This window comes from Tenuifilum sp. (assembly GCF_037481895.1).
Classification (GTDB): Bacteria; Bacteroidota; Bacteroidia; order Bacteroidales; family Tenuifilaceae; genus Tenuifilum; species Tenuifilum osseticum.
This window is the reverse complement of the sequence record NZ_JBBFKU010000026.1, coordinates 1-50,016: the sequence shown is the minus strand read 5'-3', so window position 1 is coordinate 50,016 and position 50,016 is coordinate 1. Positions and strand designations below refer to the sequence as shown.

At 40.9% G+C, this 50,016-nt stretch carries 45 protein-coding genes and 1 other RNA gene; 9 read left to right on the top strand and 37 right to left on the bottom strand.

The window, feature by feature from the left end:
* Nucleotides 1-176 precede the first annotated feature (176 nt).
* Entirely contained in the window at nt 177-2,675 is a 2,499-nt protein-coding gene (gene gyrA / locus WHS63_RS09060) for a DNA gyrase subunit A (RefSeq protein WP_445204828.1), read from the top strand.
* Between the two features lie 20 nt (nt 2,676-2,695).
* Nucleotides 2,696-4,003 (top strand): tetratricopeptide repeat protein, encoded by a 1,308-nt coding sequence (locus tag WHS63_RS09055; RefSeq protein WP_445204827.1) that lies wholly within the window; start codon nt 2,696-2,698, stop codon nt 4,001-4,003.
* An 80-nt stretch (nt 4,004-4,083) separates the two neighbouring features.
* Here the strand turns inward: WHS63_RS09055 and WHS63_RS09050 are convergent, their stop codons facing one another.
* Entirely contained in the window at nt 4,084-4,548 is a 465-nt protein-coding gene (locus tag WHS63_RS09050) for a thioredoxin family protein (protein WP_445204826.1), read from the bottom strand.
* Between the two features lie 178 nt (nt 4,549-4,726).
* Here WHS63_RS09050 and WHS63_RS09045 point away from each other — a divergent pair, with 178 nt between their 5' ends.
* Nucleotides 4,727-5,056 (top strand): hypothetical protein, encoded by a 330-nt coding sequence (locus tag WHS63_RS09045; RefSeq protein ID WP_445204825.1) that lies wholly within the window; start codon nt 4,727-4,729, stop codon nt 5,054-5,056.
* Between the two features lie 14 nt (nt 5,057-5,070).
* On the opposite strand, the gene WHS63_RS09040 is transcribed toward WHS63_RS09045, so the two are convergent.
* The 9 genes from WHS63_RS09040 to WHS63_RS09000 all read right to left on the bottom strand — a co-directional run bounded on the left by WHS63_RS09040 (nt 5,071) and on the right by WHS63_RS09000 (nt 13,231).
* A complete protein-coding gene (locus WHS63_RS09040; protein WP_445204824.1) occupies nt 5,071-5,964 on the bottom strand; it encodes a hypothetical protein in 894 nt (297 codons plus the stop codon).
* Nucleotides 5,965-6,075: 111 nt separating this feature from the next.
* Nucleotides 6,076-7,116 (bottom strand): selenide, water dikinase SelD, encoded by a 1,041-nt coding sequence (gene selD, locus WHS63_RS09035; RefSeq protein WP_445204823.1) that lies wholly within the window; start codon nt 7,114-7,116, stop codon nt 6,076-6,078.
* Complete coding sequence (locus WHS63_RS09030; protein ID WP_445204822.1) at nt 7,113-7,349, bottom strand: DUF3343 domain-containing protein; 237 nt, start codon at nt 7,347-7,349, stop codon at nt 7,113-7,115. The genes selD and WHS63_RS09030 overlap by 4 nt, the downstream gene beginning before the upstream one ends.
* The gene (locus WHS63_RS09025) at nt 7,342-8,463 is read right to left on the bottom strand and encodes an aminotransferase class V-fold PLP-dependent enzyme (protein ID WP_445204821.1); all 1,122 of its coding nucleotides are present in this window, start codon (nt 8,461-8,463) and stop codon (nt 7,342-7,344) included. The genes WHS63_RS09030 and WHS63_RS09025 overlap by 8 nt, the downstream gene beginning before the upstream one ends.
* Nucleotides 8,464-8,465: 2 nt before the next feature.
* A complete protein-coding gene (yedF, locus tag WHS63_RS09020) occupies nt 8,466-9,083 on the bottom strand; it encodes a sulfurtransferase-like selenium metabolism protein YedF (RefSeq protein WP_445204820.1) in 618 nt (205 codons plus the stop codon).
* A 15-nt stretch (nt 9,084-9,098) separates the two neighbouring features.
* Nucleotides 9,099-10,148: a quinone-dependent dihydroorotate dehydrogenase gene (locus tag WHS63_RS09015; RefSeq protein ID WP_445204819.1), complete on the bottom strand. Its 1,050-nt coding sequence runs from the start codon at nt 10,146-10,148 to the stop codon at nt 9,099-9,101.
* Nucleotides 10,149-10,174: 26 nt separating this feature from the next.
* Entirely contained in the window at nt 10,175-10,600 is a 426-nt protein-coding gene (locus WHS63_RS09010) for a helix-turn-helix domain-containing protein (RefSeq protein WP_445204818.1), read from the bottom strand.
* A 1,148-nt stretch (nt 10,601-11,748) separates the two neighbouring features.
* Nucleotides 11,749-12,128, bottom strand: an RNA gene (gene rnpB / locus WHS63_RS09005) — RNase P RNA component class A.
* Nucleotides 12,129-12,169: 41 nt separating this feature from the next.
* Nucleotides 12,170-13,231 carry a DUF2027 domain-containing protein gene (locus WHS63_RS09000; protein ID WP_445204817.1) on the bottom strand — a complete coding sequence of 354 codons (1,062 nt, stop codon included), beginning with the start codon at nt 13,229-13,231 and terminating at the stop codon, nt 12,170-12,172.
* 82 nt (nt 13,232-13,313) lie between these two features.
* Between WHS63_RS09000 and WHS63_RS08995 the strand changes: the two genes are divergently transcribed.
* Nucleotides 13,314-14,528: an S-adenosylmethionine:tRNA ribosyltransferase-isomerase gene (locus WHS63_RS08995; protein ID WP_445204816.1), complete on the top strand. Its 1,215-nt coding sequence runs from the start codon at nt 13,314-13,316 to the stop codon at nt 14,526-14,528.
* Between the two features lies 1 nt (nt 14,529).
* The gene (locus tag WHS63_RS08990) at nt 14,530-16,311 is read left to right on the top strand and encodes a YgiQ family radical SAM protein (protein WP_445204815.1); all 1,782 of its coding nucleotides are present in this window, start codon (nt 14,530-14,532) and stop codon (nt 16,309-16,311) included.
* A gap of 14 nt (nt 16,312-16,325) precedes the next feature.
* Here WHS63_RS08990 and WHS63_RS08985 read toward each other — a convergent pair whose 3' ends face one another.
* The 8 genes from WHS63_RS08985 to WHS63_RS08950 all read right to left on the bottom strand — a co-directional run bounded on the left by WHS63_RS08985 (nt 16,326) and on the right by WHS63_RS08950 (nt 25,264).
* Nucleotides 16,326-16,772, bottom strand: a complete 447-nt coding sequence (locus WHS63_RS08985; RefSeq protein WP_445204814.1) for a V-type ATP synthase subunit K — start codon at nt 16,770-16,772, stop codon at nt 16,326-16,328.
* Nucleotides 16,773-16,818: 46 nt separating this feature from the next.
* A complete protein-coding gene (locus WHS63_RS08980; protein WP_445204813.1) occupies nt 16,819-18,630 on the bottom strand; it encodes a V-type ATP synthase subunit I in 1,812 nt (603 codons plus the stop codon).
* The gene (locus WHS63_RS08975) at nt 18,627-19,229 is read right to left on the bottom strand and encodes a V-type ATP synthase subunit D (RefSeq protein ID WP_445199038.1); all 603 of its coding nucleotides are present in this window, start codon (nt 19,227-19,229) and stop codon (nt 18,627-18,629) included. The genes WHS63_RS08980 and WHS63_RS08975 overlap by 4 nt, the downstream gene beginning before the upstream one ends.
* A gap of 15 nt (nt 19,230-19,244) precedes the next feature.
* Nucleotides 19,245-20,567: a V-type ATP synthase subunit B gene (locus WHS63_RS08970; RefSeq protein ID WP_369488495.1), complete on the bottom strand. Its 1,323-nt coding sequence runs from the start codon at nt 20,565-20,567 to the stop codon at nt 19,245-19,247.
* On the bottom strand, nt 20,567-22,324 hold the full coding sequence (locus tag WHS63_RS08965) for a V-type ATP synthase subunit A (RefSeq protein WP_445204812.1): 1,758 nt from the start codon (nt 22,322-22,324) through the stop codon (nt 20,567-20,569). Before WHS63_RS08965 ends, WHS63_RS08970 begins: the two co-directional genes overlap by 1 nt.
* A 27-nt stretch (nt 22,325-22,351) precedes the next feature.
* Nucleotides 22,352-23,230: a DUF2764 family protein gene (locus WHS63_RS08960; protein WP_445204811.1), complete on the bottom strand. Its 879-nt coding sequence runs from the start codon at nt 23,228-23,230 to the stop codon at nt 22,352-22,354.
* Nucleotides 23,217-23,834, bottom strand: a complete 618-nt coding sequence (locus tag WHS63_RS08955) for a hypothetical protein (RefSeq protein ID WP_369488492.1) — start codon at nt 23,832-23,834, stop codon at nt 23,217-23,219. The genes WHS63_RS08960 and WHS63_RS08955 overlap by 14 nt, the downstream gene beginning before the upstream one ends.
* A 260-nt stretch (nt 23,835-24,094) precedes the next feature.
* Nucleotides 24,095-25,264, bottom strand: a complete 1,170-nt coding sequence (locus WHS63_RS08950) for a trans-sulfuration enzyme family protein (RefSeq protein ID WP_445204810.1) — start codon at nt 25,262-25,264, stop codon at nt 24,095-24,097.
* Nucleotides 25,265-25,859: 595 nt separating this feature from the next.
* Here WHS63_RS08950 and WHS63_RS08945 point away from each other — a divergent pair.
* A complete protein-coding gene (locus WHS63_RS08945) occupies nt 25,860-26,204 on the top strand; it encodes a PAS domain-containing protein (RefSeq protein ID WP_445204809.1) in 345 nt (114 codons plus the stop codon).
* Nucleotide 26,205: 1 nt separating this feature from the next.
* On the opposite strand, the gene WHS63_RS08940 is transcribed toward WHS63_RS08945, so the two are convergent.
* The gene (locus tag WHS63_RS08940; RefSeq protein ID WP_445204808.1) at nt 26,206-26,793 is read right to left on the bottom strand and encodes a DUF2179 domain-containing protein; all 588 of its coding nucleotides are present in this window, start codon (nt 26,791-26,793) and stop codon (nt 26,206-26,208) included.
* 88 nt (nt 26,794-26,881) lie between these two features.
* Between WHS63_RS08940 and WHS63_RS08935 the strand changes: the two genes are divergently transcribed.
* On the top strand, nt 26,882-28,369 hold the full coding sequence (locus WHS63_RS08935) for a M20/M25/M40 family metallo-hydrolase (protein ID WP_445204807.1): 1,488 nt from the start codon (nt 26,882-26,884) through the stop codon (nt 28,367-28,369).
* Nucleotides 28,370-28,385: 16 nt separating this feature from the next.
* Here WHS63_RS08935 and WHS63_RS08930 read toward each other — a convergent pair whose 3' ends face one another.
* The 10 genes from WHS63_RS08930 to WHS63_RS08885 all read right to left on the bottom strand — a co-directional run bounded on the left by WHS63_RS08930 (nt 28,386) and on the right by WHS63_RS08885 (nt 37,877).
* A complete protein-coding gene (locus WHS63_RS08930) occupies nt 28,386-28,928 on the bottom strand; it encodes a glutathione peroxidase (RefSeq protein ID WP_445204806.1) in 543 nt (180 codons plus the stop codon).
* Nucleotides 28,929-29,160: 232 nt separating this feature from the next.
* Entirely contained in the window at nt 29,161-29,925 is a 765-nt protein-coding gene (locus tag WHS63_RS08925; protein ID WP_445204805.1) for a tetratricopeptide repeat protein, read from the bottom strand.
* 24 nt (nt 29,926-29,949) lie between these two features.
* The gene (locus WHS63_RS08920; protein WP_445204804.1) at nt 29,950-31,776 is read right to left on the bottom strand and encodes a BatD family protein; all 1,827 of its coding nucleotides are present in this window, start codon (nt 31,774-31,776) and stop codon (nt 29,950-29,952) included.
* A gap of 5 nt (nt 31,777-31,781) precedes the next feature.
* On the bottom strand, nt 31,782-32,501 hold the full coding sequence (locus WHS63_RS08915; RefSeq protein WP_445204803.1) for a tetratricopeptide repeat protein: 720 nt from the start codon (nt 32,499-32,501) through the stop codon (nt 31,782-31,784).
* Nucleotides 32,498-33,541, bottom strand: a complete 1,044-nt coding sequence (locus tag WHS63_RS08910; RefSeq protein ID WP_445204802.1) for a vWA domain-containing protein — start codon at nt 33,539-33,541, stop codon at nt 32,498-32,500. Before WHS63_RS08910 ends, WHS63_RS08915 begins: the two co-directional genes overlap by 4 nt.
* A 13-nt stretch (nt 33,542-33,554) precedes the next feature.
* Nucleotides 33,555-34,544: a vWA domain-containing protein gene (locus WHS63_RS08905; protein WP_445204801.1), complete on the bottom strand. Its 990-nt coding sequence runs from the start codon at nt 34,542-34,544 to the stop codon at nt 33,555-33,557.
* A 6-nt stretch (nt 34,545-34,550) separates the two neighbouring features.
* Nucleotides 34,551-35,555: a hypothetical protein gene (locus WHS63_RS08900; RefSeq protein ID WP_445204800.1), complete on the bottom strand. Its 1,005-nt coding sequence runs from the start codon at nt 35,553-35,555 to the stop codon at nt 34,551-34,553.
* Nucleotides 35,552-36,442 carry a DUF58 domain-containing protein gene (locus tag WHS63_RS08895; RefSeq protein ID WP_445200381.1) on the bottom strand — a complete coding sequence of 297 codons (891 nt, stop codon included), beginning with the start codon at nt 36,440-36,442 and terminating at the stop codon, nt 35,552-35,554. Before WHS63_RS08895 ends, WHS63_RS08900 begins: the two co-directional genes overlap by 4 nt.
* 8 nt (nt 36,443-36,450) lie before the next feature.
* Complete coding sequence (locus tag WHS63_RS08890; protein ID WP_445203200.1) at nt 36,451-36,870, bottom strand: hypothetical protein; 420 nt, start codon at nt 36,868-36,870, stop codon at nt 36,451-36,453.
* 5 nt (nt 36,871-36,875) lie between these two features.
* Complete coding sequence (locus tag WHS63_RS08885; RefSeq protein WP_445204799.1) at nt 36,876-37,877, bottom strand: AAA family ATPase; 1,002 nt, start codon at nt 37,875-37,877, stop codon at nt 36,876-36,878.
* A gap of 885 nt (nt 37,878-38,762) precedes the next feature.
* Here WHS63_RS08885 and truA point away from each other — a divergent pair.
* Nucleotides 38,763-39,530: a tRNA pseudouridine(38-40) synthase TruA gene (truA, locus tag WHS63_RS08880; protein WP_445203323.1), complete on the top strand. Its 768-nt coding sequence runs from the start codon at nt 38,763-38,765 to the stop codon at nt 39,528-39,530.
* 20 nt (nt 39,531-39,550) lie between these two features.
* Here truA and WHS63_RS08875 read toward each other — a convergent pair whose 3' ends face one another.
* The 6 genes from WHS63_RS08875 to WHS63_RS08850 form a co-directional block, all read right to left on the bottom strand.
* Nucleotides 39,551-42,208, bottom strand: coding sequence for a hypothetical protein (locus WHS63_RS08875; protein WP_445203322.1), 2,658 nt, complete (start codon nt 42,206-42,208; stop codon nt 39,551-39,553).
* Between the two features lie 3 nt (nt 42,209-42,211).
* Nucleotides 42,212-43,051 (bottom strand): GLPGLI family protein, encoded by an 840-nt coding sequence (locus WHS63_RS08870; RefSeq protein ID WP_445203321.1) that lies wholly within the window; start codon nt 43,049-43,051, stop codon nt 42,212-42,214.
* Nucleotides 43,052-43,122: 71 nt separating this feature from the next.
* On the bottom strand, nt 43,123-43,335 hold the full coding sequence (locus WHS63_RS08865) for a hypothetical protein (protein ID WP_445203320.1): 213 nt from the start codon (nt 43,333-43,335) through the stop codon (nt 43,123-43,125).
* Between the two features lie 338 nt (nt 43,336-43,673).
* Complete coding sequence (locus WHS63_RS08860; RefSeq protein WP_445204798.1) at nt 43,674-45,215, bottom strand: DUF4301 family protein; 1,542 nt, start codon at nt 45,213-45,215, stop codon at nt 43,674-43,676.
* A gap of 72 nt (nt 45,216-45,287) precedes the next feature.
* Nucleotides 45,288-46,046 (bottom strand): acyl-[acyl-carrier-protein] thioesterase, encoded by a 759-nt coding sequence (locus tag WHS63_RS08855; protein WP_445204797.1) that lies wholly within the window; start codon nt 46,044-46,046, stop codon nt 45,288-45,290.
* 9 nt (nt 46,047-46,055) lie between these two features.
* On the bottom strand, nt 46,056-46,445 hold the full coding sequence (locus WHS63_RS08850) for a thioesterase family protein (protein ID WP_369488470.1): 390 nt from the start codon (nt 46,443-46,445) through the stop codon (nt 46,056-46,058).
* 95 nt (nt 46,446-46,540) lie between these two features.
* Between WHS63_RS08850 and WHS63_RS08845 the strand changes: the two genes are divergently transcribed.
* On the top strand, nt 46,541-46,810 hold the full coding sequence (locus WHS63_RS08845; protein WP_445204796.1) for a cupin domain-containing protein: 270 nt from the start codon (nt 46,541-46,543) through the stop codon (nt 46,808-46,810).
* A 98-nt stretch (nt 46,811-46,908) separates the two neighbouring features.
* On the opposite strand, the gene WHS63_RS08840 is transcribed toward WHS63_RS08845, so the two are convergent.
* Both WHS63_RS08840 and WHS63_RS08835 read right to left on the bottom strand, forming a co-directional pair.
* Nucleotides 46,909-48,096: an FprA family A-type flavoprotein gene (locus WHS63_RS08840; protein WP_445204795.1), complete on the bottom strand. Its 1,188-nt coding sequence runs from the start codon at nt 48,094-48,096 to the stop codon at nt 46,909-46,911.
* A gap of 214 nt (nt 48,097-48,310) precedes the next feature.
* Nucleotides 48,311-49,702 (bottom strand): alpha-amylase family glycosyl hydrolase, encoded by a 1,392-nt coding sequence (locus WHS63_RS08835; protein ID WP_445204794.1) that lies wholly within the window; start codon nt 49,700-49,702, stop codon nt 48,311-48,313.
* Nucleotides 49,703-50,016: the final 314 nt, after the last annotated feature.

The window sequence follows — 50,016 nt, the reverse complement described above, 5'->3', positions numbered from 1 at the left end:
AAAAATATCAACTGATTATCAGGCAGTATGGTGAACAAACAGGTGAAATTACGTTTTAGTCGGACAATAGTGATAAATAATGAACAACATCATTAACCATTCTTTTTTTTACGCTTAAATAGCTATCTTAGCACGTTATTTCTGAAGTAAAAAATGACTTTTTAAGCTTTTATTATATGTCTGAGGGTGAAAGGATTATACAGATCAACATTGAGGAGGAAATGAAATCATCGTACATTGACTATTCAATGTCGGTGATAGTATCAAGAGCATTACCCGATGTGCGTGACGGTTTAAAACCCGTTCACAGGAGGGTTCTTTTCGGAATGGCCGATCTGGGGCTCAATGCAGGTAAACCATTCAAGAAATCGGCACGTATCGTGGGTGAGGTCCTAGGTAAGTACCACCCTCATGGCGACTCTTCGGTTTATGAGGCAATGGTTCGCATGGCTCAGGATTGGGCAATGCGCTACCCGCTGGTTGATGGACAGGGTAATTTTGGATCAGTTGACGGCGATAGTCCCGCAGCCATGCGTTACACGGAGGCTAGGCTTACCAGAATTGCAGAGGAGACACTTGCTGATATCGACAAGAATACCGTTGACTTTAAGCTAAACTTCGACGATACCCTGGAAGAACCCACGGTGCTTCCTACCAAAATACCCCTTCTACTGGTTAACGGCACATCAGGTATCGCCGTAGGGATGGCTACCAACATGCCTCCCCACAACCTCTGCGAGATTGTTGACGCCATATGTGCCACTGTGGATAACCCCGAGATCACCATAGATGAGCTGCTTAAATATGTTAAAGGACCCGATTTCCCAACAGGTGGTATAATATATGGTTATCAGGGAGTTAAGGATGCATACCTTTCCGGAAAGGGTAGGGTGGTGATCCGCTCCAGAACGGAAATTGAACAAACCGAATCCGGGCGCTCCAAGATTATTGTTACGGAAATACCCTATATGGTGAATAAGGCCGAAATGATTAAAAAGATTGCCGACCTTATTAACGATAAGAAAATTGAGGGTATCAGCTATATTAATGATGAATCCGATAGGCAAGGAACTCGAGTTGTAATAATCCTTAAAAAAGAGGCTGTTGCCAATGTTGTGTTAAACAATTTATTTAAGCACACACAGCTGCAATCCTCTTTTGCTATCAACAATATAGCTTTGGTGGATGGACGCCCCAAGCAGCTTAACCTGAAGGATTTAATAGTACAGTTCATTAAGCACAGGCATAGTATTATCCTGCGTCGTACACAATATGAGCTAGATGAAGCTCAAAAACGGGCCCATATCCTGGAAGGATTACTAATAGCCATTGACCATATCGATGAGGTGATTAACCTTATACGTGCTGCTTCTTCGCCTAACGAGGCCAAGGAAAAGCTTATGGAAAGGTTTGGTCTTAGCGAAGTTCAAGCCCAAGCCATCATCGATATGCGCTTAAGGAGCCTTACCGGGCTTGAGCGTGAAAAGGTTAAGCAGGAATATGAGGAACTTCTAAAGCAAATTGCTTACCTCAAACAGGTTCTAGAGGATGAAACCCTTCAGAAAAAGATCATCAAGGATGAGATGATCGAGATGAAGGAAAAGTATGGCGATAATCGTAAAACTGAGATTGTGCCTGATGCTGAGGAGTTTAACCCCGAAGATTTTTATGCCGACGAGGAAGTGGTTATCACCATTTCCCACATGGGTTATATCAAGCGTACTCCACTGTATGAGTACAAGCTTCAATCCAGGGGAGGAGTAGGCTCAAAAGGTAGCACAACCCGCGATGAGGATTTCATTGAGCATATCTATGTAGCATCCATGCATAACACCATGCTTTTCTTCACTGAAAAAGGCAAGTGTTACTGGTTAAAAGTGTACGAAATACCTGAAGGTAACAAGGCTTCAAAGGGCAGGGCTATCCAGAACCTTATTAACATTGAGAACGACGACACAATACGTGCATACATTAATGTTAAAACATTAACCGACCCTGAGTACCTGAATAATAACTATATTGTTCTTTGCACAAGGAATGGTATAATTAAAAAGACATCGCTAGAGGCGTATAGCCGCCCACGACAGAGTGGTGTAATGGCAATTACTATCAAAGAGGGCGATCAGCTCATAGAGGCATGCCTAACCAATGGTAACAAGCAAATCATCCTGGCTGCTCGCGAAGGAAAAGCCATTCGTTTCCACGAAAAACTTGTACGTCCAATAGGTAGAACCGGAAGTGGCGTTAGGGGAATGAACCTAGCACAAGGCGATTCCATTATTGGCATGATTTGTGTTGAAGAAAATGAAAACAAGGATATACTGGTTGTAGCAGAAAACGGTTATGGTAAACGTTCTAAACTTGACGATTACCGAGTTACCGGTAGAGGTGGAAAAGGTGTTAAAACAATAACTATTACACCGAAAACAGGTAAACTTATAAGCATTAAAGCCGTTGACGACAATAACGACATAATGATTATAAACAAGAGCGGTTTAACCATCCGATTGAGTGTAAAAGAACTTCGAGTTATTGGCAGAACAGCACAGGGTGTTAAACTAATTAACCTCCGGAAAAACGATTCCATTGCGGCTATAGCCAATGTGGAGGCAAGCGATGAAGAAAATATTGATCAACAAGAAACCATTGATAACGACGAAACAGTAAACGAGTAACTTAATTTAACAATTATCTTATGAAACGACTAACAATTTTAATTTCAATGCTTTTTGTTGCTGTAATGGTAACAGCACAAACCAGCAAGGAAATCAATTTCGATCAGTATGCCAAAAAGGTTGAAAAAAGCAACGCCGAAATCCAGGATCCCAAAAAGAATACCAAGGATGCCACATGGATTAAAAGGGGTGAGCTTATGATAGACCTTTTTGATGCTCAAATCCTTAGGGCATACGTTGGAATGGATCCAAATACATTCATGCTTGTTGTTGGAAAACCCATACAGCAGGAAAAAGTAGAAGTTGATGGGGTTCAGCTCGATAAGTATGTTATGGAAAGGGTTAACTTCTACTTTAACAACGGTCAACTTGAACGCTGGGAGGTTACAAAGCCCGTTATCGAAAAACCTCTGGATTTGGCCCTTGAAAGTTTCCTGAAAGCAATTGAGATCGACACCAAGGGTAAGAACTCCAAGAAATTGCAAGAGAACCTTGTAAAACTAAAAGGTCTATACGTTAACGAAGGCTCAAACCAGTATACTCTAAAAGATTATAAGGGTGCCTTTGAATCCTTCAAAAAGGTTATTGAGATTGGTAAACTTCCAATTCTCAACCAGAAAGACACTGCAATTTATTACTATGCAGGTTTATCGGCTCAACTTGCCGGATTACTTGAGGAATCAATTCCATACTACCAGAAATCCATTGAACTTGGTTTTGCCAACGATGGTGCTGTTTACTTTAATATATTTGATGCCTACAAGAACCTGAATAAAGGCGATGAAGGTCTAAAATACCTAGAGGAAGGTTTCATAAAGTATCCCAAAAACACAAACGTATTATTCTCTCTAATTTCCTACTATATCGATAAACAGGAAGATCCTACTAAGATTCTTGTATACATTGATAAGGCAATTGAAACCGAGCCAAACAACTCATCGCTTTACTTTGCAAAGGGTACATTGTACGATAGACTAGGAGATGGCGAAAATGCCCTAGAAGCCTACAAAAAAGCTATTGAGATTGATCCTAATTTCTTTGATGCTTACTACAATATTGGTGCGCTTTACTTCAATAAAGGTGTAAAGTACATTGAGGAAGCCAATAAGGTTCCTGCTCGTGAACTTGATAAATACGATGCCCTTATGGAAAAGGCTAATGCAGAATTTAAGAACTCAATGCCTTACATGGAGCAAGCATATAAAGTAAATCCCAATAGCAAGGAAGCTGTTGAAGCTTTGAAAAATATCTATTTCCGCTTCCGTAACGAGAGCCAGGAAATGTTGGATAAGTACAATGAATTCAACGAAAAGGCAAAACAGATGTAATTCCGATAAAATAATAAAAGCCCCGAAGTGGGGCTTTTATTTAAAGTATATTACTTAACATAATATTAATTATATGACTTTTATTTAAGTGCTTCTGGTGTCCAGTTCTTTAGAAAATTTAAAACCTTCTTTCGGTCGTAACCATCGCCAGACTCAAGCAAACCTGAATCTTGAGTGTGGATCCTATTTCCATTGGAATTTAAAATCACAAGAACAGGAAAACCAAAACGCTGTGGCTTTTCAAGTTTTTTCAGAACATCTAAATTTTTATTTTCCTTGCTGTAGTTAACCTTAACCACAACGTAGTTTTTGGTAAGGATTTCGGATATGGTTGAATCTGCGTTCATAAAATTATGGAGTTTAACGCACCATGGGCACCAATTGCCACCAATTTGAATAAAAACATGCTTATTTTCCTGCTTTGCTTTGTTTATTGCGGCTGCAATTTCAGCCTTAGCGTCGGCATTGGGATTATATATGTTTACCTGGGCATAAGCCATCAATCCCAATAAAATTAGTAGATTTAGTAGCAACAATCGTTTCATAGTATTTAATTTAGAGCACTCAAAGATATTAATATATTGGAATCGGATATTCAAAAGCAAAAAATCCTATTTTAACACTCTGGTATTGTGTTATATAATATTTTTTGAAAAAAATATTCATAACTCCCCTTGCAATTTCTTTTTTTGCACTATAATTGCGGAAAATTTTAAGCGATTTATGAGTAAGAAAAGAGCAGCAGTAAGTCTTAGCAATTTGTCTCCTGAGCTTTTAAAAATATTCAAGGAAAGGTTCCCCCATGGGTATCAGGATTTTGTTTTCAAGGTTGAGAAGCCAAATGGCGATTTTTTCCATGCCGTTACCCTTGAAACCGAGGATGCTATTTACCTGGTAAAGGTTCCAGTTAAAATTGACACAAAGATAAAGGATGAGGATGAGGAGAAGGAATTTTTCGGCAGCTTGACCGATGATACCATTGGAACCGAGGGCGATGAATTCCCTGATGATATTAGCGATGAGGAGCCTGCTGAGGAGATGGCCGACGAGTAATTTTCTTAATTTAGCTACATGCGGACGATTTCGAGTAGAGGTCGTCCTTTTTTGTACCCTAAAACTTTGCAGCTAACGCTCTTTCCTACACTGTACGATGAGGCATTCTCAATTTGTACACCACACTTCATGCCAAATTTATCATACACTACCGCAACCCTACTACTTCCGAGTTCATTACTATAATCCTCTTCAATTGCTGCAATCTCAAATTGATATACCCCACCCATCTTATAGTATGGATGTGCTGGGTCAACCATCAAAAATCCTCTGTCATCAGTACCTCTATAACTGGCAACAATAGGAATCCCTTCCTTGAAACCATAGTGTTTATAGTGCTTTACCTTTAGCAAGGTTATACAATTCGATTTTGATTTTAGCAGGTAATACTCCTCGTTCTGAATAACTACTACCTTACTTAGAAAAAGCAATATCTCCTGTCCATTACTCAAGGTATCGGGGCAAATGTCCCATTTAGCGCTTGCAGAAAGGATAGGAACACCCTTTTTAACACTAAGCACTTTAAACTTTACCTCCTCTTGTCCATAATCAATGGTTCCTTTAGGAGTTAAAACTTCAATTTCATTACCAAAAATATCGCATACAATTATACTCTGTACCTCTTCAATTGCAGTATCGCCAATATGCTTAATGTTAAAAGTATATGTACCCCCGGTTTTGTAAACCGGATGCGCTGGCTCAATAAAAATTTGACCCGTGCAGTTTATCTTATCTATCCTGCATTGAATGGTAGAGTTTACTGCTATATTGTACTTATCATAATATTGAGCCGGCAAAAGCAATTTTTTGCCCGATTCATGGGAAAGAACGAATTGCTTGCCGCTTCCAGGCACATCAATTACTTTAGTAACCTTAAAATTATACCACTCCCCTTCCCTAAAAATCATAAAAAACAATATATTGTTTTACAATGAATTAACGTAAAATGATTGATAAATATGATAAAAATAAAGTTTGATTCAAAAATATTAACATATCAATTCCAGAAACAACAATATCTAACTAGTAATCAAAATATTATCGCCTTCAAAAACCTCTCCTACTACTGCCGAATAGGTTAAACCAGCCTCTTTTAAAAGACTTAGGGCCTCATTAACCCTTTCAGGCTTAACACCCATTAGTATTCCTCCCGACGTTTGAGCATCGCACATCAGCATTTTAATATTGTAGTCAACATTTGGGTCACCATTCAAATGGCTGCCTACAAACTCGAGATTACGGAAAGCAGCACCGGGAATGCAGCCCTCATCCACAAGCTGATATACCTCAGGAAGCAGGGGTATTTTGCTTGTGTAAAGCTTAACACCAACGCGGCTTGCCTTAGCCATTTTGTATACATGGCCAATAAGCCCAAATCCGGTAATATCGGTAGCTCCTTTAACACCAACGGTTTGCATAACCTGTGCGGCAGTGTTGTTAAGCTGTTTCATCCAGAAAAGGGTCTCGCTGTAAGCTGCTTCGGATACAATACCTAAGCGCTTAGCGGCTACCACTACACCAGTGCCCAAAGGTTTGGTCAAGATCAAAACATCGCCAGGTTGTAAGCCGGCATTGGTAGTCACCTTATCAGGATGAACTTTACCCACCACGGCTAAACCATACTTTGGGGGATAGTCGTCGATGGTGTGACCACCAATAATAATTGTATTTGCCTTTTGGGCTACACTTGCCCCACCCTCAAGGATTTGCCTGTAGGCATCTAAAGGAACTTTAGTAGAAGGGAACATGGCTATGTTTAGCGCAAGGAAAGGTTCGCCTCCCATGGCGTAAACATCACTCAATGAATTGGTTGCGGCTATTTGTCCAAACTCATACGGATCGCTACATACAGGTGGGAAAAAATCGGTGGTGAAAATTAGGGCTAAATCCTCATTTATCTTGAAAACCCCAGCATCGTCGTGGGTATCAATATCTACCAATACATTGGGATCGGTCACCTTGGGCAGGTTAAGCAGAATGGACTCGAGCACCGAAGCCGAAATCTTAGCCGAACACCCACCGTACTCCACAGTGGTTAACAAGTCGAAATTGGTACTCATGAATCTACTTTTATAACTATGTTAAACGATAACTTATTTAGTTGTAATTCAGTTAAAAGATTATTACTATTAGAACAATCAATTTCAATACACATACCACATTCAGAGCTGTACTCCTTGGGTACTGGAATTATTTGATACTGCAAGCCTAAACCTGCAATAATATGCTCAGCTTGCATTACCTTATGAATACTCTGAAAAAGGAGTAAACATTTACCTTTCCGTTCATCCATGATCGAGCTCTTTCAGGGCAGAGTAAAGGTAATTCAAATCAGTTGAATTATGGTATTTGGAAAGCGAAAACCTGACAGTACCCATAGGGAACGTCCTTAGGGTTTGGTGCGCAAGCGGTGCGCAGTGAAGACCACTTCGGGTTTCAATGGAGTAGCGCTTGAAAAGCTGATCCGACAGTTCTGAAGGGCTGTATTTATTGGAAGTTATTGAGAATAACGATGCCTGATGGTTAACATCAAGGGATCGGAACACTTTAAATGATCTTAAACGCTCAACCCTTTCGAGTAGGTCCATAAAATGTTCGTGCTCGTAGCTATTGGTTACATTTGCCAATATGGCTCCATATAAACCGAAAATACCCAAAACATTTGGAGTTCCGGCCTCAAATCTATCGGGTAAAAAGTCGGGCATCAGAAAGCTATCGGAACGGGAACCGGTACCCCCATGTATTAATGGGTTGATTATTTCGGGGGTGCGAACAAACAGGCAACCTGTTCCGGTTGGTCCCATCAACCCTTTATGCCCAGTTAATGCCAGCATATCGATGTTCCAGGTATCCACCTCAATGGGAATATGCCCTGCCGACTGACTTGCATCGACAAGCAATGGAATATCACCCAGCAGAGCTTTTAGCTCAGCAATAGGCTGTACAACCCCATTCAAATTACTAACATGGTTTACAATACACAGATCGTATGATTTTAGATCCAATTGTCTGAGGCCTTCAAGATTTATTGAACCATCGGGGTTGTAAGGCATGATATCGAACTCAAGTCCAATAGTATTCTGCAGGTGCAACACAGGGCGTGTTACCGCATTATGCTCCAAGGGGGAAATAAGTACTCGTTTTTTCCGGTATGAAAAACCCTTTATGGCAACGTTGAGTGCATGGGTTGCGTTGTAAGTAAACACAATATTTTCGGCAAGGCTTGTGCCTAATAGCCTGGCGAGTAAGATTCGGGTATGCTCAACTATCCTAGAAACATTAATGACCCTATCGTATGCACTACGTCCATAGGTGCCACCAAGCTTCAGGTACTCATTAATGTATTGGGCGACTTCAGGTGGCTTAGGGTGACTGGTAGCCGAATTATCGAAGTAATAGTTCGCCATTACTACGGTTTAACAGTATGGATTCCTGAGCTAAGCCTTTCAGCAATATAGAGCATATTTGAGATTGTTCCCACCTCAATTTTATCCTTTATACTAAAGAAATCGACACATGTTCCGCAAAGTGTGATTTTAACACCCATTTCCATTAGTTTTACTAGGCTCTGAGCAGTATCGCTACCCTTTACAGCAAGTGTAACTGCGCTATTGTAACAGATGATCTCCTCCGGAAGCCCTTCGAGACTGGGTAGAGTGTTTAAAAAACCTTTCATGAGAATTTTTCCCAAATCATTGTCACCATTCCCCATTAAATGGCTGGTAAGAACAACAATGTATTTTTTGCCTCTGGGTGGAAAACTGACCTCGCAGTATTCCTCTGCCTCTTTCTTGGGATTAAATTCCGAACCAGTTGGATTGATTATTAGGGTAAAAAGTCCATTCTGTTCATCAACGGTAAACGGGATTGCGTTATCGGCTAAAAAACGGGAAACATTCTGGCACGATGTTGCGTTGTCTATTAAAACCTGAATCGTTTCATCCTTAACCGATTCTTTCAGAGCCTTTTTAGTATTGATAAGTGGCTGAGGGCATAGCTGTCCACGACAATCAATAATTTTTGTCATATTGGTTTCTTTAGTTTAAACTATATCGCTATTTATCAATGCTTTATTAATGCGCTTAACAATAGCCGGTCCCTCATAGATGAACCCTGTGTAAACCTGAATGAGTGTAGCACCAGCTTTCAGTTTCTCTATTGCATCGTCAGGAGAATGAATGCCACCAACCCCAATAATAGGTTTTGCCCCCTGGGTAAGGGTGTGAATAAGCTTAATTACTTCTGTAGAACGTTTAGCCAATGGCTTACCGCTTAAACCTCCATTCCCAATGGTTTTAACTTTTGCTTCAGGGGTTTGAAGGTTATCGCGTGATGTTGTAGTATTGGTTGCAATATACCCATCAATTCCTTCTTCTTCAGCAATTTTAATTGTGGCTGTCAGATGTTCATTGGTGAGATCCGGTGAAACCTTAAGAAGTATTGGTTTATAGAAATCGTAGTTCTTTCGTTCGGCAGTAATTGCCTTAAGTAAGCTTTTCAGACTATCATCGTCCTGCAAATCGCGCAGATTTGCTACGTTGGGACAACTAACATTTACCACAATGTAGTCCACATGGGGGTATAAACCATGGAAAACAGTAAGATAGTCATCGATTGCATTTTGGTTTGGCGTTAACGTATTCTTTCCAATGTTTCCACCAATTATTAAATTCTTCGGACGACGCTTTCTTGACAGGTTCAACTTAACATAATCAACACCTTTATTATTAAATCCCATTCGATTTACCAAAGCATTGTCGGGAATTAAACGGAATAAACGTGGTTTGGGATTTCCGGGTTGAGGTTTTGGTGTAACAGTTCCAACCTCGATAAAAGAAAAGCCAAAACAGGCTAACTCGGGAAAGTAATCAGCATTCTTATCGAATCCAGCGGCAAGACCAACGGGGTTGGAAAAATGATAGCCAAAGACCTCGCGCTGAAGCGAAGGGTGAGATACCGTGAACATTTTTAAGCAAAGAAAACGCACCCCGGGAATGGTAAAGGCAACTTTAAGCGTTGCGACCACTAATTTATGAGCAAATTCTGGATTTAAAAGGAAAAATATTGGTCTGATTAACTTCTTGTACAGCATTTTTTTTGCAAAACTAACAAAAATAGTTAATCGGACTTTGAGGGGAAATATATTTCAAAAGTATTATCTGAATAAATAAAAACAATTTGCTTTACAGCTTTTGGTGAAACCGAAATGTTTACATTTGTAAATTTTGACGATTTATGCAAATCTTCAATTTTATCGTTGGTTTTTAAACTGGGATTATCGGTTTTGGGGATTAATGCTGTTGGTGGATCGAAAAGCGACTGTTGAACTGCAACCTTGTACATATTACCCTTGCCGGTTATAAGCCAATCTATATTCAACCTTGGGAAATTTGTGGCTAGCTTTTGGATAAAGTCAAAACTTGGCTTATTTCGCCCTGAAAGTATATGGGAAATAGCGCTGGGTTGAACCTCTAATATATCGGCCAGCTTCGCAGCAGTTATCTTTTCCTGCTCCATCAGCTTAAGCAATCTCTCGTTAACCATAATTGTAATGTTTTTGATTGCATCACTTACCATTATTCACAAATGTAATTATTTGCAAAATACTAACAAAATACATATGTAAACATTGCAAGAATAATTATATTTACACATGTAACATCAAGTTGCTTGGCTTTGTGTATTTGCTTTTTGGAAAAGCAAACCGATTGCTAACCAAGTAAATTTTAAAAGGAGGTGAATGAATGTTGTCAACCTCTAAACGTGGCTATATTTTCAATAAAGTAATCCCCTTAGAGGAGTTTCATCAATAGGTTAAGTATATCTTTAAATTAAACGCCAAATTTAAGTCATCAACAAGGAAACGATTTAGCATTAAACGACATACAGGACATACCATTAGGCATTGATGTCTAATAAGTTGAAACAAGATTGATCCTGTGATCTAAAATCTTGCTGTCAACCGGATAATTAATCAACCAATTTAACCGAGCGATATGTAATTATAGGGAATTCATTTAGATCTTATAGCACAAGACTCTACATAATTTACTATCGCCGAAATTGGCAAATTCAAAGCAATATCCTTACAATCTTATACGTAATTAAGTAACCATCAAAAGTAAAAGTCAGAAATACTACCCTACTGTGGTTTAATGATTCGGCTTGTTTTGTGTAGTAATAGTTGATTTTACAGGTATTGCTGATTACGGAATAGGTAAACACTCCTCTTGCTACTATATTTATGAAAAATTACCGGTAATAAACCAACTAACATTATGATTCAAAACATCTACTTGAATAAAATACTGTATATAATTGATATTGAACAGTATATTTCAATATTTTAACAAATATTTATTCCAATATTTGTATGTAAACCAATATATTTTAAATTATTAAATAATATAAATCATATATAATATTGATATACAGTTATATAATAAATACGTTAATAGATATTTGATGTATCAATCATATATCTGGGTTAACGTTTTAAGGTATTGTTTTCTTTAAACATATATATTTACATATGTAAACTTGGTGTTTTGTCGTTAATTTTTTGTATTAATTTTTGTTTAGGAATTCCAGGATGATATAAAAGTATCTATTTGATATTCCCTTATTCAATTTCCTTATTTGAAAAGGATGGGAAAACTTAACATAATTAATAGCATATTAAAATAATAAAGGCAAGCAGATAACCTGTAAGCCGGGTTCTGTGCGTTAAAAACGCTCCTATCATTTATCTGGGATTGTAGTCACCCACAACCTCAAGCGACCTACCCCCTCCGACACCCGACAAGCGGGAACAGAACGGGCAGCCCTGTTTCGTAAGAAATCGGAGTATACATGGTCTTGCAGCCCATAAGGTGCACGGCATTCCATATCACTATGGAACCCGGTGAGCTCTTACCTCACCTTTTCACCCTTACCATGCCAAAGGCATGGCGGTTATTTTCTGTTGCACTGCTATGCCCTCGCGGACATCTTCCGGTTAGGAAGTATGGTGCCCTGCGCTGCCCGGACTTTCCTCACCGGTTTTGCACGGCGCGATAGGACGGCTATCTGCTTGCCTATTTTATTGTTTCAAAAAACTCTTTTCCCTTTATACTACTTAAGGAATACCATGGTTGCACCAAAGCCGTATTCTTTAAACGAAGCATCCTGATACCTTAGCTTTGGGTATTTGCTGCTTAACAGCTTGGTTATTTCGTACTTTAACTTCCCATTGCCTACTCCGTGAATAAAAACCATACGTTTTGTAGTTGTGCTTTTAATGCCTCCCTCAAGAGCCGTTTCGAAACGAGCAAGCTGAATTTTCAAGATTTCACCTGGTGTTAAATCCTTCCAATTGTCTATTAGCTCATGAATGTGAAGATCAACCTCTTCAGTTTCAATATTAGGTTTCTTAACCTCTTTTACTTGAACTGGTTTTTCCTTTTGCTTTATTGCCTCTACTATTGCCTTATCGGTTAAGTGACGAATAAAAGCCTCGCGCTTAGTGCTTGCAATAGAAATTATGTATGCGTCGATATCAAAAAAATCATTGCGTTTAAAATTGCCCCTTTTATATAGTTTTATAGGGTCAAGTTCAATATCGTAGAATTCTGGCTGAAATGGCTTATAAGGGATGTTCTTATGGTATATTGCTTGAAGATTCATTAAAATCAATTTACTTACATCTTCGGGAGTTAGCCTTTTAACCAATACCTTTGTATCGGGCTGAAGTATGCCTGAGCTAACTGGAGTATGATTATCGTCAATCACATTTGAAAGTACAAAGAATACCCTATAGGAACTATCGTTAACCAAATACAAATCGAAAGTGGATTGCTGTAGGTTGGATATATTAGTAGGAACAAAAACTATATCCAACGAGATCTCATCACCTGAACTATCAGCAACCTCTGGTGTGTCATTGGTTAGATTGATATCCTCAGTCTTTGGCTTTTTCTTGCGATTTGCTAAAGCCGTTTCCTTTTCCTGAACTGTTTTTATCTGCAGGAGTTCATCGGCAGCCGGTTCAACCACAACCAGCTCAGATAAAAGAGCTGGCATTTCAAAACCATCGAAAGTTTTGACCAAGGCCGTTCGCTTATCGATGATTCGAATAACCTCGCCCCCTCCAACATCGTTTAAAAAACGAACCTTACATCCTACAGCTACATTCATAATAAAACTCCTCAGAATTACTCACAAATCTTTTAACCCACAAAAATAACTAATTTTGTGGCCTTAGAGTCAAAAAAGGGATATGAAAGTTAAGAAAATTAGTATTACTGACTATGATTATGAGTTGCCCGATTCAAGGATAGCCAAACATCCTCTAGCTGAGAGGGACTGCTCTAAACTTCTTATTTACCAGAACGGTGAAATAACAAATGATACCTTCCGAAATATTGACCAATATATTACCCCTAAAAGTTTACTTATACTGAACAACACTAAGGTGGTTAGAGCAAGGTTAAGGTTTAAAAAGGAAAGTGGGGCAACTATTGAAGTATTTCTAATTGAACCCATTGACCCAAGCGACTATGCTCTCTCGTTCTCAAGCAAGAAAAAGGTGGTATGGAAATGCATTGTGGGTAACCTTAAGCGGTGGAAGCAAGGCGAACTTCAAATGGGTATAGAAGGCACTGGAGGAAGGCTTGTGGCAAAACAGCTAAAAAGACTTAGCGAAGGCGTAGAAGTTGAGTTCTCGTGGAACAATAGTTCTATGTCATTTGCCGATATTGTGGAAAAATGTGGCACTATGCCCATTCCCCCATACCTAAACCGTGAAAGCGAGGATATTGACGGCTATCGTTACCAGACCATATATGCAGAGCCCGAAGGATCGGTAGCAGCGCCAACAGCCGGTCTTCATTTTACACCAAAGGTTTTTGAAAGTTTAAGTAATATTCATGTTAAACCCCACTACATAACCCTACACGTAGGTGCAGGCACTTTTAAACCTGTAACATCCGATACCATTGAGGATCACGAGATGCATACCGAACACTTTTTTGTTAGTCTAGAACTAGTAAGAAGACTATATCAAAATAGCGAACCTGTTGTGTGTGTAGGAACAACTACCATAAGAACCCTGGAATCGTTGTATTGGCTTGGGGTTAAATTAAAACTTGGCAAGGTAAATGGGAACTTTAACATTTCGCAATGGGAACCATATGAGCTTGACTTTCAAATAGACGTTGGAGAAGCCTACAAGGCTCTTTACGAACACATGAAAAACAATGGCATTGAGACTTTATCGGCTTCAACACAAATTATTATTGCTCCCGGTTATGAAATAAAAACCTGCGATGCCCTAATAACCAATTTTCACCAACCACGCTCTACCCTTCTTTTACTTGTTGCTGCTGCAGTTGGCAACGATTGGAAAAAAATATACCAATTTGCTTTAGACAACAATTTTAGGTTCTTAAGCTATGGCGATAGCAGTATACTTCATATAAACAAATCAACATAAAATGGGATTTTTGCCCACATCGGTAAAAGAAATAAAAGCATTGGGCTGGGAACAGCCCGATATCATTATTTTTACAGGAGATGCCTATGTTGATCATCCGGCATTTGGCGCTGCTGTTATTGGGCGAGTACTGGAAAGCGAGGGGTTTAAGGTTGCTATTGTACCCCAACCCAACTGGCGTGACGACCTGCGGGACTTTAAAAAACTTGGAGAGCCAAGGCTTTTCTTTGCCGTTACTGCCGGTAATATGGACTCAATGGTAAACCACTATACTGCCGCTAAAAGATTAAGGAGCGATGATGCCTATACCCCTGAAGGTAAAGCAGGTTTTAGACCCGATTATGCCACAGTTGTATACTCCCGAATAATCAAAAAACTATATGCGAGCACCCCTTTGATTATTGGTGGCGTAGAGGCTTCGCTACGTAGATTAACTCATTATGACTACTGGTCGGATACCCTCAAACCAAGTATTTTAGTTGATAGCCAAGCCGATATACTGGTTTATGGAATGGGTGAAAATGCCATTATTGAGATTGCTAAAAAGCTGGACCAGGGTATAGCAATTGAATCGCTACGCGGGATACCCCAAATTGCTTACATTGACCACAATATTGATAAGTATAAACGTAGCGAGGATATTATAATGCTAAGTTCATACGAGGAGTGTTTAACCGACAAACTCAAATTTGCCAATAACTTTAAGATAATTGAGCAGGAATCGAACAGGATAAACAGTAAAATTCTTATAGAACCCATAGAGGATAAGTGTGTAGTAGTAAATCCGCCCTTTAATCCTGCCACAACCCATGAAATTGATAGATGGTATGATTTACCTTATACTCGATTACCACATCCGCGATACAAAGGGAAAACCATTCCTGCGTGGGAGATGATTAAATTCTCAGTAAACATACATCGGGGGTGTTTTGGAGGGTGTAGTTTCTGCACAATATCGGCCCATCAGGGACGTTTTATTTCATCGCGTTCAGAACAATCAATTCTGAAAGAGGTTGAAGAAATAAAAAAAATCCCAGGTTTTTCAGGCTACCTCAGTGACCTGGGTGGGCCATCGGCTAATATGTATGGGATGGTTCCAAAGGATTTAAGCATTTGTGCCAAATGCAAACGGCCCTCGTGCATCTACCCGAATATCTGCAAAAATCTAAATTCGAGCCATGAGCCTATTAACAACCTATACAATAAAGTGCGTAAGGTAGAAGGAATAAAAAAGGCGTTTGTGGGCAGCGGGGTACGCTACGATTTATTTATAACCCGGAAGGATAGTAAAGCCGAGCGGGAATATTTTGAAAACCTATTTCTACATCATGTATCGGGGAGGTTAAAGGTGGCACCCGAACATACATCGGAAAAAGTACTAAAAATAATGCGAAAACCATCGTTTGAACTGTTTAAACAGTTTAAGCAGTGGTTTGATGCTTTGAACGAAAAATTTGGCCAAAAACAGCAATTAATTCCATACTTTATATCGAGCCATCCAGGGTCAACAGAACAAGACATGAAGCAGTTAGCCGAAGAAACCCGTAAGCTAAACTTCAAGCTTGAACAAGTTCAGGACTTCACGCCCACTCCAATGACCCTAGCATCAACAATTTACTACACAGGCATTAATCCCTATACTGGCGAAAAGGTTTACGTAGCCCGAAGCGTTGAAGAAAAACGCAAACAGCAAAGCTATTTCTTTTGGTATAAAGACGAAAGTAAATCCCTTTTTACCCAAAGTAAAAAGCGGCCACCCAAAAGGAAGCCGCCTATTAGATAAGTGAGAAGTTTCAACTACAATGAGGTGCTGATTAGGAACACAGCAGCCAAAGAGATAATTGCATAAAGTTCAGGGAATACAGCAAGGATAAGGGTATTTACAAACACCTTGTGCCCATTACCGATGGCGGTAATACCGTTAGCACAAACCTGTCCCTGGCGAATTGCTGAGAAAAGCCCCACAAATCCCATGGCCAGACCTGCACCAAAAATTGCAGCAGCTTGAGCCCAAGTAATTTCAGGAACAAGGAAATTTTTAAGCATAAAGTAACCGGTAAAACCGTAAAGTCCTTGGGTACCAGCAAGTGCACTAAGAACAAGGAAGTTACCAAATGCACCGGGTTCCTTTTTCAAAGCTCCAACCGATGCGTTACCAGCAATGGTAACACCATAAGCACTTCCAACACCGGAAAGGATAATCATTATCCCAATTCCTAAGTAAGCAAAAATGATTGGTTCCATAGTTTAAAATTTATTAGGTTATTTAAATTATAAATCGATTTCAAACTTATTGGGCTTCAGCCGTATTCTTTCGGAAAGGATTGTACCCTCTACCTCCGCCTGTAAAGCCAGCATTTTTGTAAAACTCAACAAATGTCAAACGCATAGGATGTACAAGAGAACCTAACGCAGACATGAAAATATTAATGGAATGGCCAATAAGCAATATCAGAATAATAACAATATGCTTAAGCACCGGAGTATCGGGGGCCATACCAAAGGCAAGGCTATTAAACACACTTCCTAGGATACCACTACTCAGACCAAGGGCAAAGAGACGAATGTATGACAAGGTATCGCCTAAAAGACCAGTAGCCATGTTGTAAGTATCCCAAAGGCCTAATCCAAAGTTGAATAGTGGGTTTTTGCCAGGTGAGTTAAAAAACATTATTCCAACGCCCGCAACACCAACAATAACCATATGGATTGGGCTGAAAAGCTTCAATGAACTTTCGGGGTTTTGTCCTAAAAGGTAAAAAATAGCCATGCTGAGGATTAATACAACCCAACTAATAGTAGAAATGGCATGCTTCCATGAAAACTGTACCCAAAGGTTAGCGGCTTTAACGCACATGCCAAAAACAATCTGCACAAGCCCAAGTATAAGGGATAACTTAAACATCTTATCCTGGTCAAAGAAGTAGGATTTAAAGCTCTCCAAAGCAGGAATATCCAGCTCAACCAAACTAGCGCCAAACACAGTACCGGTTAGTGCTCCAAACAACACAGTAGATATTCCAAGAATCTGAATTAAAGAAAGTAAAGGTTTAAGTTCTGGTTTTGCCTTAAACTTATAGATTGTGGCACCTAAGACAAAAATTAAACCGTAACCCGCATCGCCAAAGCAGAACCCAAAGAAGAGCATGAAGAATGGTGCAAAGAATGGGGTTAAGTCCAATTCTGCATAGGTTGGGAAGGCAAAAAGTTTACTAATGGGCTCAAACAGCTTTGCGAATTTACTGTTTCGAAGTAGAATAGGCGCGTTATCGTTCTTATCGGCCTTAGACGAAATATAGATAATACTTTCGGCATCAAGAACCTCTTTTACCTTTTCATTCAAATCCTCTGGCACCCATCCCTCAAGTACCATTATGGTATTTCCGGCTTCGGCCGTTGCGCTTGACTTAACCATCTTAAAATCGAGATGATTGGTAAGTTCAATCTGCTCTTTTTTAAGTAAATCGATGTAAAGAGCTAGAAAATCTAGTTCAGTATTAATTTCATCGATACGTTTATGGTAGCGATGGATTTCTTCATCTTTTTGTTTAACTGAGAACTGCGGTGTTCGAACCTCCTGAACATCGGGCGAAATAGCCTCGCCTGTGTAATTAACCATTACAAAGTAGTATAGTCCATTGGTGTGGTTAACTATTTCAATAGGATACTCATTTACCCAGTCCTCATTAAAAACTTTCTCGGGTGCAATGAAAAATCGAATTGAAATACCTTTTTCGGCAAGGCTGTTAAGCAATTTCAAGTCAAAATTACCCCACGGTTCAACCTCTGCCAATTCCTTTTGGGCTTTTTTAATAGCATTTTCAAATTGCTCCCGTTCACGTTGAAGCAACTCAACACGCGAAACAATTTCATCGGCTGAAAGGCTGAGTGTGATTTTTTCGTCAGGGGCTTTACGGCCTTCAAGGAACTTTATAGCAGTAGCTATCCTATTGATTCGGGCCAGAATCTCCTTTTCATCCTCGTCAACGTTTCGGTTTTCCATGGAAATATCAACCACGCCCAAATCCTGAAGTTTAAGCAGGAAATCGTCGAAATCGCGGTGATAAACCAGGAAGTTGTACTTATACATTGGTGTTATCATGACTCAACCTCCACGTTTTCGTATCGTTTCTTCACTATCTTCATAGCCGACTTCGAAAGGTTTTCCTCATCCTCGAGGAATCGCTTAATCTTCCGAATGGCGTTCTCATAGCCGGGAATTTGAACCTTTTCGTAAAGGTTTACCTTTTGTGTAGTTTTCTTACGCGCATGGTCAAGGAGCCGCATTTTTTCGTGGTAGAAATCACGTTCAATACCAATTTCGGCTAACTCCTTTAGAATTTTTACTCCATCGGTGTACCAGTAAGGGCGCGCAAAAACGCTATACTCTTTAACACTAAAAATTACCTCTTGTAGAACAGGTATTTTTACCCCGGCAATTTTGATAGTTCCAAGCCTAACATCGTCAATCTGAATCAGGTTACGCTCAAACTCTCCCCAAAGGCTAACCATATACTCATAATCCTTGATACGTTTAGCCAGATGTTCCTCGAGTTCCTGCATCCTATTCTTAGCGCGCTTAACCTCCATACGCAAAGCCGACTCCTTGTTTTTCAGGGTAGGCAAAGCTCTTTGGCGGATTTTAAGCTGCTTATTGAGCTCGTTAAGCGATGTTTTATTGAACTGAAACTTAATTGCCATGTTTTTAGCACATTATTAGTTTGCAGGCCAGTATTTCTCAACCAGCTCGTTCTTAATTGCCACTTCGGTTTTAGAGAAATACTTGGCAAAGAGCTGCCATGCAGTATTGAGCATGGTATCTACCTCTACATTAACATCAATTGCCAGCAACTTTTCGGAATAGTCGTGGGCAAACTTAAGGGCACGCTCATCGTATTCAGTAAGGTCGAAGCCGTTTTCCAGCTTGGTTTTTGCATTTGCAGCATCGGCATACAGACGAACTGCAGCGTTCATAACCTGAGGATGATCCTCGCGGGTTTTCTTACCAATTACAAGCTGTTTCAAACGCGAGAGGCTTCGGAACGGGTCAACGATAACCTTACCGGTATCGCTATCGGTACGGAGGAAGAGCTGTCCCTCGGTGATGTAACCAGTGTTATCGGGGATAGCATGTGTAATATCGCCACCCGATAGTGTGGTTACTGCAATAATGGTGATTGAACCACCATCGGGGAACTGAACGGCTTTCTCGTATATCTTTGCTAGGTCGGAATAAAGCGATCCTGGCATGGAGTCCTTTGAAGGGATTTGATCCATACGGTTCGATACAATACTCAACGCATCGGCGTAGAGGGTCATATCGGTTAGAAGAACAAGCACCTTTTCTTTTTTCTCAACCGCAAAGTACTCGGCTGCGGTTAATGCCATGTCGGGTACAAGCAAGCGTTCAACAGGGGGCTGCTCAGTAGTATTAACAAAGCTAATGATACGGTCGAGAGCACCAGCATTTTCGAAAACATTCTTGAAGAAAAGGAAGTCGTCGTTTGAGAGTCCCATGCCACCAAGAATGATTTTATCGGCCTGAGCCCGGAGTGCTACCATAGCCATAACCTGGTTAAAAGGCTGGTCGGGGTCAGCAAAGAAAGGTATCTTTTGACCGGTAACAAGGGTATTGTTTAGGTCGATACCTGCAATACCAGTAGCAATGAGCTCCGAGGGTTGTTTACGGCGAAGCGGGTTAACCGAAGGGCCACCAATCTCACGAGGTTCACCCTCGATCTCCGAATCGCCAAACATGGGACGGCCATAGGCGTCAAAAAAGCGCCCTGCCAAATCGTCGCCTACTTTAAGTTTTGGAGGTTCGCCAAAGAAAACAACCTCGGCATTGGTAGGTATACCCTCAGTGCCGCTAAATACCTGTAGGGTAACCATATCACCCATAATCTTTACAACCTGGGCTAACCGACCATGAACCATAGCTAATTCCTCGTTAGCTACACCTTGGGCCCGAAGCGATACGGTTGCCTTTGTGATACCCGTTAGCTGGGTGTATATTCTCTGAAAAGCTTTAGTTTCCATTACTGTACCCTTCTTTCGTTAAGAATTGTTTCAAGTTCCTTCTCGTAGTTATAGAACTCTTCGGACTGGAACTCAGAGTAGTTCATTTGCTTAAGCGCGTTGATAATGCGTTTGTAATACGATGAGCATTGCTCAAAACCATCGAAATGGAAGTTAGTATCACAAATCTGCATAACCTTTTCAAGCATATAACGCTGACGCTTCAAAGGCGTATTACAGTCAATTTTATCGAAAGCATCCTGTTGCAATACAACAAAGTCAATGATCTCGGCCTTCCAATAACGATCGTGATAGTCGAGAGGAACACCATCGTCGCCAAGGATGTTGATTTGTTCAAAGGCTTCCCTACCTCGCTGTATGATATTCTTTGCCTTCATTACCATATCAACCCAGGTTTCGTTGACATTCTTATTCAGGAATTCCTGGATTTCAGGGTATTCAAGATACTTAGAGTAACTATCCATTGGGTCAATGGCTGGATAACGTTTACTATCGGCGCGTTGCTGCGAGAGTGCATAGAAACAGCGGGCAGCCTTTTTGGTTGATTCGGTAACAGGCTCCTTAAGGTTACCCCCAGCGGGCGAAACGGTACCGATGAAAGTAACTGAACCAGTGCTGCCATTATTGAGGTAAACGAAACCAGCACGGGCGTAAAAGTTGGCAATAACAGCCGGAAGGTCCATTGGGAAAGCATCGGGGCCAGGAAGTTCCTCAAGACGGTTACTCATTTCACGCAGAGCCTGAGCCCAACGTGAAGTAGAGTCGGCCAAAAGCAGAACCTTTAGGCCCATGGAGCGGTAGTACTCAGCAATAGTCATTGCGGTGTAAACCGATGCCTCACGGGCTGCTACCGGCATGTTAGATGTATTACAAATTATGGTAGTACGTTCCATTAGCTTACGGCCTGTACGTGGGTCATCGAGGTGAGGAAACTCAGTAAAAATCTCAACCACCTCATTGGCACGCTCACCGCAGGCTGCCATAATAATCATATCGGCATTGGCCTGTTTAGCCAAGGCGTGCTGTAGCACAGTTTTTCCGCAACCAAATGGCCCCGGAATAAATCCAGTACCACCCTCGGCAATGGGGTTAAGGGTATCAATAACCCTAACTCCCGTTTCAAGGATTTTGAATGGACGGGGTTTTTCCTTGTAGGCCGTGATAGCCTTTTTTACGGGCCACTTTTGGTACATGGTCACCTTATGCTCTTCACCCTTTGAATCAACCAGAACTGCAATGGTATCGGATACTTTATACTTACCAGCAGGAACAATTGATTTTAGGGTGTATTTGTCAGTAAAGGTGAAAGGCACCATGATTTTGTGCTTAACCCAGTTTTCGGGAACCTCGCCAAGCCAGTCGGCGGCGCTTACCTGAGCACCGGGCTCAACAAGGGGAGTAAAATCCCATTCCGAGTCAAAATCGAGGGCGTCAGTATAGTCGCCTCGCTGAAGGAAAATGCCCTTCATTTTATCTAAGTCGTGCTGAAGCCCATCGTAGTTTTTGGAGAGGAGGCCAGGTCCAAGAGTAACTTCGAGCATGTGCCCCTGGAACTCAACAGGAGTTCCTACTCTAAGGCCGCGAGTGCTCTCGAACACCTGCACGTAAGCCAGTTTCCCAATAACCTTGATAACCTCGGCCATAAGCTTTGTGCCAGCGAGATTGATATAGCAAATCTCGTTCTGGGCAACCGGGCCATCGACTTCAACAACCACAAGGTTCGAAATTATTCCGGTTACTTTTCCTTGAGTTTTCATTATGTTAATTGTTAATTAATAATCGCTTTAAAATTTCTCGGAGAGGTTGTAGGATGACTTGAGATCATCGAAAAGCTTCTTGAATAGTTCCTCACCGGTCTTGGCATCGAGCTTTAGCCAACGATGGACAATACCGGCACGAACAAAGAAACCAAGTATAAAGTTGATATTAAAGTAGTCCCAGGTAGTAAACTCAACTGACATGTCCCACTTAATAAGGTCAAGCTTACGCTCACGCTCCAAAACATCAGTGATATCGGTAGCCTGGATCAGCCTATCGATATAGTCGACTTCGCGCTTTAGGCCAAAATCAGCGGCCTGGCTTTTAACCAGAACCTCAGTAAGCCAGTTATTACCAACCAGTTGGGTGGCAGGATCGACCCCAAGCCTGCGACAGTTAAGCGCGGTAAGCACATTGTTAAAATCGCGATTGAAGCTGAACCAGTACCTTATAAAATCGTTGTTTTGGCTAAGGGCAAGGTTGTAAAAAGATTCGAGGAACCTAATCTCAGGAAGTTTTTCAACCTCAAAAATATCCCTTGGCTGCTCATCCTGGTCAACCGCATCATCGGCAGAGCGCTGTTTGCCTGTAAAGCGGTAGTAAAAATCCTGCATGTATTGTGGGAGCTGATGAATATTCTCATCGAGCTCATCAAAAACAAATTTCTCGTAAGAGCCCAAGTCGTTGAACTCAAGTCCACGGTTGAGCAGCTTATTGAGAAAGTTGTCGTTATCGTAGGGCAAGTGCAGGAACTCTACCAGGCGGTAATCGGAAGAGGAAATCTGTTCCTTAACTTCCTGTTTCAAAGCGTTTACGCTGAAGTCCTTTCGGTCCTGATCTATAATCAGTTCCGGAAGGCCAGCCACCAGGTAGTAGTAGTTTCGCATCATTCTACTTACCTCCAAAAAGCATTGCAACTATTTTTGGACGCATGAAGTCCTTAAAGAGGTTCTCAAAATCCGTTTCGGTAAAGCTAACCACGTAGCTACCATCCTTTGGACCGATGCGGAAACCATACTTTATAGCCCTATCAACCTGAATTTCGACCTCCTTGTTGAGCAATGCATGGGTTTTGGTGGTGAAATGGTCGGTAATAGTTTTAGCCATTTCTTCGGGAACAAGTACACGCAGGCTAACGCTCTCAGCTGAGTTAGGTTCCCAACGGTTAATAGCAGTTTCAATTACCTTTTTCACAAAATCGGCATCCTTTAGGGCGTCAACCAATGGGGCTTCGTAAAGTTTGGTTTCAATTAAGGAAACTATTTGCTGTTTGACCCCACTGATAACCTGCTTGGCGGAAAGAGCAACCTCTGTATCGATATTTTTGCGGTAATCGTCGGCCTCCTTGCGGGCAGCGGCTATAATTCTTTCGGCCTCAGCTTTCGCATCGGCCACTATACGTGCTGCCTCATCCTTAGCCTTGGTCACAAGCTGATTAGCTTCAGCCTGTCCCTTTTCCAGACCTTCGCGATATATCTTCTCGGTTAACTCTTGAAGCTTATTCTGCATAGCTTATTCCTCCTGTATTATCTGTTTTTTAGGGTTTTCGGTGATTATGTTGGTTCAAATTACTGCAACCTGTTACGGCAAAAATAATGTTTAGGTTATAGGCAAAAATATGACAATTGTTATGATTTTACCTAAAAATTAGCAATCAATTCAATGTTTTTATAGCGCATTAACCTAATAATCAATAAAATAATCATAAGCGAAATAAATGTTATTAATATAACATTAAAATATTTTAACTTTTTGCAATCGTTAGCATGTTAACAACTTATTTTATCCAGCGCATTTTTTAACACATTGATTAAGCTCTCAGGGGGTTCAATGCCAATTGACAACCTAACCATTCCAGGGAAAGGATACCTGTCGCCCCACACAGGTTCCACGGGCATCAGTATCGTGTCAGCATCTCCAAGGGTTGGAATGAGATGAATATTGTGCGAAACCAACTGGATAAAAGTGTTGCAATTCTCTTGTTTATTGGTAAAGGAATTGCCTTTAATGTCAAAGGTCACAATTCCACCATACCCTTTGCTAAATATTTTGCTTGCAATGTTGTTTGTTGGATGATAGGCCATTGAGGGGTAGAGAACTTTTTCCACCGCAGGGTGCTTTGAAAGAAACTCTGCGATACGCTGTGCATTCGAAAAATGCTGTGAAATACGTAAGTGAAACGATTTCAGGTAATCGCTAAGCCGATAGGCATCGTCAGGGGAAATCATATGGCCAACCAGCTTGCGGTACTCAATTGCTTGTTTAAGCAAATCGATATCGTTACCACAAACCACACCCGCTGAGAGGTTGCCGTGCCCTGCCAGGTATTTGGTTGCACTATGGATAATCAAATCGGCACCAAAATCTAATGGTTTTAGGATGTATGGTGTTGCAAATGTGTTATCGACAATAACTTTTGCCCCAAATCGCTTTGAAATCTTAACTATTTCAGGCACATCGGCAACAATGAGCATGGGGTTTGAAATAGCTTCAAGAAACACTATATCAGGCTTTTGCTCTTCCATCAACCTTTCAAACTGGCTGAGCGAGTATGAATCGTTGGTTGGTGTAAACCTAACAATATTGAATCCGCGACGCGCAACTAAAACCTTATCGATAAAGGTATTAGTACCCCCGTAAATTTCAGAGAAGAACAGCCACTTCACCGGTTGAGCATTTACCTGAAAAATGGAAAGGGCAATATCAATTGCCGCTAATCCTGATTGAGCCAGGAGAGCCCAAGCAGAACCCTCGATTTTGGCAAGTTCCTGTTCAGCTTGAACAACGGTGGGATTACGGTAGCGGGAGTAGATATATAGGTCTGGGTCAGCAGGGTGGTTTACCTCATCGGCAAAAGCCTTTTTCATGGTTGGGATGTCCTTAAGCCAGAATCCTGAATCCCTGTAAATGGGTGTACGTAAAGAATTTACCTTTTTCACCTATCATTTTTTTATTACCATGCAAGATAGTAAAAAATTTGAGCCGCTCGTTTGTTTCTATCATTAAACTCAATCTCCATTAGAATTTAACCCAAGTGCCATGAATTAACAAATTTAACCGGGCTAATTTTAGGGGAATGAATCGGAATGAATCGGAATGAATCGGAATGAATCGGAATGAATCGGAATGAATCGGAATGAGTCGGAATGAGTCGGAATAGACAGAATATGATGGAGTTAGAGGAAGTTAGAGGAAGTTAGAGGAAGTTAGAGGAATAGTAAAAAGCGAAATGTGAAAAATGAATAGTGAGAAGAGAACAGCAAAACCTAAGTACCATGAATTAAAAAAGATTAAAATGGATTGAAAAAAATGGGGATACGTAAACATTTTTAGAGAATATTCACAATTTAATTTTTCTATCGAGGAATCTACTAACAAAATCTAGTCATTCCGATATCTCGGAATGAAAGGTTTTGATAAGTCGGGATTACCCCTATAAGTAAAGCAGAAACAAGATGTTTAAATGTTTTATTGTGTTTCTATTGACTAATCTCGGCTTAAGATTACCTTTGCCTTGTAAAAAAAATCACTTCAATGAATACCGATTTATTAGGCTGGCCAAATGGTGTAGACTTTGCCATAACAATTTGCGATACAGAAGGGACTATTCTTTACATGAACGAAAAATCGCAAAAGGTTTTTGAACGCTGGGGTGGAAATGAACTTATTGGAAAAAATCTTTTTGACTGCCATTCCGACAATTCAGTAAGAATAATCAAAGAGCTTATGGCCACAGGAAAATCAAACACATATACGATTGAAAAGAATGGAGTTAAAAAATTAATACACCAAACTCCCTGGTACAGCAACGGTAGAGTGGCAGGAATGGTAGAAATTTCAATTGAAACACCGGAAGGAATGCCTCATAGGGTAAGGTAATCTACTTCCCCTTACGCCAACGCTCAAAAATGGATATTTTTGGCTGAGCTGTTGCCTGAAAAATTCCCTTATTTACCTTTCTTATATCCTCTACCACATAGAAAAGGTTTGGGTTAAAGTTTAAAAGAAGATTCTGAACCTCAGGGAGATTCTTCCGGTTAATTACGGAGTAAATAATACTTACCTCACCCTGTGCGCCCTGAGCCTGAAAGGATGTTGCACCAAATCCGCTGGCATTGAGGATCTGAACAAGATCGGCTCCATTATCGGTTGAAAACACCCTGACCAATACCTTTCCAAAAGCCAATCGCTCCTCCACCAGCATGCCAATATAGTTGCCCGTAGCAAAACCAGCGGCATAACCAAAGTAACAGGCAAAATTGTTGAGGTTCTTCATGATTTGGCTTATGGCGACAATCCAGATAAACACCTCAAAAAAACCTAAAATGGGAGCAATGCGGCGTTGACCCTTTGAAACGTAAATAATACGCAATGTCCCTATGGTTACATCGCATATTCGAGCAAAAAAGATGAGCAATGGCAAAACACCATACAGATATAAATCGGATTGAAGAAAGTCGGGAGCCATTTGAAAATATTACTATTGCACTGCAAATTTACGCAAATAAAATATTACCATAAAATTTCTAAATTTAGGCTCTAAAACCATGAATGCGATGTGGAAATATCTTGTTTTTCTGGCAGGAATACTAGTAACCCATGATTTGGCTATAAGCCAAACAAAAATTCGGCAAAGTCCTATCGACAGCAAGGATTTGATGAACACCGTTAAATTCCTATCGTCAGAGCGATTTAAAGGGCGGCTGCCTGGTTCGGTAGAATACGAGCAGGCCTCACGTTACGTTGCTACAAGGTTTAAAAATGCCGGTTTAAATCCATTGTTGGGGAACACCATGCTACAGGAGTTTGATGAAGAAGTTAACTACATACTGGATGCAAGGGTATTTCTATTAGATCAGAACAATCGCCCTACACAGCCCATGTATTTAGGAGAGGATTTTGTATGTAGAGGATTTACCGGTTCAGGGGAAGTACGAGGTGAAACTGTTTTTGCCGGATTTGGTATAAAAACTGATGAATACAACGATTACCGGAGTATTGATGTCCGCAATAAAATTGTTATAGTATTCAAATCGACCCCACCCTGGCAAGCCAGTTCCGGTAGTTGGGGCGATGTATCGCCACGGGGAAAGGCTAGAATAGCAAAAGAATTAGGTGCTAAAGCCATAATCTTTATCGGTGAACCCCACATGACACCAAATACCATGGTATATGGGAGCATAGCCTGTGGCCCTAAGCCACATCTAACTGATTTCCCAATGATACATGCCGGCAGTAGGTTTACCGATAGCCTTTTTAGCAAGTTACCCTACAAACCCGCCGATTACTATGAAATGATAAAACGCGACAAAGCCCCCCACTCCGTTGAAACCGATAAATCAATCTACATCAACGTACGTGCCGTTTACCAGGAAGCAAAAAAGACTTTTAATGTTGTGGGTTATATTGAAGGTTCTGACCCTAAGCTTAAGCATGAATATATTATCCTGGGAGCGCACCTTGACCATGTTGGCTACCAGGGCGATAAGCTTTACTTTCCTGGGGCAAATGATAATGCATCGGGCGTTGCCGGGCTGATTGCAATTGCCGAAGCAATAAACAAATCAACTACGAAGCCCCTCCGTTCAGTTGTTTTTTTGGCCTTTTCGTCAGAAGAATCCGGCTTAAAAGGATCGAAATATTTTGTTGCAAATATGCCCTTTAATGCCGGTAAGGTGGTAGCCATGCTAAACTTTGACTGTATTGGGCAAGGCGATAGCATTGCCATTGGTGGCAGGTTGAGCTATCCGAAGCTTTGGAAAAAAGCCAAAAAGATAGATAAAAGAAACACCAAACTACTAAGCCCCAAAACATTTGGTGGCGGTGGTGCCGATGCCCAACCTTTTTACGAAGCAGGTATTCCTACGCTTTACTTCAACACCAGTGGTGGATATAAGTATCTGCATCAAGCTACTGATAAGCCAGAAACCCTTAACCCTGAAGTTTTTGAAAAGGTTGTGGATTTAGGGTACCTAACCACTATGGAGCTTGCCAATAAAAATTATAAACGAGAGAAGGACAGACAAAAGAAAAAGGCCTCGTAAGTGAGGCCTTTTTTACTTAATTCCCTTCAATCCATTTAATTACCTTTTCGCTGTTTGGTTTTTCCTTTGGTGGTATCACATCGACAAGTTTGCCATTTTCGTCTATCAGGTATTTCTGGAAATTCCATTTAACCTCGCTATCCATTACACCATTCATACTTTTTTGGGTAAGCCACTGGTACAGTGGATGGATGTCGTTCCCCTTAACCGATATTTTTGCCATCATAGGGAAGGATACACTAAAACGAGTAGTGCAAAACTCCTTAATTTCCTGATTGGTTCCAGGTTCCTGCCCCATAAAATTATTGGCCGGAAATCCAATAATTACAAAGTTTTTATCCTTGTATTTATCATAAAGCGCTTGTAAATCCTCGTACTGTGGTGTAAACCCACATTTTGATGCAGTATTAACAACCATTACCTTTTTTCCCTTCAGCTTTGAGAGAGGAAACTCGTTGCCATCGATATCGGTTACCACAAAACTATGGAAACTTACATTTTGTGCATTTGTGGTGCTAAGTGTTGTAGCTAACAGAATTATCATACCTAAAATTTTCATAACGTTTACTTTTTAGTTGTAAAAGGTAAACACTAAATGGAACGAAATGTTTTAATGAAAACCGAAAAAGGAAAAGAAATGTAAAATTCCAAGCGATTTTAGTAACCATCAACCCTGATAGAATAAGGTTGATAATAAGTTCTAAGGTTTTGCAAAACTTTTTTCAGAGCACCCCAAAGAGCGCGCTAATAATTAAAACAGACAACTACCTTTTCCTTACCCATTGACAGAATTATATTCTTTCAAATGCTGATTTGGGTAACCATCCCTTGTTGCCGTCGGCAATTCGAATCTCGCACCACTCGCCAACACTGCGTAAGGTCTCGACCTTTGTTCCTGCGTGGAGTATGAAAAGGTCATTTGAACTCTCCGAAGGAGAACTTTTTACCGAAACGGCGGAGGAAGTTACAATAGCGTGGTTGGAATTTACAATTCTATTTTTTTGCGAAACACTAAAAGCAAGTGACACAATGAAAATAAAAGCAGAAAACCATGAAATGATAAAAGCGTATTTCTTTATTAAATATTTACCAGAGAACTGAAAAATCATAAATAAAATCAGTGCAATTATAAATGATGAAATAGCAAGAAAAGCCCAAGTGTTAGAGCTAAATAGGTTGGAAATGGACTTTACCCACTTAACCACGAAAAAATCAGGGATAGCCTCAATCTTGTCAGTAGTGTAGGCACGGGCTAGTTCGAGGTTAAAAGCGATATCGTCATCGCCAGGGTTTAGCAGATAAGCCCTCTCGAAATTGAGAATGGCGTGTGCTATATCGTTTTGCTTGAAATAGGCATTCCCAAGGTTGAAGTAAAGTTCAGCACTTACCTTTCCGTTTGCTACAATAGCCTCATAATGGGTAACAGCTTCGGAATATTTCCCCTCAGTATAGTATTTATTAGCCAGTGCGAAAAGTGAATCGGGATTTTGCATGGTTACCTTCCCAAACAGGCTAACAGGAACTATCACTAATGATATGTATAGAATGCGTTTCATTTCCTGAAAGTTTTAATATCAAATTTACTTACGTTTTAGAGTATCTTCCAGATCCTCAATTAGCGAAAATGTTTTCTCGTAAATATCAGTCATTTGCGAATGCTCTGCCATTGGGGCAAAACGTGCATATTCGCAAGTCTCAACTATGTAACGGAAAGTAGAAATTCTGTCGGCATCAACACCCTGTTGGGTTAGCTTCTCCGATGTATTATCGAGGCTTAGCGATGCCAAAGGAATATTGAGCTTATCGGACACATACCCCCAAATAGCTTTATGGATCTCCTCAAAGAACTGGGCATTATTGTTCTGCTCAAGTAGTTGCGACGCCATTTTGAGTCGCTTCTGGGCTACCTTGCTTGCCCTCCGGGTTCTAACAAAGGCTACATCTTGCATTCGCTGACGGTAGCGACGGAATAGATACGAAAATGTGATGAATAATGCAATTAATAATATGTATAGAAGTTGATAGTAACCCGACGTAACCCAAAAGGCAGCTTTTGATTTGAAAGCAGAGCTTGATGTTTTAATAAAGCGAATATCTTTCCCGATAAACTTGATATCTTCCTTGCCAAAACTTGCAACCATAACATTGCCAGTGCTTGACGAATCGGCACTTACGGCAACAGAAATAGTTGATGTTTTAAGGGTTATATAAGATTCCTTATCTGGATCAAAATATGAAAACACAACTGGTTCTATGCTGAAATTACCGCCAGCTCTTGGTATGCAAACATACTCGTATGTTTTGCTACCCATTGTATTACCCTCATCAACCGAAATGTTCTCGGAAATTTTCGGGTCAAAAACTTCAAATGTTGAGGGGAAAGTAAGTTTTGGGTTCCCAATTAGCTTAAGGTTTCCTTTCCCTGATATTTTAAGCCTGTAGGTGAAAGCATCGTTAGCTTTAAGGCTATTTTTATCAACCGATGCATCAATTTTGAAGTTACCAACAGCTCCAGTGAAACCTTGTGGCTCAGGCAATGGTAGTTTTTTGATATTTATACTTACCGGTTTACTAACAAGGCGTTTACGGTATGTTTCGAACCCTCCGCCAAAAAACTCGTCGAAAATGGATCGTGGGCCAGATCTAGGCCCCTGGTAAACCACTAGTAACTCAAAGGGATCAATTTCAATTTTATCAGCTTTTTGAGGGAAAAGGAGGTAACGGCGAATTACGCCCGCATTATAAATTTTGCCATTCACATTGGCACGCTCAAAGTTGACATTTGGAGAGCTTTTAATCTCCTGGCTCCAAAAACCATCGAATGCAGGAAATTTTGCATCTTCAAAAGCCAAAATGCTTACCCGGGTATAAATCTTTATTACTGCCTCAATGGGTTCGCCCACGTAGGCTGATTTCCTGGAAAGTTCAATGGTAACAAACAGCTCATCGCCCGGTAGATCATCGGCTTGAGTTTCCCTAACGCTTCGCGATGCTGGCTGGCTGGCTCTGCTTGCTGCACTCCCCGATGATGTTTTTACCACCTCTATTGTAATGGGATTTGAGCGAATACGCTCCTTAACCACAACAGCCTCAGCAGGCTCAATGGTAAATTTCCCCTCCTTGTTTGCAACAAGTATGTATGTGTAGGTATAGGATTGACTCTGGGTAACTTTACCGTTAATCACCTCAATACTAGTGCTACTGGATGTACTAGGACCAGCCAATATATCAAAATCAACAATTGAGGGAGCCTTAAACTCTGATGGTTTAGCATTTAAAGTAAACGATAAGCTGAACTGCTCACCCACTTCAACCAGATTTGGTGCATATGCCTGTAAGGTTACTTCCTGGGACTGTAAGTAACCACTGATGAAAAGCAATAGTATTCCACTTAGGTATCGTTTCATAGGGTTTACCAGTTTTTGATTGAAGCCCCCGAAACCGGCTTGGCTTGTTTTTTATTTAGTTTATCCTGAATGTCCTTTTCGCGTTGCTGTAATGCCTGTAGCATTCGCTCTGCATCCTCTTTAGAAATCTTTGGTTGTTGTTGCTGTTGGTTATTTTTATTCTGGTTATTCTGTTGATTGTCCTGTTTATTGTTGTTATTATCCTTTTTGTCTTGCTTTTGATCGTCTTTCTGATCCTTGTTATCCTTACTATCGTTGCTATTGTTTTGCTGCTGATTGTTGTTCTGGTTCTGCTGGTTCTGCATCATTCTAAGTGCCTCGGAAAGGTTATACTTAGCGTCAATATCGTTAGGATTATACTTGAGGGCCATTTTATAGGCATCGGCGCTTTCCTTAAACTTATTTTGCTTGAAAAGAGAATTCCCTTTATTGTAATAAATCATCGACTTATCAGCATCGGAAAGAGCAGATGTGTTTATACCATTAAAGATTGAATCGGAATCAGAGAATTTGTTTTGCTTGTAGAGGGCATCGCCAAGGTTGAAGTTTGCCTTGAAGGAGTGCTTATTCCTCTCAAGTGCTTCACGGTATTGCACTTCGGACTCCAAATAATCGTTTTTACTATATGCCCTATTACCACGTCGTATTAGCTTATGCTCACTTTGAGCAAAAGTGCTAACCGTGAACCCAGCTAAAAGAATGATAAGTACAATATCTTTCCTCATAGTTCCTCCCTTGTTTTATCGGCACCAAAAAGGTTTACCTTTGATAAAAGCGAAGTTTTACGGTCAAGGATAATTAATTCAGCAAATAAAAGCGCAATGGCAATAGCCAATATATACTGATACTGCTCATTGTACTCGGAGTAAACCTTATCCTTAATTGCTTTACGATCAACCCTTTTAAGTGACTCATATACAGGCAGTAAACCAAACTGTGTATTTGAAGCCCTAACATACTTCCCGCTAGCGGTAACAGCAATTTTTGTTAGGGTTTCCTCATCCAATCGGGTAATAACAACCTTTCCATCGGCATCTTTAAGGAAATCCTGATTATTTCCTAGGGGAATAGGTGCCCCTTCAGGAGAACCAATGCCAATGGTGTAGATAGAAATGCCGTTTTCGGCAGCCATTGCTGCAGCTTCAATAGGATCGTCGATATGGTTTTCGCCATCGGAAATTAAAACTATCACCTTCCCGGTATTTGCATTGGGCGAAAAGGAATTTACCGCCAGCTCGATAGCCCTGCCCATTGCAGTTCCCTGCTTTGGAACCATTCCTGGATTTATTGATGACAAAAAGAGTTTAGCCGATGCATAGTCGTTAGTAACGGGGAGCTGAATGTAGGCATCGCCAGCAAAAACAATCAATCCAATACGGTCATTGCTAAACTTATCGATAAGCTGTGAAATGGCTTGCTTGGCGCGCTCAATGCGATTTGGTTTGATATCCTGTGCTAGCATGCTGTTGGAAACATCAAGGGCAATAATCATCTCCATACCCTTGCGTTTTACCTCAGTAAGTTTTGCACCTACCTGTGGGCCAGCAAGTGCAATAATGATAAAAATGTATGCAGCAGTGGCAATGATAAACTTAATCCAGTAGCGCTTGAACGAATGTCCTGGCATTAATTTTAGGATGGTTTTGTATACGCCAAAACTATTAATCCACTGCTTTTGCTTACGTACGGAATACCAGAATAATCCAATAATTACTGGTATAAGCAGTAAGAGGTAAAGATATTCAGGGTTAGAAAAACGAAACATGGCAATCCTAAAATTAAATTCCTAATAAATAGGTTCTACTTAGAACAAATTCCAGTAAAAGCAAAATAAAAGCTGCCATTAACCAGCCACGATACTTTTCTTCACGCTTAGCATACTCATTGACCTCTATTTTTGATTTTTCCAGCTGGTCAATCTTTTGGTAAACCTGTTCAAGTGCCTTATTGTTTGTTGCTCTGAAGTATTCGCCGCCAGTCATCTGGGCAATACCTTTCAGCAAATCTTCATCAATTTCAACCTGCACGTCCTGGTATCGGGTTCCAAAGGGGGTTTGAACGGGATAAGGAGCCGTTCCATATGTCCCTACCCCAATGGTGTAAACCCTAATACCAAAGGTTTTTGCCATTTCGGCTGCCGTCATTGGCGCTATCTCACCACGGTTATTAACCCCATCGGTGAGGAGGATTATCACCTTACTTTTAGCATCGCTATCCTTTAAGCGGGAAATAGCTGTGGCTAATCCGGAGCCTATAGCTGTGCCATCCTCAAGCACACCAATATCTACAGCTTTAAACTGATTAATCAGAGTTGCTCTGTCAGTAGTTAATGGGCAAAGGGTAAAACTTTCACCTGCAAAAATTACGAGTCCAATGCGGTCGTTAGCTCGGCCACTTATAAAATTAATACCCAAACTCTTTGCTGCCTCAAGCCTATCGGGCTTAAAATCACGGGCGAGCATACTACCCGATACATCGAGCGATAACACAATATCAATACCTTCGGTGGTAACATTCCGTTGGATATTAGTTGATTGTGGCCTGGCCAATGCAATAATTGCCAATGCCAATGCTAACATTCTTAATGCAAATGGAAAATGCCGCAAATATACCTTTACTGACTTGCCAGTATTATCTAGGTGTTTTGCTGTTGAAATTATAAGCGCAGCCCTCGATTTATGTAACCTGTAAATATACCACCCCACTAAAGCTGGAATTAGCAGTAACAGGTATAAAAGCTTTGGGTTTGCATAAACTACTAAAAGCATAACCGGTTAGTTTGAATCACTGGTTAATAAATCGGTATTATCGGCACTCTCAGTCTCATCAGTTGGGTTTTCACCATCATTTGAACTTTCAATAGGTTTAGTGCTGTGTACAAAATTGATTGCAAAGCTCAAAAAGCGACGATTTTCATCGATGGTAGTTACATGCTTAGCAAATTTTACCAGGTCGGAAGTAAAGAGCAACTCGCGAAGGGTTTCAATGTAGGGAGAAAAGTCGAAGTCAAGTCTAGCTATTTCAGAAAGAATCTCGCTTGTAGTTTGCTCAGGAGCATTAATCTGAAAACGTCCTTCCAGGTAATTCCGAAGAATATCGATCAGCTTAGTATAGAACAGTTTGGGATTATCCGAAGCCCACTCCCTATTCTCCTCAAGCAGCATCAACTCCCTAAGAGCAACAACATGAGCGGGTTCTTTTGGCTTAAAGATATTGAGGAATGGCTTATTTTGCTTGCGACTACGCAGGTACATAACAAGCAGAATAATAATTGCAGCTAAGAGTAAGCCTAATCCGGCCCAAGGAGCCACCTCCGAAAATCGGATTGGTTCCTTTATTGGGGGCTTAATATCCTTGATATCCTTAAGGGTGGTGTCGCGCGGAACAAGCTTTACAAATATGCTATTGGTAGTTACCCATGTAGTATCAACACTACCACCATGATTGACCAAAACCGGTAACTTAGAAACACTAACATTTCCGGGAGAAAATGCCGTAACAGGAAGTTTAAAGATGTAGCTACGGGTATTATTTTTAATGGTAGAATCGATAATAGGTTTACCAATAATGTATATCCCCCCGGGTAAAGTATCGGCTAGTATTGGTAAGGATACCGAAAACTTTCCTTTTCCATTAGCCATAATTGCAAACTCCACCCTATCACCAATCAGTATTGTATCGGCTTTTAATGCAGCTTTTATTTCAAGTTGCTCAATCTGAGCATCGACGTTAAGGGTTAGTAGCAAAAAAACTATAAAAACGAACCTTATTAACTTCATTTCGACCTCCTTTTGAAAAGCAACATTAGGGGTTTTACGTAATCCTCGTCGGTTCGCACCGATACCCAATCCACCTTAGCTTTGGTAAAAGTCTGTTTCAGATTTTCAGTAGTGATATTCCACCATTGGCTGTAATGGTTTTGCACCAGTTTGTTTGCTGTGTCAATCCAAATGTCATTACCTGTTTCGGCATCTGTAAAACGGACAAGGCCAACGGATGGAAGTTGAGTTTCGCGATCATCGTAAATCCTTATAGCCACAACATCGTGCTTATTGTTAGCAATGCTAATGGCATCGGTAAACCTTGGTTGGTTATTCTGTTCATTAAAATCAATGAAATCGCTCAGCACAAAAGCAGTGCTGCGCTTTTTTATAGCGTTTGTCAAGAACCTAAGCGCCTCAGCAATATTTGTTTCCTTGCCCGATGGCTCAAAATTCAGCAATTCGCTTATTATTCTGAGTATGTGTTTGCTACCCTTCTGGGGTGGAATAAATTTTTCCACCTTATCGGAAAAGAGAATAACCCCAATTTTATCGTTATTTTGAATGGCCGAAAAGGCAAGAACAGCAGCAACCTCAGCTATTACATGCCTTTTAAAGTGTTGGGTGGAGCCAAAGTTCTGCGAACCGCTAACATCGATGAGAAGCATAACAGTAAGTTCACGCTCCTCCTCAAAAACCTTAACGTAGGGTTGGTTGTAACGAGCAGTAACGTTCCAGTCGATACTGCGAATATCGTCACCTACCCTATACTCGCGAACCTCGCTAAAGGCCATACCGCGCCCCTTAAAAGCGCTATGGTATTGACCGGCAAATATTTGGCGGGTTAATCCCCTTGTTTTAATCTCAATACGTCGAACTTTTTTCAGAAGTTCTGCTGTTTCCACGGCTATAGCTATTTTGAGTGAGGCCTGATGGTAAGGGTAAGAAACCATTTCCCTTTTATCAGGGTTAAATCGTAACTCTTGCCCTCCTTAACTTCAAGCCACTTATTGGTTGATACCTGTTGATATTTGCTATTCAGTTCATTCACAACCTGGTCGTAAAGCCACGTGTTATACATTCTAGATACCGCAGTGCAAAAGCCATCAGTATCAATCATGAAAAGTATGGTCTGCTCATCGAGGGTGTTAACGTACTTCAAAAAGCCCCGGTCGTCGACATTCACCTCCTTTTCAAAGTAGAAACCTTTATTCTCCTGCGGCATCCGTTTGGCTATTTCATCCTTGTGTAAGCCAATGTAATTCTGAGCGCTAGCTGTTAGGCTCAAGAAAGCGATTGCTACTGCAAGGAATATGATAGCCAATGGTTTCATGGTTGCTATGGAACCTCTATCGTGTTAAGTATTTCAGTAATTATATCCTCCGATGTAATGTTTTCGGCCTCGGCCTCATAGGTTAATCCAATACGATGACGCAAAACATCGAAACATACAGCGCGAACATCCTCAGGAATAACGTATCCACGACGTTTAATAAAGGCGTAAGCCTTTGAAGCCAACCCAAGGCTAATGGATGCGCGAGGTGAGGCTCCATAGGAAATCATGGGTTCAAATTGCTGCAAGTTATACTGTGCCGGATAGCGAGTTGCGAACACTATATCCAGAATATACTTTTCAATTTTTTCATCCATGTAAACCTCACGAACAACCTGACGCGCTTTCACAATATCGGTGGGTTTTAGAACTTTCTCGGGTTTTGGGAACTGCATGGCCAGATTTTCACGCATGATAAGGCGTTCCTCCTCCAGCTTTGGATAACCAATTTTGACCTTAAGCATGAAACGGTCGACCTGAGCCTCGGGAAGCGGATAGGTTCCTTCCTGTTCAATTGGGTTCTGGGTTGCCAAAACCAGAAAAGGTTCTTCGAGTTTGTAGGTTTCGTCGCCAATGGTTACCTGACGTTCCTGCATGGCCTCAAGCAAAGCGCTTTGAACCTTAGCTGGAGCACGGTTAATTTCATCGGCAAGAATAAAGTTTGCAAAAATTGGCCCTTTTTTAACGGTAAATTGTTCGGATTTGGGGCTGTAAATAAGTGTTCCTATAAGGTCGGCAGGAAGCAAATCGGGGGTGAACTGAATACGGTTAAACTTTACATCGATGATGTTTGCCAAAGTATTAATGGCAAGCGTTTTGGCTAAGCCGGGTACACCTTCAAGTAGAATGTGTCCATCGGCAAGTAATCCAACCAGTAACGACTCAACAAGGTGTTTTTGGCCAACAATTACCTTGCCCATTTCAATGTTGATAATGTCAACAAAGGAACTTTCAAGTCTTATCCTCTCATTTAGCTCCTTAATGTCAAGGGACGATTGAACACTCATAAAAATATCTTTTTAAAATTTGTTTAACCTTATATGAAACCTCATTTGCAAATATGATAATAAATAGATGCCTGTGATGTTAATTTTCGTTAAATGAAATTTTAGCTGTAATAAAGGTAGTTAAAGGTTTTCAGACACTTTCATAATTGATTTTTAAATAAATCCAAGTACCATAAATTAACATATAGAGGAATGATTCGGAATGAATCGGAATGAACGGAAGGAGTCGGAATAGAGAAAATACGATGGAGCTAGAGGAAGTTAGAGGAAGTTAGAGGAAGTTAGAGGAAGTTAGAGGAAGTTAGAAGAAGTTAGAAGAAGTTAGAAGAAGTTAGAAGAAGTTAGAAGAAGTTTGAGGAAGTTTGAGTCCGTTAAACGTGAACCGTGAGCCGTGAAACGCAAGATTTGAGGCGGGAATGAGTCGGAATGAATCGGAATAGACAGAATATGGTGGAGTTAGAGGAAGTTTGAGTCCGTTAAACGTGAACCGTGAGCCGTGAAACGCGATGTTTGAGGCGGGAATGAGTCGGAATGAATGGAATGAACGGAATGAGTCGGAATAGAGAGAATTTGATGGAGTTAGAGGATGTTAGAGGCATAGTAAAAAGAGAACAGTTAAACCAAACGACCATGAATTAACAAGTTCAACCGGACTAATAAGAATGTGGATACAGAAACATTTTTAGAGGAAATTCGTCAATAGAAAAATTCCATGGACGAATCTCGGAAATATTTCAAAATAGCTTTATATACGAGTATATTTGTTGTGTAATTTAAAGCAAGGTGGATTATTAAACAGGAATCTAATGAACCATTTTTTTACATTTTTCTTTTAAATACATAGTAAGTAAACGATGTGTTATAGGAAGGTCAAAAGCAAGTATAATGGCAATAAATAGATATTTCATTTACCTATCGTACAGGGGCACAAACTATCATGGCTGGCAAATACAGGAAAATGCCGCAAGCGTTCAGGGTTATATCAATAATGCCCTGAGCATACTTCTCAAGGAAGACATCCAGACCATTGGTGCAGGTAGAACCGATACAGGTGTTCATGCCAGGTTCTATGTGGCGCATTTCGATTCTGTAGTCAGCAATTTGGAATCAGACAGTAAGTTTTTGCACAGCTTAAACAGAATTCTACCCAACGATATCGCCATTCATCAAATTAAAAAAGTAAAACCAGATGCGAATGCCCGTTTCGATGCCACCTTAAGGGGTTATGAGTATGTGATTTGCCGGAACAAAGATCCCTTTTGGATTGGCCTATCGTGGTTTTACGATGCCCAGCTAAACGTTGATAATATGCAGCTGGCAGCACAACAGTTAATGAACTATACCGATTTTACCAGCTTTAGTAAGGTTGGCTCCGAAACAAAAACCAATAACTGCCAGATATATAAAGCGGAATGGAACGAGAGTGGCAACCTGCTCATATTTACCATTGAGGCGAACCGGTTTTTACGCAACATGGTACGTGCCATTGTAGGCACCCTAGTTGATGTGGGAAGAGGAAAAATAACACCAGAAGAGTTTGCCCAAGTAATTGAGAAGCGCGATAGAAAATTGGCCGGAACCTCTGCTCCGGCCGAGGGGTTATACCTTACAAGGATAGAGTATCCCTCCATAATTTTTTCGTCAACCATTTAATACAGGATTTGTGCTAGTGTTTAGTTCCGCGCTATGGGCAAAAGGGGCATTGTCAGGGTTACCATGAACATTCTGGGCCGCAAGAGTACTGTACTTTGGGTTATGAACGAATCGGAAAAATTAATGATATCAAAACTCCTGGCATTAAGCAAGTTATTACACGAAACTTTCAGCTGGTACCTCCCGCTTTGAAACTTTTGGGAGTAGAATAGGTTTATAAAGTTTGCCACACCGCTGGTGCTTGCGTTGCGTACAAAAATGTATCGCTCAAAATCAGCACCCAATATGCTCGAAGACCAGTAAAACAGCACGCTCACCGTATGGCTTTGATCTATATACCTGAATCTGGAACTCGAAAGGCTATAGTATGAGTTTGCCTTTCTGAACTTATACCCAAACTCCCAGCTAGTCAGAAGGGTAAAACTAGTGCTAGCGGTTAAAACGTCATTTACCGTTCTGCCTTGCTGGATGCGGTGCATAATTAACTCATCCTGTTTTCCCCATAATAGCTCATACTTACACGCCAGCGAGGTTTGAAGGCTAAAAATAAACCATGAGACCTCTGCGCTTACCTTACTGGAAACTGATTTGTTTGGCATTTTTGAAGACACATATGCTATCAAATCACGGCTCACCAGGGTTCGCTCAAGAATATTATCCCTGCTTACCGCTTGTCTGAAGAACGCCATGTTAGAGTGAAGTCCCTTTATTGGATTTGAATAGGAAACCACGGCTTTACCGAAGTACCGGTCCGATGAGTTTTGATTCCATGAATTGCGAACCATGTGGTTATGGCTTACTATCACATAACCATTTGAAGATTTGCTGGGATCTGTCAGCTCCTTGCTATAACCAGCACTACCCGACACCTCCCACTGAGGGCTAATCTTGTACTTTGCTTTCAGAAATGGAGAAAAGTATTGCGAAAACCCAACGCTGGTAAAACCCACGTCGCTTTCCTCAAGGTACCGAATACCCCAAGGCAAGTGTAACGAAACTAGATACGCGCCTCTATCAAAGGTTGCTGTGGCCTCAACCCCTGGCCTTGCAAGCCTCCATTGCTTTGCACTCGTCAAGGAATCCACTTGTACCCTAACCCCATCCCTTTCGACTTGTGTCTTGTAATGCCCACCCTCAAAATTAAATGAGGGCCTAAACTCCAGCAGCCATGGCTTAAAGTTGTAGGTTGTCCCCCAAAAAGCCTTGACCTCATACCTTTCTGCCCTAACTACCTGCCTCGCCTCATCATATGGCTGGCTACCATTCAGCTCTGTCGCAAATGGCCCCGGTTTAATGCCAAGCGATTGATTCGCACCCATGTAGAGCGTATACGTGTACAACCGGGTAAACCGGTTTCCCCTCCTATACACCACATCATTCTCATTGACAAAGGTCAAACTTGGAACGTCGGCCTTCTGGTTTACCTGGCTCAACCCACTCAGGGTGGCATAACGTTCATCCCAGTGGCCGGTAAGGTACACAGAGGAGTTCAGGTAACGGGAACTGGTGTTTTGCATCAACTTGCCACCAACCCTTAATGAGTTCAAGTAAAATCTATTAGTGGTAACCTCCGACCTGACCAGCACTGAATCAACAAAGATGTAGCGGTTAACAACCTCCCCGTACCTATAGCTCCGATCCGAGAAATAGTTGATGTCGGCCTTTAGCTCAACGTCAGGTCTAAGCTTAAACAGATGCTTGTAGGCAATAAACATAGAGCTGTTATCGTAGTAACGCGATCGCTCAATGTTAGGGTTCGGCACTTGCGAAACGTTAACATACCTGGGCCTGAACAGGTTTAACGAGGACAGCACGCTGCTTCCCAGCTCAAAAGAGCTGAACTGCGATTCCAGCTCTTTACCCGTATTGTTGAGCTGAGCCGTTATCACTGCCTGCTCCTCTTTTTTGAATAGCATGGGGGTTAGGTTCAGGTCGTACAGGTAGGGCTTGTAGCCTGCCCCTACAAGCGTGCTGCCCGTAAGCGTCACATCGCGCTTAAGCCTCAGGTTTATGGACGTGCCATCGGCTGGCACTATGCCTTCTAATATTTTAACTGGCTGGTGCCTCTTATACACCTCCACAGCTCCAACTGCGCTGTGTGGCATACTCCTATTCACTATCGAATAGCCCCCACCCATCAGGTTGAGCCCCTCTATGTAGTAGTTTTGAATAGGTTTTCCCTCGTAATACACGGTCCCATCATCGGATACCTCAAAACCCGGCATGCTTTTGATAACATCGCCGATAGTTAAGTCCTTGCCCTTGACAAACGAGCCAACCAGGTATCTGATAGTGTCGCCATTTTGCCTAATGGGCTCACCCTTCACCACAACCTCGTCAATGTGCATTCGGTTTTCCTCCAGCACAACCTTCATGGCCGAACTGCTTGCAAGCGCAACACGAACAGTTTTCTCCCGGTATCCTAGCATTCGAAACTGTACCAGTACCGTATCGGCGGAATCTTTAACCTTGACAGCCACATCAAATGCACCATCGGATTTGGTAAACCCAAAGGCAACCACACTCTCGGGGTCGCTAGCTGGCGATACGATTACGCTTGCCCCTTCGAGGGGGTTACCCGAAGCATCGCGTAGGGTCCCCCTAACTGACTGACCATGCAAGGGGAAAACCATCAGCTGCAGTAGCCATAGATACAATACAGCCCTCAGGGTATTCATGTTCTAGAACTTCTCTATAAAATTATTCCATGACTTTACCTTTTTCAACATGTTAGCCTTCTGCTCTTTGGGCAAACCATCGCTCATCGTGCTGTACAGATTTATGTTCTCCGAGTAAAACGCTTTCACAAACTCCTTGGGGCTTATTTCATCATATTTATCAAGACTACTGGTAATGTATATTTGACTAACGTTTTTATCATTCAGGCCAACAATCTCAAACCTGTGCAAATTTTGGGTGTCATGCACCAAAAGAATCAATCCCGGTAATCCCCTGAACTTATAGGGACCATCGCTCACAGGAATCTCCATTGAGTACCAGGCTATGTAGTTTCTACCCCTGAAATGGGTTAGCGCTTTCTTGCATCTGTACCCCAGAATCACTGTGTCGGCATGGTTTACAAGCGTCCATTCCATTTTTTCGTTATCCTTTACGTAATAATTCCCCCCTAAATTCCCTTTACTGTGAATAAATACCAAATCACCACGGGTTGGGTAATTTTTGTAGATTGAGTAATTCGAAAAAATATGTCCATTGCTTGAAGTTTTATACGCCACAATTCTATGAAGCACACTTAGATCGTTAGTATTTCCAGTAGAATAGAGTAATGAATCGGAAAAGATTTTTCCAACTTCAGCAAATCTAGAGATCTCTTTTCCAATCTGCAATACCATGTCAGAAACAGCTACGCCCGTCGTTCTGTTTGAATCGGGAAAGAATGTGTACCTGTAATGTACTTTTAAACGAACCAGATCGAGAATGTCATCTGATTGGCAATAAATATTATTACTTTGGAATAATAGTATATAGCATAAAAGTGCTAATTTATTATGATGTTTCATAATAGTATGTTAATTAATCGGTATTAGATTCAATTAAAAAAACTGGCATTAAAAGCCAGTTTTTTTTTAAATTAATTTCCACAATGATACCTAATCACAAGATCCAATTCTTCGGCAAGCACTTTTGCACTACCACAACCGTTATAATATGCTACATTTCCATTTTCGCATACTATTCTTACAGTTATGCATGCTTGTGGTTCATCAGCATTCACTTCACCAAATGGAAGTAACATAAAACTAAGAATAAAGAACAGGTTTCTAATTTTTAATTTCCTTTTCATGACATTTTTATTTTTATCACCCCCAAACAAATATACCCTTGGGGTTTGGGTAGTTCTTAGTTGGGCCCTTTGCTAAAAACATTCCAATATTAAAAAAAAAAAAACAATGTTGTCAATAATTTTTCATATGTTATATAACACAAATAATAATTTTAATGATATTTCTTGTTCGTATGACAAATATATTATGATAAGACTTAAATATAAGTATTATATAACAACGATAAGGTCTTGACTGCAAATGCCTGAAAAATAAACAATAAAAATGGAACCTCTGCTCCGGCTGAGGGGTTATACCTTACAAGGATAGAGTATCCTGATAATCTAATATAGCTTGCTTACCTGCAGGGTTGATGCTCCTCCCGCAAAAGATCGTTTACAGTTTTAACTGGCGAGAATGTTGCCAAGGGTACTTCAACAAAAATGGTATTCCAGTTGCTCATGGCACCATTCCAAAGCCCCGGAAGCTCTAACGCCTTGAGCTGTTTACCATCCTTGCTCTTTACTGAAATAAAGCCGGTTTGCGGATCGCGGTAGTTAAGCAGGTTAAACTTATTCCCTTTAAAATCAATGAATGAGCATACTATATCAACAGGATTGAAATGGGTTGATGCATTCAGGATAGATTTAGAAGTAGGGTCGTTCATATCTATCTGTGAACTTTCAACAATCTGAAGCGATGTTGTGCCATCGGGATTGACTGCCCAGAATGGGCCACCACCGGGCTCTCCCTCATTTTTAACCATACCGCACACCCTAATTGGCCTATTAAGCACGCTAAACAGATACTTGTTCAGCTCCTCAGGGTCCGATGTATTTAACGATGCCGGTGGTATAACACAGAGCTCATCGCGGGTAAAGTCAAGAATGGCCAGAAGTTCGTCAACCGAAAGGTTTTGGCTGTCGAACTCTTGTAGGTATTTATAAATAATACCCCGATAGCTAAGCAGCATTCCCGCAAGTGCTTTTTTATACCGAACGGTTAGCGGTTTAAGATGGTCTGGAGCAACGTTGTCGATATTCTTAATGAACACCAATTCGTGGCCTAAATCGTTGAGATTCTCAATTAATGCACCATGCCCGCCGGGGCGAAAAAGTAGAGTGCCATCATCGTTTCGGAAAGGATTATTGTCCATATCAACCGCAATGGTGTCGGTTGATGGCTTTTGAACCGAGTAGGTAATGTTAAGGGTTACCTCATAGTGGTTTTCGTAGTATGACTTTACGCGTTCAATTAGCTGTTCAAAGCCAGCAATGTGTTCGGGCGACACTGTAAGGTGAATATTTACATTACCATGCTGGTCGCGAGCATACTGTGCCCCCTCAACCAGATGCTCTTCCATGGCAGTACGAGCAATATCGCCATACTTATGGAAGAGGATAAGCGCCTTTGGCAGATTTCCGTAATTTAGCCCCTCGGGACCTAACAGAGTATTTACAATGGGCATATAATCCTTACTATCAATAAGTTCATCCATCTTATATCCCTGCATCCAGAGTTCATTGTAAAGCTTGTCGAAAAATGGGAACTCTTTTATTCTCTCGAAAAAGGTGAAAACGGTATTAAAACCTTTATCGTTAAAACACTTCAACCCTTTTACCGGGTAATCGGACTGAAACTCATAGAGATGTTTAAACATACGGGTAGCCGCACCCGATGCAGGAACAAACTTAACCCTACTACCCTCAAAATCGCGGTACATTTCAATGAGGCTATCAAGTTCCTCTCCATCCAACCGAATTATCCCGTTGCCCACGGTAGCGGGTTTAACCAACTTCATGTAAGGGAAGCCCTTTTTAAATGATTGAATTTGCTGCTCAACCATTTCGGGAGTTATTCCCTTTCGCTGCATCTGCTCAATATCCTGCTGGCTATACATAGTGTTATTTTTTGGGTTCTATTTTATTAAAACTTTCATAATGATTGGGAAAGAAAATTAATTTTAAATTTATTAAATTTTTCCCCATTCAAACATCAACCGACACAAGTTTTTTCCGTTACTGGCGTTCGCTATTTCAACAATGCTTTCATCTTGCGTATTTTGATAACGTGATGCAATTATGCTATCGTTTGCTTTACCTTCAGCATTAAAGTTAACCACAACCCTTTTGGGAAAATAGCTTTTAAAATGCTCAATGCTAAAGGTATTGTAGGCCCAATCGATATACCTAACATTATTAACGTGTTGGTTAATATCTATATCGCCAATGCGAACATTGAATTTTTCCGAAAATTCAGGGCTAACGCTTTGTTCAACCAGTTTGGATGCATTGCGCCCTAATGAACTTCTAGTTGCATAATCTAAATCTGAATACCACTCTGCCCTTACTGGCCGACGGGTTTGAATGTTAAGAACCAACCAGCTCGATGTTGCAGCAATTATTTTATTTCCTAAATAGTCATATACCTCAAAATCGCGTAGGGCAAAAATTCCATCAACTCCCCTAGGCCAGGTTAACAGAACTACCTCATCGGTCCATGCAGGTAATCGGTATATTTCAGCTTCAACACGCGACAGGGCCCAAAACCAACCCTTCTGTAACAGATGCTCCCAGCCATAACCCAGTAAATGAGCATGCTCCCAGGCAATCTCCTGCAAGTAATTAAACAGGGCCGTAACTGTTAACCTTTGATTAAAATCAACCTCGTACGAATGAACCTTTAGCTTATGCCTGTGGTATTTTGGGAACTGATAGGTATCAAAATTCATCAAAGTAGACTATTTGGATGAGAACTTTTCCATAAAACGTTTACTGTCGATAATGTAGCGGGTATGGGTACCCCTGCCAATTTCGCCTTCACTATCCCATGCCACCACATCAAAAACAAGTTTTTTACCATCAACCTCTTTAAGGGTGGCCTTGCTGTGAACTTCCCAACCCAAAGGTGTAGCCTTGGTGTGTTTAACACAAATCTCAGTACCAACGGTATTGAACCCATGGGGCAGATGTGGTAAAACAGCATTAAGAGCTGCCTTTTCCATAAGCGCCACCATTGCCGGTGTGGCAAAAACATCAACAAGGCCTGAGCCGTATTTTGATGCAGTGTTATCCTTTGTAACCATTTCGGTTGCAGTAAATTCAATGCCTAGGGGAATGTTAAACTCCATACCATTAGTGTTTTTAGTGCTTTTACAAAGATATGAACAATTTTCAACTTAGCCCATTTATTTCTATTTTTGCATGTAAACCAAGTTAAGCAACCATGAGCAAGGTGATAATTGAAAAGCTAACGGATGAACAAATAAGCAAAATGGGCATAAAGAATTGGCCTATTTGGACTAAGGAAATATCTACTTTTGATTGGTATTACGATACCGACGAGGAATGCCTGATTCTTGATGGTGAGGTAGATGTAAAAACCGACGAGGGTACCTACACTGTTAGGACAGGCGACTTTGTTACCTTTAAGAAAGGGTTAAAATGTGTTTGGACGGTTAAAAAGCCTATTCGGAAACATTACAACTTTAAGTAATGCCTTCCAGTTCAGGAAAGGTTATTACTTAATGGTTTTAAATAAAAAAGAGACGTTATTTAAACGTCTCTTTTTCATTTTTTCTTCAGGTATTTCCCCTACTTAACGCTCTCTGCAATTTTCTGAGCTAACAAATCGAACTGCTTAAGCTTTTCGGCATTAGGTTTGCCATATATCTCGGCAGGTTCAGCAACCAGTTCAAGTTTGGCTTCCTCAGCAAACTTAAGTAGGTTTTTCACTCCACCGCCATTCCAGCTGTAGCTGCCAAAAAGAGCCAACTTTTTATTTTTTATTCCCATATGTGTTAGCTCACGGGTAAGCTGCTCCATAAGAGGGAACATTTCCGAGTTATATGCACATGACCCCAAAACAAGACCACGATATTTCCAAATTTCGTTAATCAAATGGCTAATGTGGGTGCGAGAAACATCGTGTATGCGAATGTTCTTAATACCATTCTCTGCCACTTTACGGCCTATGTAATCGGCAATAGCTTCCGTATTACCGTACATTGATGCAAAAATGATAACAACACCCTCCTCAGCCTCGTAACGGCTCCACCGGTCGTACAGTTCAATTACTTTATTGGGGTTTGACCGCCAAACGGGGCCATGAGTAGGTGCAATCACCTTTACAGGTACATCCTTAAGCTTTGCAAAAGCTTTTTGCACCATGTTGCTGTATTTCCCTACTATATTAGAATAATAGCGGCGCATTTCATCCTCAAAGAAATCAAAGTTGATTTCATCATCAAAAATTCCGCCATCTAACGCGCCAAAGCTGCCAAAGGCATCGCCGGAGAAAAGGATTTGTTCGGTTTGATCGAAGGTCATCATGGTTTCGGGCCAATGCACCCATGGTGTCATCACAAATTTCAGCTTGTGGAAACCAAGGTCAAGGGTATCGCCATCATCTACCTGTATTAGGTTTTCATTAATACCCCAGTAAGCTTCAACCATCTTAAAAGTTTTGGCATTCCCAACCAGCTTAACCCCTTTAAATTGCTCAAAAATCTCTTTAATCTCCCCGGAATGATCGGGCTCCATGTGGTTAATAATCAGGTAGTCAAGCGTACGTCCATTAAGCAATGCCTTTATACGCTCAATGTAATTGCCGGCCGCCCGATCCTCTATGGTATCGATCAGCGCGGTTTTTTCATCAACAATCAGGTATGAATTGTAGGAAACGCCCCTATCCAAAGGCCAGATGTTCTCAAAAAGCCTCTTACGTCGATCGTTCACCCCTATCCAGTGAACCTTTCCAACAACAGGGATATTGTAATACATAATGCTTTAGTATTTTTTGTTTTTAAACTTATGGCAAAAGTAGAAAGTTAAAGTGATTTGTTAAACAACCAGCAGATTGTTAAAAATCAATCTAAATAAAAATAGCATCTTAAGAATAAGCTATCATCCTCAAGTAATAGGTAAAACTTTTTAAACTCAATAAAATCAAAAGAGGCTGCCCTTTGAGGACAGCCTCTTTTTAATCTTGAAAACTTTACTTATTGCTTAAGTAGATTGAGAACTCCCATGGTTTTAGAGTTACTCTCTCATCCTTTGTGAACTCTTTAGAGCTATTGCTGAAATACTCAACATAGCTGGTATTCAAATGCGCATCGCCAGTAAAGCTAAAGGTCTGTTCCTTGGCCGATAGGTTGAAAATAGCAAATAGCTTTTGAGTTTCATTTTCGCGTGTAAATGCGAAAATTGAGCTATCGGCAGTGGTTATTATTCGGAAAATGTCGGCTCCCTGCTCTGCGGCATCAAGAACCTTTGCGGACTTTTTCAACGCAGTGAGTTTTTTGTAAAAATCAGTCAAACCTTTACTATCGGTCCAGTCAACCTGGTCCTTTTCAAAAAACTGTAGCCTATGGTTTAGGCCAACCTCCTGGCCGGTATAAATAAGAGGCATCCCATCAATAACAAATGTGAGTGCAGCCATGGTTTTAACCGCATCGCCCATACGCTCAAACTCAGTTCCATTCCATGAGTTCTCATCGTGGTTGGTGATAAAATTCATTTTAATGGTATTCTTAGGATAAGTGGCTGCTTTTTTGAGCAGGTATTGCTCCAGCTCAACAACAGATTTCTTGCCCTGTGCAATACCATTCATAATATGATGGAACTCCCAGGCATAATCAGCATCAAACGCATATTTTTGTAGTTCAGGGGTTTCAGCCTCAGCAAGCATGAAAATGGGTTTGCCAAGCTGGTTAAGCTCAGCACGAGCCTCGTTCCAGAAATCGGTTGGAACCTCAGCGGCCACATCGCACCTAAACCCATCGAGGTCAATATCCTTAATCCAATACTTAAGCATGTCAATCATGTAACGACGTAATTCAGGTTTTGAGTAGTCTAACTTAGCCACGTCGGTCCAATCGAATGGTGAAACAACCCTACCCGAGGAATCGCGCACGTACCAATCGGGATGCTCAGTTAAGAGAACAGCATCGTGCGAGGTGTGGTTTGCCACAATGTCAATTATCACCTTCATACCCAGCTCATGAGCCTTGGTAACAACTGACTTAAAGTCGTCGAGTGTTCCGAACTCGGGGTTAATACCATAGTAATCCTTAACGGAGTAGTAACTACCTAGCGTTCCTTTACGGTTCTCAACTCCAATGGGATGAATTGGCATGAACCAAAGTATATCAACCCCTAAATCTTTTAGGCGAGGCAGGTGTTGCTCAAAGGCTTTGAACGTTCCTTCAGGTGTGTATTGCCTAACATTTACCTCGTAAATGGTAGCATTGTAAACCCAATTGGCATGCTCTACGCGGAATGGCTCAGCCTCCTTAGGCTGCTGCTTACAAGAGGCAAATACCATTGTTGCAGCAATTAGGGCTGCAAACAAAATGCTTCTCAAGCTAAATAGATTCTTTTGTCTCATATTGCTATTGGTTTATTTGAAATTGATTTATCAGCTTTCACACGTTTGCGAATAGGAAATGCCCGTAATTACAGGCCTTTGCTAATTTAGGAATAATTTTATATGATTTCTACTATTTGAAATAAAAAAATCTGTAACTTGTTTGAGTTCAAAATCTCCCTAACCTAAATCATAAGTAAAATGAAACTAAAAGTTCAACATCAGGAACGATACTCTAGGTTAGAATTGCTCCTGAGACACAGCTGTCCAAAATAATTTAAAATCAAAAAATGCCTAATTGTTAATCAGGTGGTTAGGGTTCAAAAGTAATCAAT

Excerpts from the sequence above, each read along its gene's own strand:
- WHS63_RS08845 (WP_445204796.1), top strand. The coding sequence starts at position 46,541 with ATGAGCAAGGTGATAATTGAAAAGCTAACGGATGAACAAATAAGCAAA.
- WHS63_RS08990 (WP_445204815.1), top strand. The coding sequence starts at position 14,530 with ATGGGATTTTTGCCCACATCGGTAAAAGAAATAAAAGCATTGGGCTGG.
- WHS63_RS08975 (WP_445199038.1), bottom strand. The coding sequence starts at position 19,229 with ATGGCAATTAAGTTTCAGTTCAATAAAACATCGCTTAACGAGCTCAAT.
- gyrA (WP_445204828.1), top strand. The coding sequence starts at position 177 with ATGTCTGAGGGTGAAAGGATTATACAGATCAACATTGAGGAGGAAATG.
- WHS63_RS08905 (WP_445204801.1), bottom strand. The coding sequence starts at position 34,544 with ATGCTTTTAGTAGTTTATGCAAACCCAAAGCTTTTATACCTGTTACTG.
- WHS63_RS09000 (WP_445204817.1), bottom strand. The coding sequence starts at position 13,231 with ATGAATGTAGCTGTAGGATGTAAGGTTCGTTTTTTAAACGATGTTGGA.
- WHS63_RS08870 (WP_445203321.1), bottom strand. The coding sequence starts at position 43,051 with ATGAAACATCATAATAAATTAGCACTTTTATGCTATATACTATTATTC.
- WHS63_RS08925 (WP_445204805.1), bottom strand. The coding sequence starts at position 29,925 with ATGAAACGCATTCTATACATATCATTAGTGATAGTTCCTGTTAGCCTG.
- WHS63_RS08935 (WP_445204807.1), top strand. The coding sequence starts at position 26,882 with ATGTGGAAATATCTTGTTTTTCTGGCAGGAATACTAGTAACCCATGAT.
- WHS63_RS08850 (WP_369488470.1), bottom strand. The coding sequence starts at position 46,445 with ATGGAGTTTAACATTCCCCTAGGCATTGAATTTACTGCAACCGAAATG.
- selD (WP_445204823.1), bottom strand. The coding sequence starts at position 7,116 with ATGAGTACCAATTTCGACTTGTTAACCACTGTGGAGTACGGTGGGTGT.
- WHS63_RS08840 (WP_445204795.1), bottom strand. The coding sequence starts at position 48,096 with ATGTATTACAATATCCCTGTTGTTGGAAAGGTTCACTGGATAGGGGTG.
- WHS63_RS08875 (WP_445203322.1), bottom strand. The coding sequence starts at position 42,208 with ATGAATACCCTGAGGGCTGTATTGTATCTATGGCTACTGCAGCTGATG.
- yedF (WP_445204820.1), bottom strand. The coding sequence starts at position 9,083 with ATGACAAAAATTATTGATTGTCGTGGACAGCTATGCCCTCAGCCACTT.
- WHS63_RS09010 (WP_445204818.1), bottom strand. The coding sequence starts at position 10,600 with ATGGTTAACGAGAGATTGCTTAAGCTGATGGAGCAGGAAAAGATAACT.
- WHS63_RS08995 (WP_445204816.1), top strand. The coding sequence starts at position 13,314 with ATGAAAGTTAAGAAAATTAGTATTACTGACTATGATTATGAGTTGCCC.
- WHS63_RS08885 (WP_445204799.1), bottom strand. The coding sequence starts at position 37,877 with ATGAGTGTTCAATCGTCCCTTGACATTAAGGAGCTAAATGAGAGGATA.
- WHS63_RS08900 (WP_445204800.1), bottom strand. The coding sequence starts at position 35,555 with ATGAAGTTAATAAGGTTCGTTTTTATAGTTTTTTTGCTACTAACCCTT.
- WHS63_RS08930 (WP_445204806.1), bottom strand. The coding sequence starts at position 28,928 with ATGAAAATTTTAGGTATGATAATTCTGTTAGCTACAACACTTAGCACC.
- WHS63_RS09040 (WP_445204824.1), bottom strand. The coding sequence starts at position 5,964 with ATGATTTTTAGGGAAGGGGAGTGGTATAATTTTAAGGTTACTAAAGTA.
- WHS63_RS08910 (WP_445204802.1), bottom strand. The coding sequence starts at position 33,541 with ATGTTTCGTTTTTCTAACCCTGAATATCTTTACCTCTTACTGCTTATA.
- WHS63_RS09030 (WP_445204822.1), bottom strand. The coding sequence starts at position 7,349 with ATGGATGAACGGAAAGGTAAATGTTTACTCCTTTTTCAGAGTATTCAT.
- WHS63_RS08865 (WP_445203320.1), bottom strand. The coding sequence starts at position 43,335 with ATGAAAAGGAAATTAAAAATTAGAAACCTGTTCTTTATTCTTAGTTTT.
- WHS63_RS08970 (WP_369488495.1), bottom strand. The coding sequence starts at position 20,567 with ATGGAAACTAAAGCTTTTCAGAGAATATACACCCAGCTAACGGGTATC.
- WHS63_RS08985 (WP_445204814.1), bottom strand. The coding sequence starts at position 16,772 with ATGGAACCAATCATTTTTGCTTACTTAGGAATTGGGATAATGATTATC.
- WHS63_RS08980 (WP_445204813.1), bottom strand. The coding sequence starts at position 18,630 with ATGATAACACCAATGTATAAGTACAACTTCCTGGTTTATCACCGCGAT.
- WHS63_RS08855 (WP_445204797.1), bottom strand. The coding sequence starts at position 46,046 with ATGAATTTTGATACCTATCAGTTCCCAAAATACCACAGGCATAAGCTA.
- WHS63_RS09055 (WP_445204827.1), top strand. The coding sequence starts at position 2,696 with ATGAAACGACTAACAATTTTAATTTCAATGCTTTTTGTTGCTGTAATG.
- WHS63_RS08835 (WP_445204794.1), bottom strand. The coding sequence starts at position 49,702 with ATGAGACAAAAGAATCTATTTAGCTTGAGAAGCATTTTGTTTGCAGCC.
- WHS63_RS08915 (WP_445204803.1), bottom strand. The coding sequence starts at position 32,501 with ATGAGGAAAGATATTGTACTTATCATTCTTTTAGCTGGGTTCACGGTT.
- WHS63_RS08955 (WP_369488492.1), bottom strand. The coding sequence starts at position 23,834 with ATGCAGAATAAGCTTCAAGAGTTAACCGAGAAGATATATCGCGAAGGT.
- WHS63_RS08920 (WP_445204804.1), bottom strand. The coding sequence starts at position 31,776 with ATGAAACGATACCTAAGTGGAATACTATTGCTTTTCATCAGTGGTTAC.
- WHS63_RS08965 (WP_445204812.1), bottom strand. The coding sequence starts at position 22,324 with ATGAAAACTCAAGGAAAAGTAACCGGAATAATTTCGAACCTTGTGGTT.
- truA (WP_445203323.1), top strand. The coding sequence starts at position 38,763 with ATGGCAATAAATAGATATTTCATTTACCTATCGTACAGGGGCACAAAC.
- WHS63_RS08860 (WP_445204798.1), bottom strand. The coding sequence starts at position 45,215 with ATGTATAGCCAGCAGGATATTGAGCAGATGCAGCGAAAGGGAATAACT.
- WHS63_RS09015 (WP_445204819.1), bottom strand. The coding sequence starts at position 10,148 with ATGCTGTACAAGAAGTTAATCAGACCAATATTTTTCCTTTTAAATCCA.
- WHS63_RS09045 (WP_445204825.1), top strand. The coding sequence starts at position 4,727 with ATGAGTAAGAAAAGAGCAGCAGTAAGTCTTAGCAATTTGTCTCCTGAG.
- WHS63_RS08890 (WP_445203200.1), bottom strand. The coding sequence starts at position 36,870 with ATGAAACCATTGGCTATCATATTCCTTGCAGTAGCAATCGCTTTCTTG.
- WHS63_RS09025 (WP_445204821.1), bottom strand. The coding sequence starts at position 8,463 with ATGGCGAACTATTACTTCGATAATTCGGCTACCAGTCACCCTAAGCCA.
- WHS63_RS09050 (WP_445204826.1), bottom strand. The coding sequence starts at position 4,548 with ATGAAACGATTGTTGCTACTAAATCTACTAATTTTATTGGGATTGATG.
- WHS63_RS08940 (WP_445204808.1), bottom strand. The coding sequence starts at position 26,793 with ATGGCTCCCGACTTTCTTCAATCCGATTTATATCTGTATGGTGTTTTG.
- WHS63_RS08945 (WP_445204809.1), top strand. The coding sequence starts at position 25,860 with ATGAATACCGATTTATTAGGCTGGCCAAATGGTGTAGACTTTGCCATA.